Origin of the sequence: Ensifer sp., from assembly GCF_035999185.1 — a bacterium.
Taxonomy (GTDB): Bacteria; Pseudomonadota; Alphaproteobacteria; order Rhizobiales; family Rhizobiaceae; genus Ensifer.
Genome location: NZ_DASYHB010000208.1, coordinates 57,672 through 113,972 on the forward strand (window position 1 = coordinate 57,672; position 56,301 = coordinate 113,972).

The 56,301-nt window shown below is 62.6% G+C and carries 54 protein-coding genes (2 of these 54 running past the window's edge); 27 read left to right on the forward strand and 27 right to left on the reverse strand.

The genetic code is table 11. From position 1 onward, the window contains the following. A protein-coding gene (locus tag VGO04_RS30335; RefSeq protein ID WP_327499697.1) for an NAD-dependent succinate-semialdehyde dehydrogenase crosses the window boundary here: on the reverse strand, positions 1-4 show its beginning. The gene continues 1,376 nt to the left of window position 1, outside the view; only the first 4 of its 1,380 coding nucleotides appear in the window; the start codon lies at positions 2-4; its stop codon lies off the left edge, out of view. After that, positions 1-825, reverse strand: a complete 825-nt coding sequence (locus tag VGO04_RS30340; protein WP_327499698.1) for a hydroxypyruvate isomerase family protein — start codon at positions 823-825, stop codon at positions 1-3. The genes VGO04_RS30335 and VGO04_RS30340 overlap by 4 nt, the downstream gene beginning before the upstream one ends. Then, entirely contained in the window at positions 825-1,901 is a 1,077-nt protein-coding gene (locus VGO04_RS30345) for an Ldh family oxidoreductase (RefSeq protein ID WP_327499699.1), read from the reverse strand. The genes VGO04_RS30340 and VGO04_RS30345 overlap by 1 nt, the downstream gene beginning before the upstream one ends. A 35-nt stretch (positions 1,902-1,936) precedes the next feature. Further along, positions 1,937-3,448, reverse strand: coding sequence for a tripartite tricarboxylate transporter permease (locus tag VGO04_RS30350; protein WP_327499700.1), 1,512 nt, complete (start codon positions 3,446-3,448; stop codon positions 1,937-1,939). 70 nt (positions 3,449-3,518) lie between these two features. Next, the gene (locus VGO04_RS30355; RefSeq protein ID WP_327499701.1) at positions 3,519-4,016 is read right to left on the reverse strand and encodes a tripartite tricarboxylate transporter TctB family protein; all 498 of its coding nucleotides are present in this window, start codon (positions 4,014-4,016) and stop codon (positions 3,519-3,521) included. 27 nt (positions 4,017-4,043) lie between these two features. Then, positions 4,044-5,027, reverse strand: a complete 984-nt coding sequence (locus tag VGO04_RS30360) for a Bug family tripartite tricarboxylate transporter substrate binding protein (protein WP_327499702.1) — start codon at positions 5,025-5,027, stop codon at positions 4,044-4,046. A gap of 118 nt (positions 5,028-5,145) precedes the next feature. Then, a complete protein-coding gene (locus VGO04_RS30365) occupies positions 5,146-6,237 on the reverse strand; it encodes an isocitrate/isopropylmalate dehydrogenase family protein (protein ID WP_327499703.1) in 1,092 nt (363 codons plus the stop codon). Positions 6,238-6,469: 232 nt separating this feature from the next. On the opposite strand from VGO04_RS30365, the gene VGO04_RS30370 reads away from it, so the two are divergent. Both VGO04_RS30370 and VGO04_RS30375 read left to right on the forward strand, forming a co-directional pair. After that, a complete protein-coding gene (locus VGO04_RS30370; RefSeq protein ID WP_327499704.1) occupies positions 6,470-7,360 on the forward strand; it encodes a GntR family transcriptional regulator in 891 nt (296 codons plus the stop codon). Positions 7,361-7,598: 238 nt separating this feature from the next. Continuing rightward, the gene (locus VGO04_RS30375; RefSeq protein ID WP_327499705.1) at positions 7,599-7,844 is read left to right on the forward strand and encodes a hypothetical protein; all 246 of its coding nucleotides are present in this window, start codon (positions 7,599-7,601) and stop codon (positions 7,842-7,844) included. Positions 7,845-8,023: 179 nt separating this feature from the next. Here VGO04_RS30375 and VGO04_RS30380 read toward each other — a convergent pair whose 3' ends face one another. The 7 genes from VGO04_RS30380 to VGO04_RS30410 all read right to left on the reverse strand — a co-directional run bounded on the left by VGO04_RS30380 (position 8,024) and on the right by VGO04_RS30410 (position 15,802). Next, complete coding sequence (locus VGO04_RS30380) at positions 8,024-8,737, reverse strand: DUF6065 family protein (protein WP_327499706.1); 714 nt, start codon at positions 8,735-8,737, stop codon at positions 8,024-8,026. Positions 8,738-8,955: 218 nt separating this feature from the next. Then, positions 8,956-9,837, reverse strand: coding sequence for a dihydrodipicolinate synthase family protein (locus VGO04_RS30385; protein WP_327499707.1), 882 nt, complete (start codon positions 9,835-9,837; stop codon positions 8,956-8,958). Positions 9,838-9,863: 26 nt separating this feature from the next. After that, positions 9,864-11,483 (reverse strand): ABC transporter ATP-binding protein, encoded by a 1,620-nt coding sequence (locus tag VGO04_RS30390; RefSeq protein ID WP_327499708.1) that lies wholly within the window; start codon positions 11,481-11,483, stop codon positions 9,864-9,866. Next, positions 11,476-12,399, reverse strand: a complete 924-nt coding sequence (locus VGO04_RS30395; protein ID WP_327499709.1) for an ABC transporter permease — start codon at positions 12,397-12,399, stop codon at positions 11,476-11,478. Before VGO04_RS30395 ends, VGO04_RS30390 begins: the two co-directional genes overlap by 8 nt. A 10-nt stretch (positions 12,400-12,409) precedes the next feature. Then, a complete protein-coding gene (locus VGO04_RS30400; RefSeq protein ID WP_327499747.1) occupies positions 12,410-13,324 on the reverse strand; it encodes an ABC transporter permease in 915 nt (304 codons plus the stop codon). An 81-nt stretch (positions 13,325-13,405) separates the two neighbouring features. Next, positions 13,406-14,875 carry an ABC transporter substrate-binding protein gene (locus tag VGO04_RS30405; RefSeq protein WP_414650635.1) on the reverse strand — a complete coding sequence of 490 codons (1,470 nt, stop codon included), beginning with the start codon at positions 14,873-14,875 and terminating at the stop codon, positions 13,406-13,408. 54 nt (positions 14,876-14,929) lie between these two features. Beyond that, positions 14,930-15,802 carry a DMT family transporter gene (locus VGO04_RS30410; protein WP_327499711.1) on the reverse strand — a complete coding sequence of 291 codons (873 nt, stop codon included), beginning with the start codon at positions 15,800-15,802 and terminating at the stop codon, positions 14,930-14,932. Positions 15,803-16,034: 232 nt separating this feature from the next. Between VGO04_RS30410 and VGO04_RS30415 the strand changes: the two genes are divergently transcribed. From VGO04_RS30415 to VGO04_RS30425, 3 genes are read left to right on the forward strand one after another with little or no spacing between them, the layout of a single operon-like run. Next, a complete protein-coding gene (locus tag VGO04_RS30415) occupies positions 16,035-17,231 on the forward strand; it encodes a sialidase family protein (protein WP_327499712.1) in 1,197 nt (398 codons plus the stop codon). Then, the gene (gene pdxA / locus VGO04_RS30420) at positions 17,228-18,184 is read left to right on the forward strand and encodes a 4-hydroxythreonine-4-phosphate dehydrogenase PdxA (RefSeq protein WP_327499713.1); all 957 of its coding nucleotides are present in this window, start codon (positions 17,228-17,230) and stop codon (positions 18,182-18,184) included. The genes VGO04_RS30415 and pdxA overlap by 4 nt, the downstream gene beginning before the upstream one ends. Before the next feature lie 4 nt (positions 18,185-18,188). Next, complete coding sequence (locus VGO04_RS30425; protein ID WP_327499714.1) at positions 18,189-19,307, forward strand: iron-containing alcohol dehydrogenase; 1,119 nt, start codon at positions 18,189-18,191, stop codon at positions 19,305-19,307. Between the two features lie 70 nt (positions 19,308-19,377). Here VGO04_RS30425 and VGO04_RS30430 read toward each other — a convergent pair whose 3' ends face one another. The 4 genes from VGO04_RS30430 to VGO04_RS30445 form a co-directional block, all read right to left on the reverse strand. After that, on the reverse strand, positions 19,378-20,079 hold the full coding sequence (locus VGO04_RS30430; protein ID WP_327499715.1) for a FadR/GntR family transcriptional regulator: 702 nt from the start codon (positions 20,077-20,079) through the stop codon (positions 19,378-19,380). Then, entirely contained in the window at positions 20,080-21,111 is a 1,032-nt protein-coding gene (locus tag VGO04_RS30435; RefSeq protein WP_327499748.1) for a four-carbon acid sugar kinase family protein, read from the reverse strand. Positions 21,112-21,427: 316 nt separating this feature from the next. Beyond that, complete coding sequence (locus tag VGO04_RS30440; protein ID WP_327499716.1) at positions 21,428-22,129, reverse strand: anti-sigma factor; 702 nt, start codon at positions 22,127-22,129, stop codon at positions 21,428-21,430. Next, entirely contained in the window at positions 22,126-22,677 is a 552-nt protein-coding gene (locus VGO04_RS30445) for a sigma-70 family RNA polymerase sigma factor (RefSeq protein WP_414650631.1), read from the reverse strand. The genes VGO04_RS30440 and VGO04_RS30445 overlap by 4 nt, the downstream gene beginning before the upstream one ends. Positions 22,678-22,873: 196 nt before the next feature. Here VGO04_RS30445 and VGO04_RS30450 point away from each other — a divergent pair, with 196 nt between their 5' ends. Further along, a complete protein-coding gene (locus tag VGO04_RS30450; RefSeq protein ID WP_327499717.1) occupies positions 22,874-23,662 on the forward strand; it encodes a DUF4394 domain-containing protein in 789 nt (262 codons plus the stop codon). 42 nt (positions 23,663-23,704) lie between these two features. Here the strand turns inward: VGO04_RS30450 and VGO04_RS30455 are convergent, their stop codons facing one another. Both VGO04_RS30455 and VGO04_RS30460 read right to left on the reverse strand, forming a co-directional pair. Continuing rightward, positions 23,705-24,124 (reverse strand): hypothetical protein, encoded by a 420-nt coding sequence (locus VGO04_RS30455; protein WP_327499718.1) that lies wholly within the window; start codon positions 24,122-24,124, stop codon positions 23,705-23,707. Further along, positions 24,111-25,115, reverse strand: a complete 1,005-nt coding sequence (locus tag VGO04_RS30460) for an alpha/beta hydrolase (protein ID WP_327499719.1) — start codon at positions 25,113-25,115, stop codon at positions 24,111-24,113. The genes VGO04_RS30455 and VGO04_RS30460 overlap by 14 nt, the downstream gene beginning before the upstream one ends. Before the next feature lie 320 nt (positions 25,116-25,435). Between VGO04_RS30460 and VGO04_RS30465 the strand changes: the two genes are divergently transcribed. Next, complete coding sequence (locus VGO04_RS30465; RefSeq protein ID WP_327499720.1) at positions 25,436-26,632, forward strand: aromatic ring-hydroxylating dioxygenase subunit alpha; 1,197 nt, start codon at positions 25,436-25,438, stop codon at positions 26,630-26,632. 110 nt (positions 26,633-26,742) lie between these two features. On the opposite strand, the gene VGO04_RS30470 is transcribed toward VGO04_RS30465, so the two are convergent. After that, positions 26,743-28,155 carry an aminotransferase gene (locus VGO04_RS30470; protein ID WP_327499721.1) on the reverse strand — a complete coding sequence of 471 codons (1,413 nt, stop codon included), beginning with the start codon at positions 28,153-28,155 and terminating at the stop codon, positions 26,743-26,745. Positions 28,156-28,362: 207 nt separating this feature from the next. Between VGO04_RS30470 and VGO04_RS30475 the strand changes: the two genes are divergently transcribed. Genes VGO04_RS30475 through VGO04_RS30485 form a run of 3 tightly spaced genes read left to right on the forward strand, consistent with a single transcriptional unit; the run spans position 28,363 to position 31,224 of the window. Next, on the forward strand, positions 28,363-29,322 hold the full coding sequence (locus VGO04_RS30475) for an ABC transporter permease (protein WP_327499722.1): 960 nt from the start codon (positions 28,363-28,365) through the stop codon (positions 29,320-29,322). Further along, positions 29,319-30,143 (forward strand): ABC transporter permease, encoded by an 825-nt coding sequence (locus tag VGO04_RS30480; protein ID WP_327499723.1) that lies wholly within the window; start codon positions 29,319-29,321, stop codon positions 30,141-30,143. The genes VGO04_RS30475 and VGO04_RS30480 overlap by 4 nt, the downstream gene beginning before the upstream one ends. 7 nt (positions 30,144-30,150) lie before the next feature. Further along, entirely contained in the window at positions 30,151-31,224 is a 1,074-nt protein-coding gene (locus VGO04_RS30485; RefSeq protein ID WP_327499750.1) for an ABC transporter ATP-binding protein, read from the forward strand. 47 nt (positions 31,225-31,271) lie between these two features. Here the strand turns inward: VGO04_RS30485 and VGO04_RS30490 are convergent, their stop codons facing one another. Genes VGO04_RS30490 through VGO04_RS30500 form a run of 3 tightly spaced genes read right to left on the reverse strand, consistent with a single transcriptional unit; the run spans position 31,272 to position 33,905 of the window. After that, a complete protein-coding gene (locus VGO04_RS30490; protein WP_327499724.1) occupies positions 31,272-32,354 on the reverse strand; it encodes an extracellular solute-binding protein in 1,083 nt (360 codons plus the stop codon). 41 nt (positions 32,355-32,395) lie between these two features. Then, positions 32,396-33,055 carry a TetR/AcrR family transcriptional regulator gene (locus VGO04_RS30495; protein ID WP_327499751.1) on the reverse strand — a complete coding sequence of 220 codons (660 nt, stop codon included), beginning with the start codon at positions 33,053-33,055 and terminating at the stop codon, positions 32,396-32,398. A gap of 40 nt (positions 33,056-33,095) precedes the next feature. Next, complete coding sequence (locus VGO04_RS30500; RefSeq protein WP_327499725.1) at positions 33,096-33,905, reverse strand: class I SAM-dependent methyltransferase; 810 nt, start codon at positions 33,903-33,905, stop codon at positions 33,096-33,098. 145 nt (positions 33,906-34,050) lie between these two features. Here VGO04_RS30500 and VGO04_RS30505 point away from each other — a divergent pair, with 145 nt between their 5' ends. Genes VGO04_RS30505 through VGO04_RS30520 form a run of 4 tightly spaced genes read left to right on the forward strand, consistent with a single transcriptional unit; the run spans position 34,051 to position 38,686 of the window. After that, positions 34,051-35,673: an NAD(P)/FAD-dependent oxidoreductase gene (locus VGO04_RS30505; protein WP_327499726.1), complete on the forward strand. Its 1,623-nt coding sequence runs from the start codon at positions 34,051-34,053 to the stop codon at positions 35,671-35,673. Next, positions 35,660-37,213 carry an NAD(P)/FAD-dependent oxidoreductase gene (locus VGO04_RS30510; protein ID WP_327499727.1) on the forward strand — a complete coding sequence of 518 codons (1,554 nt, stop codon included), beginning with the start codon at positions 35,660-35,662 and terminating at the stop codon, positions 37,211-37,213. The genes VGO04_RS30505 and VGO04_RS30510 overlap by 14 nt, the downstream gene beginning before the upstream one ends. Further along, positions 37,210-38,433, forward strand: coding sequence for an aminomethyltransferase family protein (locus tag VGO04_RS30515; RefSeq protein ID WP_414650632.1), 1,224 nt, complete (start codon positions 37,210-37,212; stop codon positions 38,431-38,433). Before VGO04_RS30510 ends, VGO04_RS30515 begins: the two co-directional genes overlap by 4 nt. A 10-nt stretch (positions 38,434-38,443) precedes the next feature. After that, positions 38,444-38,686 (forward strand): hypothetical protein, encoded by a 243-nt coding sequence (locus VGO04_RS30520; RefSeq protein WP_327499728.1) that lies wholly within the window; start codon positions 38,444-38,446, stop codon positions 38,684-38,686. Between the two features lie 71 nt (positions 38,687-38,757). Here the strand turns inward: VGO04_RS30520 and VGO04_RS30525 are convergent, their stop codons facing one another. Further along, the gene (locus tag VGO04_RS30525) at positions 38,758-39,228 is read right to left on the reverse strand and encodes a hypothetical protein (RefSeq protein WP_327499729.1); all 471 of its coding nucleotides are present in this window, start codon (positions 39,226-39,228) and stop codon (positions 38,758-38,760) included. A 144-nt stretch (positions 39,229-39,372) separates the two neighbouring features. Then, the gene (locus VGO04_RS30530) at positions 39,373-40,308 is read right to left on the reverse strand and encodes a LysR family transcriptional regulator (RefSeq protein ID WP_414650633.1); all 936 of its coding nucleotides are present in this window, start codon (positions 40,306-40,308) and stop codon (positions 39,373-39,375) included. 126 nt (positions 40,309-40,434) lie between these two features. Here VGO04_RS30530 and VGO04_RS30535 point away from each other — a divergent pair, with 126 nt between their 5' ends. The 10 genes from VGO04_RS30535 (at position 40,435) to VGO04_RS30580 (ending at position 51,576) form a co-directional block, all read left to right on the forward strand. Beyond that, positions 40,435-41,481, forward strand: coding sequence for an aromatic ring-hydroxylating dioxygenase subunit alpha (locus VGO04_RS30535; protein ID WP_327499731.1), 1,047 nt, complete (start codon positions 40,435-40,437; stop codon positions 41,479-41,481). Between the two features lie 12 nt (positions 41,482-41,493). After that, positions 41,494-42,594, forward strand: coding sequence for an FAD-binding oxidoreductase (locus VGO04_RS30540; protein ID WP_327499732.1), 1,101 nt, complete (start codon positions 41,494-41,496; stop codon positions 42,592-42,594). Between the two features lie 53 nt (positions 42,595-42,647). Next, on the forward strand, positions 42,648-43,757 hold the full coding sequence (hisC, locus tag VGO04_RS30545; RefSeq protein ID WP_327499733.1) for a histidinol-phosphate transaminase: 1,110 nt from the start codon (positions 42,648-42,650) through the stop codon (positions 43,755-43,757). A gap of 115 nt (positions 43,758-43,872) precedes the next feature. After that, positions 43,873-45,837 carry a DUF2817 domain-containing protein gene (locus VGO04_RS33020; RefSeq protein ID WP_327499734.1) on the forward strand — a complete coding sequence of 655 codons (1,965 nt, stop codon included), beginning with the start codon at positions 43,873-43,875 and terminating at the stop codon, positions 45,835-45,837. Positions 45,838-45,913: 76 nt separating this feature from the next. After that, positions 45,914-46,711, forward strand: a complete 798-nt coding sequence (locus VGO04_RS30555; protein WP_327499735.1) for a transporter substrate-binding domain-containing protein — start codon at positions 45,914-45,916, stop codon at positions 46,709-46,711. 91 nt (positions 46,712-46,802) lie between these two features. Then, on the forward strand, positions 46,803-47,510 hold the full coding sequence (locus VGO04_RS30560) for an ABC transporter permease subunit (protein WP_327499736.1): 708 nt from the start codon (positions 46,803-46,805) through the stop codon (positions 47,508-47,510). Between the two features lie 3 nt (positions 47,511-47,513). After that, positions 47,514-48,200: an ABC transporter permease subunit gene (locus VGO04_RS30565; RefSeq protein ID WP_327499737.1), complete on the forward strand. Its 687-nt coding sequence runs from the start codon at positions 47,514-47,516 to the stop codon at positions 48,198-48,200. 50 nt (positions 48,201-48,250) lie between these two features. Next, positions 48,251-49,378 carry an S-(hydroxymethyl)glutathione dehydrogenase/class III alcohol dehydrogenase gene (locus tag VGO04_RS30570; protein WP_327499753.1) on the forward strand — a complete coding sequence of 376 codons (1,128 nt, stop codon included), beginning with the start codon at positions 48,251-48,253 and terminating at the stop codon, positions 49,376-49,378. A gap of 116 nt (positions 49,379-49,494) precedes the next feature. Next, complete coding sequence (gene gfa / locus VGO04_RS30575) at positions 49,495-50,076, forward strand: S-(hydroxymethyl)glutathione synthase (RefSeq protein ID WP_327499738.1); 582 nt, start codon at positions 49,495-49,497, stop codon at positions 50,074-50,076. Positions 50,077-50,130: 54 nt separating this feature from the next. Beyond that, entirely contained in the window at positions 50,131-51,576 is a 1,446-nt protein-coding gene (locus VGO04_RS30580; protein ID WP_327499739.1) for an FAD-binding oxidoreductase, read from the forward strand. Here VGO04_RS30580 and VGO04_RS30585 read toward each other — a convergent pair. Further along, positions 51,573-52,502, reverse strand: coding sequence for a LysR substrate-binding domain-containing protein (locus VGO04_RS30585; RefSeq protein WP_327499740.1), 930 nt, complete (start codon positions 52,500-52,502; stop codon positions 51,573-51,575). The genes VGO04_RS30580 and VGO04_RS30585 overlap by 4 nt on opposite strands. 143 nt (positions 52,503-52,645) lie before the next feature. Between VGO04_RS30585 and VGO04_RS30590 the strand changes: the two genes are divergently transcribed. The 3 genes from VGO04_RS30590 to VGO04_RS30600 all read left to right on the forward strand — a co-directional run. Then, a complete protein-coding gene (locus VGO04_RS30590; protein WP_327499741.1) occupies positions 52,646-53,989 on the forward strand; it encodes an FAD-binding oxidoreductase in 1,344 nt (447 codons plus the stop codon). Positions 53,990-54,180: 191 nt separating this feature from the next. Then, a complete protein-coding gene (locus VGO04_RS30595) occupies positions 54,181-55,224 on the forward strand; it encodes an ABC transporter substrate-binding protein (protein WP_327499742.1) in 1,044 nt (347 codons plus the stop codon). A gap of 11 nt (positions 55,225-55,235) precedes the next feature. Next, positions 55,236-56,301 carry the 5' portion of an ABC transporter ATP-binding protein gene (locus tag VGO04_RS30600; RefSeq protein WP_327499743.1) on the forward strand. It continues 71 nt past the right edge of the window, so 1,066 of the gene's 1,137 nt are visible here — the first part of the coding sequence; it begins with the start codon at positions 55,236-55,238; its stop codon lies beyond the right edge, outside the window.

Sequence of the window (56,301 nt, forward strand, 5' to 3'; positions counted from 1 at the left end):
TCATGCGAGCCTCCTGTCTTGCCGCATCTGCTGTTGCTTGGCGCCGATCACGTGCTTCCAGCGGAGCAGGAAGGTGGCGCTGTCGATTGTCGTTTTGGATGGGACGTATTCGAAGCCGATTGCGCCTTCGTAGGTCTGTTCGCAGAGAGCATCGAGAAGCGCTTCGAAATCGATCGTACCTGTCCCGGGCTCATGCCGGCCCGGATGATCGGCGATATGGACATGACCGATCCGATGGGCATTGACCCCTATCCACTGCGCCAGATCGACGCCATTTGCCCGGGCATGGAATGTGTCGACCAGCAGCGAGACATTGCCGGGTCCGAAGATGTCCAGTATCCGGCTCGCGTGATCGAGCGTGGACAGAAAGTATCCCGGCACCGCGACCTCGCTGATCGCCTCGATGAGGATCTTGACGCTGGTGCCTGCGGTCCGCTCTACGGCATAGCTCAGATTGCGGTGATAGGTCTCCGCTGCGGCAGCGACGTCGGCGTTTCCGGGTACGCCGGCCATCGGATGGACGAACGGGCAGTCCAAGGTGACCGCATAATCGAGCGCCCGGTTGAGGCCCTCGCGGAAGTCCGCTTCCCTACCGGGTATTGCGGCGAGACCTTTCTCTCCTTTGCCGGCGTCACCGGCTGCCGCAGAGAGTTGCGTGAACGAAAGGCCGGTCGCGGCAAGGCGCGATCGCATTTCGGTGACGGGTATCTCCCATGGGCTCGGGTGCTCGATCGCCGTGAACCCGGCTGAGGCTGCCGCTTCAACCCGTTCCAACAACGGGAGTTCGGTGAAGAGGTAGCCGATGTGGGCGGAGAGGCGGTTCATCAGGCGGCCTCGTCGGATGTGCGGCCGACGGGGAAGCGGACGCCGATGCGCTCGCCTTCCCTTGTCAGGTCCGCCACCACGTTGTCCGTGATCGGCAATCCGGTTTTCAGCCGCTCGTCCTCGCGACGCTGTTCCGGCTCGCCGGGCATCATGATTTCCTCGACGCCAGCTGCCTTCGGCAGCGTCTTGATGCGCTCGTAGAACGCGTCCATGCGCGCGTCGAAATTCTCAAGCGAAATGAAGAGATCAGGTTTGATGGCGAAGAACAGGTGGCCGACGTTCTGCGGCTCGCTGTGATCGAAATAGAGGCTCTTCACGTCACCGCCGAAGTTCGCGCCGGTGAGCGCGCCGGACATCAGGTCCATCAGTGTCGCAAGCACCGAGCCCTTGACGCCGCCGAACGGCAGGCAAACGCCCTCGAACGCCTTCGCCGCGTCCGTCGTCGGGTTGCCGTCGATGTCCAGAGCCAGTCCCTCCGCAATCGCTTCTCCCTTCATGGCCGCAAGGCGGATCTTTCCGCGGGCGATCACGGTCATCGCCATGTCCATGACGTAAGGGGCGTACTTGCCACCCGGAATGCCCGCCGCAATCGGGCTTGCCCCGAGGAAGGTCGTGCGCCCGCCCCACATCGGGATCGCCGGCGACGAGTTCGTGAAGATCATCGAGATGTAACCGGCCTTGATCGCCTGCAGCGCGTAAAGCGCGCCCATGCCGAAATGGGTGCTGCGGTGTACGCCGACGAGGCCGATGCCATTGGCTTTTGCGAGCGCAACCGCTTCTTCGGTCGCCCTGTGCGAGGCAAGAAATCCCATGCCGTTGTCGCCATCGACGAGCGAAACCGCGCCTGCGACCTTCTGGACGGTGATCTCGGGTCGGGGGTTTACCAGCCCCCGCTGCAAGCGTTCGACATACATCGGGATCCGCGACACCCCGTGGGAGTCGATGCCACGCAGATTGGCCTTGACCAGGTCGCGGGCAATCGTCGACGCATCGGCTTCCGTCATTTGAGCGCCAAGGAAGATCTCGGTCGCAAAGGCGGTCAGTTCGTCGGCGGAAAAATATGTGACTTTCGACATGGCGATGTTCCTGGTTGATCGATAACCGACGGGCTTCAGATGTGGTTTGCGGCTCCACTGGCCTGGCGTTGAGCGCGCCAGCGCAACAGGGTCGGCACAATGACGAGCGTCAGTGCGATGACGATCAGCGCGAGCGAGATCGGATGGGTGAAGAAGACGGTCGCATCGCCCTGGCTGATCGTCAGCGCACGGCGGAACTGCTGCTCTGCCAGCGGCCCGAGGATCAAACCGACGATGCACGGGGCAACCGGCACGTTGAGCACGCGCATACCAAAACCGATGAGACCGATAATCCAGAGCAGCGCCACATCGACGATGTTGTTGTTGAGCGTATAGGCACCCATCGTCGCAAACAGCAGGATGCCCGAGTAGAGCCACGGACGCGGGATGGCGAGAAGCTTCACCCAGACGCCGGCAAGCGGCAGGTTGAGCAGAAGCAGCATGACGTTGCCGATGTACAGGCTGGCGATCAGACCCCAGACGAGCTCGGGATTGTTGTCGAAGAGCAGCGGTCCCGGCTGGATACCGTATTGCTGGAAGGCGGCGAGCATGATCGCCGCCGTCGCCGACGTCGGCAGGCCGAGCGCCAGTAGCGGAGCCAGAACACCCGCCGCCGAGGCATTGTTGGCAGCCTCCGGCCCCGCCACCGCCTCGATCGCACCGTGGCCGAACTCTTCCGGGTTCTTCGACAGGCGCTTTTCCGTGAGATAGGACAGAAAGGTCGGGATTTCGCTGCCACCGGCCGGCAGAGCTCCGATCGGAAAGCCTAGCGCGGTCCCGCGCAGCCACGGCTTCCAGGAGCGGCGCCAGTCCTCGCGGCTCAGCCACTTGGAGCCTTTCAGCTGATAAAGCTCTTCGGTCTCGAAACAGTGCCGCGCGACGGTAAACAGCGTTTCGCCGACGGCGAAGAGGCCGACAGCCACGACAACGACGTCGATACCGTCGAGCAGCTCCGAGATGCCAAGCGTGAAGCGTGCCTGACCCGTCTGCAGATCGATCCCGACGAGCCCGAGCGCAAGACCGAACAGCAGGCTCGCAAGACCCCGCGACAGTGAATCGCCAAGCACGGCCGTGACGGTGGTCAGCGCCAGCACCATCAGCGCGAAGTATTCGGTCGGCCCGAAGAGCAGCGCTATCTTCACCATCAGGGGCGCAACGAACGTCAGCGCGATCGTGGCGATGGTGCCCGCGACGAAAGAGCCGATTGCAGCCGTTGCCAGGGCTTGCGCGCCGCGCCCCTTGCGCGCCATGGCGTGGCCATCGAGCGCGGTCACGATGGACGCGGATTCGCCTGGTGTATTGAGCAGGATCGAGGTGGTCGATCCGCCGTACATGGCGCCGTAGTAGATGCCGGCGAACATGATGAAGGCGCTGGTTGGTTCCATGCCGTAGGTCACCGGCAGGAGCAAGGCAACTGTCAGCGCTGGCCCGATGCCGGGCAGGACGCCGATTGCCGTGCCGAGCGTCACGCCGACCAGCGACCAGAACAGGTTGTACGGCGTGGCGGCGACGGCAAAGCCGTGAAAGAGTGCTGCTAGGGTATCCATGTTCATTCCGCCCTTGGGCTAGGAGAAATCGGCCAGGTCTCTGGTTTCAGCATTCGAACCAGGCGCCACCTCAAACGGGGCCACCGGCCAGAGCGATCAGGTCTTCGAGGTAGCTGCCGGTCGGCAGATCGAGATCGAGCCCATAGTCGAACACCAGGTAGGTCAGCGCGGTGAGCAACAGCCCGATCGCGAGGTTGCGCAGATGGGTCCGGCTGCCGAAGGCCATGGCCGAAATGACGAAGAGGAAGGTTCCGGAGATGACCCAGCCGAGCCTTTCCAAAAGCACGAGCTGCGAGGCGAAGGCGGAGGCCACGAGAACGACAGACTTCCAGTCGAGCTCGGGAAAATCCTCGGCCTGCAGGCGATAAAGGAAAGCTTCGTAAAGCAGTTGCAGGCCGACAAGGACCAGTCCCGTGGCGATGAGCGCGGGAAACAGTCCCGGCCCGATCACGGTCTGTGCCACGATGGGAGGCGTCAGCCAGGTCTCGGCGCCGATGAACAGGCCGAGACCGAGTGAAGCAAGACCGAGGATTGTCTCCCCGATACGCAGATTGGCCGACTTCAACATGATGACACCTCCCAAATTCGCCGCCGGTCAGAGCAGTCCGACTTCCTTCAACGCCCCTTCGACGCGCTTCTGCTCGTCGGCCAGAAACGCACCGAAGTCGTCGGCCGGCAGGTACGTATCGATCCAGCCGCGCTTCTTGAGCGCAGCCTGCCACTCGGGCGTCTTGACGAGAGCGGCGATGGCCTTTTCGAGCCCTTCGCGGTCTTTCTCGGCGAGCTTCGGGTGCGCCATGATCCCGCGCCAGTTCATCACGGCGAGATCGACACCCGCCTCCTTCAGGGTCGGCACGTCGACACCGGGAATACGCGTGTCGCCGGTGACTGCCAGCGCACGAAGCTGGCCTGCCTCGACCTGTGCGCGAAACTCCTCGTAGCCGCTGATGCCAACGGTCGCATGGCCGCCAAGTGTGGAGGCCAGCACCTCGCCGCCGCCGGCATGCACCACGTAGTTGATCGTCTTCGGATCGACGCCAATGGTCTTGGCGATCAAGCCGGCAGCGACGTGATCGATGCCGCCGATCGAGCCCCCGGCCCAGGAGACCTTTGCCGGATCCGCCTTCAAACGTGCAACCAAGTCGTCCAACGTCTTGATGTCGGAGCTTGCCGGCACGACGATCGCATCGGCCTCGCCCATAAGGCGGGCGACCGGGACGGTTTGTTCCAGCGTCACGGGCGACTTCGTCGTCAGCACACCGCCGACCAGCGCAAAGCCGATGACCATGGCCGACGGATGCCGCGGCTTGGTGGTGACAAACTGCGAGAGACCGACCGTTCCGCCACCGCCCGCGACGTTCTGAACCTCGACAGGTCCCGTGAGCTTGTCTTCTTGCAGGATCGTCTGAATGGTTCTGGCCAACTGATCGTAGCCGCTGCCCGGGCTGCTCGGAGCCATGATGTGCAGGGATTTAAGCTGTTCGTCCGCGAAAGCGGGAACAGCCGTCTGGTGAACCAGCACGACTGTGGCAGCAGCTGCCAACAGCGTTGAAAAGGCGCGTCGCGTGATCTTCTTCATGGAAACTCCTCCATCCACGTGTCTGTGTTGTTCGATCCCAGGAGCCGCCAGTCGGCCCCCTCCTCCAGGATCGCCGGAACACAATCCCGGCTTGCCCTTGCGGGGATTGCTGGCCGGCTCAGGCCGCAGACGTCGAAGCGCCGGCGGCACGGATGGCTTCCACCACCCTCACGGCGAATGCGTCGGTATCCAGAACCCCACCGATGTCGCGTGTGCGCAATTGCGGTTGCTGAAGCACTGTTTCAGTTGCCGCCTCGATGAGAGCCGCTGCACGCGTCAGCCGCATGTCGCTGCGCCGGCGTCCGAGCCAGTCGAGCAGCATACCGGCGGAAAGGATAAGAGAGGTCGGGTTCGCCAGATTTCTGCCGGCAATGTCGGGTGCCGAGCCATGCTGCGCCTGAGCGACACAGATGTCGTCGCCGACGTTGATGGAGCCGCCCAGACCGAGGCTGCCTGACAGTTCCGAGGCCTCATCCGAAAGAATGTCGCCGAACATGTTGGTGGTGACGATCACGTCGAAGCGTTCGGGGGTGCGAATGAGATGCGCGGCCGTCGCATCGACAATCAGTTCTTCCAGCTGAACATCGGGATACGTCTCGGCGACCTTGCGCACCTCACGCAGGAACAGACCGTCGGACAGCTTGACGACATTGGCCTTGTGCACCGCCGTCACCTTCTTGCGGCGGTAACGGGCGAGCTCAAATGCCGTCTTCGCCACGCGCGCGGATGCCTTGGCGGTCACCTTGCGGATCGAAAACGCCATGTCCGGGTCCGGCATGAATTCGCCTGCGCCGGCGTACATATTGCGGTCGGAGTAAAAGCCTTCGGTATTCTCGCGAACCAGAACGAGGTCCATGGGCTTGCGCAGGATGGTCAACCCCTCGCGCGAGCGGCATGGGCGAATATTGGCGTAAAGTTCGAACCTGGTTCTGAGTTCGCCCGACGGATTGATGCCGCCCTTGTCTCGTGGCGGATACTCGTAATGCGAGACGGGTCCGAGGATGACACCGTCCACCTCGGATACGCGCGTCATCACCGCGTCTGTCAGCGTCGTGCCCTGCTCGGCAAGGGATTTCAGACCGATATCCTTGAACTCGAATTCGAAACCGACACCGGTTTCGGCGTCGACGGCCTTGAGCACCTCCAGAGTCGCGGCGGTTATTTCCGGCCCGATCCCGTCTCCAGGCAATACGAGAAGTTTTATGGTCATGTCTTCCTCACCGTTTCAGGAGATCGCGGAGGCCAAGCAAGATCGTTCGCCGGCTTCGCGCCGGCGCCAAACAAGCCATTATCGAATTGGGATCCTCCAGACCGTATTGGTCTTTTTCTCCTCTAAAATACCAAATACGCCAAGGATTGGTATTTTGCAATAGAGAAAAACCAAAAATGCTTGGCGATGCGACAGCCTTGTGGCATAGATGAGCAAAATCGGGAGCTTAGCCGTGCAGACCACCCCCCTGATCGCCAACCTTGCCGACCAGATCGTCGCCTACATCCGCACCGACAAGCTCACCGAGGGTGATCGCCTGGTCGAACGAAAGCTCGCGGAACAGTTCCGGGTCTCGCGTTCGCCGGTGCGCAACGCCATGAAGCTGCTGCATGAGGCGGGCGTGCTGAAGCAGGGTGAAGGCGGCGGCTACATGATCGCCGACGTAAAGGCGGCCGAAAAACTGTCGCTCGAATCCCCTTCCGCGGAAGACGACGAACAGATCTACCTGACGATCGCGGACGACCGTCTACACGGCCGCCTGCCCGAAAAGATCACGGAGAGCGAGTTCCTGCGCCGGTATGATCTGACCAAGGGTCGACTGTCCAAAATCCTTTTGCGCATGGCCAATGAAGGCTGGATCGAGAGACTGCCGGGCCATGGCTGGGCCTTCCTGCCAGTCCTGACCTCGCTGCAGGCCTATGAGGATAGCTTTCGGTTTCGCCTGTTGATCGAACCCGCCGCCCTGCTGGAGCCAACTTTCAAGCTCAACCGCCCCGCACTTCTTCGCTGCCGGGAGGAACAGGAATGGCTCGTCAACGGCGGCATCTGGACGGTGTCGGATGCAAAGCTCTTCGGATTGAACAGCGGCATGCACGAGGCGATCATCGAATGCTGCCAGAACAGCTTCTTCATTGACGCACTGAACCGCCTCGACCGTCTGCGCCGCCTGATCGACTATCGCCAAATGCTGGATCGCGACAGCGCCCGCGAACGCTGCCGCGAGCACATCGAGTTGCTTGACCTGATCCTCGCCGGCAAGAACGAGGAAGCCTCGCGCTTCATGGCGCGACATCTTGCAGACCTTGGCCGCCTGAAAACGGTTGCGCGGGAAAGGCGAGCCTAGTCTCGCCGCCGATATCGCTCGCAAGCACGAGCTACCCGCGTTTCAGCTTGCAATTCGGCATGGGATGCTCGCGGCGAGTCCGCCTCATCGCGCAGCACTTGCTGCCGGATAGAAAAAACGCCGACAAACGAGAATCCGTCTAGCAACGCCAGCGGCAAAACGCGGAATAAGGTTCAATCTCGCCCGTTACTCCCCCGGACCGGAACGGCCGGTCCCATCTGGGAAAAGGAGTAACACCATGACAAGACACTGGAGATTGAAGTCCGCTCTCGTCGCAGGCATGGCCGCACTCGTGAGCACTGCGGCACACGCCAGGGAACATCCGGTTGCACCGCTCGACGTTGATCGGTCATCGCATGCACCGATAGACGATGATGACGGCGTCATCATCGTCGCCGGCAACAGCTCGTCCAATTCGAGCTCCAACTCGTCAAGCAACTCGAGCTCGAACTCGTCGTCGAACAGCTCCTCGAACTCAAGCTGAATTCGTCGAGCAATTCGAGTTCCAACTCCTCGTCGAACAGTTCCTCAAACTCGAGTTCGAACGGCTCCGACCGGTCGTACTATCGGGGAATCGGTTGGCGTGCGCGCCGCTGACTTCGCTTAAGAGCGCGGGGGCCGGATCATCCGGCCCCCGTTGCTGTCTCCCGACCTGAAACAAGATCAACGGGCGGCGCGCGCCCATTTGCGGTACCAGCCCTGCCCGGCAATCGTGTTTCTGTGGACCGCCTCCCGCTCCATCGCTTCCTTTCCGGTCTCCGGCCGGACCTCCGCCGGAATTGCCGCATCGTCGCGGCAAAAGGGGATGACCTGAACCAGCGGCGTTCCCTTCTCGATGACATAGATGCCGTCCGACTGGGTCGCGAAGAATGGAAAATGGACGTGGGCGGCGTAGGTGTCCGTGTCGACGACGCCCGCCACGCATTCGAACGGCTGTGCCGGTCGATTGAGGGGCGGCACGAACAGGCAGCTCCAACCTTTCGGCGTGCGGAGCGACCAGTAATTGTGGAACTTGCACGGCGGGCTCGGCTCCTTTGGGTTGCCCGCGACCTGGTGCGCTCCGTGGTTGCTGACCATAACGCGGTCGAACTCCCAGCCGGCGGTGACGGTTCGGCCTTCGTCCTTGATCTCGAGGCGAACAGTGGCGGCGAGCGGCAGGAGCCAGCCGGTCGTCATCGCGTCAAGAAAGGGCATGCACCGCTTCACCGTCAGCCCGTTGTTGGCGACCGTGAGGTGCTGTCTGTCGATGGGCGGCAGCTTGCGATACCAGTCGGGGAGAACGGACTTCGCCAGTTGCGGCGCGGCGATCACGCCGTAATCCTGGGGCTGGCAGACAAAAGAGAGTGTGTGCGCGGGTCGGCGGATCAGGGACAGCATCGGGAAACCTCCAGATTGATGGTTCTGGAAGAACGCGACCGGCCGCCACTTATTCCGCCCAAGCCGCCCGAATTGGCCTTTCGGCGCGACGATACCGGCAAGCATCAAGCATGGCAGCGAGAGGGCCGCCCCAACCTCAGCGCGTGACGCAACGTGGCTACCCCTAAAGGCTCCCGGCACTGGCGTCATAACTGCGGCGGCCCCGCATGGCTGATCTCTTAGAGAAGGCGGTAGCGCCCAAGGATTTCCGCGATCTGACTGTCCTGTTCCTTGTTCGGTAGCAGCGCCGGCTGGCGGCTCGCGCCGACGCTGGCGTCCTGAAGGAACAACGCCCGTTTCACCATGGCCGGAGCAAAGCCCAATGCGTAGAGGTCTGTTCGAAATGCAGCGAACGTCGCCTGCTGCTTCTCCGCCTCCGCCATGTCGCAGGCATTGAAGGCTCCAAGGATGCCTGCGAGCACCTGCGGCATGGCGTTGCCGAGGCCTGAGATGCAGCCGGCAGCGCCGTTCTGCAGCGCCCAGAGCACCAGGTGGTCGGGGCCGGAGTAGACTTCGAACCCGTCAACCTCTTTGGCAACCTGCAAATAGGCTTCAAGCGTTTCCTTCGCGCCGCCCGAATCCTTGATGCCGGCAATGTTGCCGTGGCCGGCAAGCGCGCGGGCGGTTTCAGGCTCGATATGGTTCTGGGTGCGAGCCGGGATATCGTAAAGGTAGACCGGCGTCTTCACCGCATCGGCAACCGTGGAGAAGTGGCGCACAAGTCCGTCCTGCGTGCAGGCGATGAAGAACGGCGTGATCACGGCGATGCCGTCGACGCCGATACGGTCGAACTCGCGAGCGAGCTTCACCGTCTCGAAGGTCGCCGGCATGCCGGCGTTGACGATCACCTTCACACGGCCAGCCACTTCGTCCACCACCTCTTGCGTGAGACGCACCTTTTCCTCGAAGGTGAGCGCGGTGAAATCACCGTTGGTGCCGGCGCACATGATGTTGTTGCCTGCCTCAACCTGCCGGCTGACCTGGGCGCGCGTCGCCTTGTAGTTGATCGTCTCGTCCTCGTTGAAGCAGGTCACGAGGGCGACATAGGCTTGCTTGGTCATTCGATGTTCCTCTGAAATGTGGCGTCTTAGGAGGCGCGCCGGAGACGGGCGGCGCGCTGGGCCGCCTGAACGTCGGGATCTGGGTTGAGGCCGGCCGCAAGCAGCGCGCGGGTATAGTCTTGCCTTGGTGCGTCGAACACCTCTCGCACCGTTCCGAGTTCCACGACATTGCCTTTCTGCATGACCATCACGTGATCGGCGAAATCGCGGACCACCGGCAGATCATGGGCAATGAAAATGAACGCGATGCCCATTTCCTTGCGCAGCTTGTCGAGCAGCGCGATCACCTGAGCCTGAACCGAGACGTCGAGTGCCGAGACGGCCTCGTCGCAGATGATCAGTTGCGGTTCGAGCGCGAGTGCGCGAGCGATCGCGATGCGCTGGCGCTGACCGCCTGAGAACTGGTGGGGGTAGCGTCCCATATGTTCCGGACCAAGCCCGACCTGCACCAGAAGCTCGGCCACGCGCTCGCGCCACTTGGCCTTGGGCAGGATATCCGGATGAATCATCCAGGCCTCGGAGATCAGCTGATAGACGGTCATGCGCGGATTGAGCGACTGCGTCGGATCCTGGAACACCATCTGCAGGTCGCGCCGCAGCTTGTAGAGTTCGGCCGGCGACATGGTGAAGAGGTCGCGGCCCTTCCACAGGGCCTTGCCGCTGTCCGGCTCGTCGAGACGCAACAGGATGCGGGCAAGCGTCGACTTGCCGGAGCCGCTTTCGCCGACGACAGCCATCGTCTCGCCGGGCATGAGGTCAAAGGAAACACCCTTCAGCGCCTCGAAGGAACCATAGCGCTTGCGCACGTCGTGAACCGACAGAACCGGCTCTGCCCGGGCGGCCGGCGCATGCATGTCGCCCTTGCCAGGCGCGGCGGCGATCAGCTTCTTCGTGTAAGGATGTTGCGGGTTCTTGTAGACCTCACGCACGGTACCGGTTTCGACCAGCACGCCCTTTTCCATCACCACGACCCGGTCGGCGACCTCTGCGACGACACCGAGGTCATGGGTGATGATGAGGATCGCCATCCCGGTTTCTCGCTGCAGTTCCTCAAGCAGTGCCAGGACCTCGGCCTGCACGGTCACGTCGAGCGCCGTCGTCGGCTCGTCGGCAATCAGCAGGTCCGGACGCAGCGCCAGCGCCATGGCGATCATCACACGTTGTCGCTGGCCGCCAGAGAACTCGTGCGGATACTTGTTCGCTGAGCCTTCCGGGTCGGGGATGCCAACCCGGGTCAGAAGCCGCAGCGCCTCGGAGGCGGCCTTTGCAGCATCCGTCCCATGGGTGGTGAGCGCTTCGCGGATCTGCCATCCGACCGTATAGACCGGGTTGAGGTGGCTCAGCGGATCCTGGAAGATCATCGCGACCCGCCGCCCATTGACCTTGCGCCGCTCCTGCGCCGGCATCGTCAGCAGGTCGACGCCGTCGAGCAGGATCTCTCCCGAGCTGATGCGTCCCGGCGGCATGTCGATCAGGTTCATGATCGCCGAGGAGGAGACCGACTTGCCCGACCCGCTTTCGCCGAGGATCGCCAGCGTCTCGCCGCGATCGAGGTGATAGGAGATGTTGCGCACCGCCTTGACCACGCCGACGGCGGTGTGGAACTCGACCGAGAGGTTGCGGACTTCCAGCAGATGGTCAGCCATTCTTGCGACCCTTCATTTCGAGGCGCCAACGCTGCACCGGATCGAGCGCGATGCGCAGCCAGTTGGAAAGCAGATTGAGCGACATGGTGGTGAGAATGATCGCAAGGCCCGGCCAGAAGGACAGCCACCAAGCATTGGTGAGGTATTGCCGCCCTTGCGAGATCATCAGGCCCCAGGTGATCTCCGGCGGCTGGATGCCGATACCGAGGAAGGACAAAGCACTTTCGGCGAGCATGACATAGGCGAAGTCGAGCGTCGCAAGCGTCGTCAAGGTCGGCAGCACCACCGGCAGGATGTGACGAAAGAGGATGCGGTTCCTGGATGCACCCATCACGCGCGCGGCCTGGACGAACATGCGTTCGCGGATTTCCAGAACCTCGGCCCGCGTCGTGCGCAGATAGACAGGGATGCGGGTGATCGCGAGCACCAGCATCAGGTTCAGGACCGACGAGCCGAGAATGTAAAGGACGATCACGGCAATGAGCAGCGACGGGAACGACATGATCACGTCGGCAAGCCGCATGATCACCTGGTTGACGCGCGGCGAGGAAAAGCCGGCGATGAGGCCGAGGAATGTGCCGGTAACCGCCGAAAGGGCGACGGCACCGGCCGCGACCATCAGCGTGTTCTGCGTGGCGACGATGATGCGGGCAAGCAGAGGCCGACCGAGCGCATCCGCCCCCATCCACCAGACCCATCCGCGTTCCCAGTCGAAGGGCGCCGCATTGCGGCCGCGCAGGTTCTGCTTGGTCGCGAGATCGCCGAGCCAGCTCGGTCCGATGATCGCAAGGATCAGGACGAAGACGAGGAAGATCACCGCGCAAAGGGCAAACTTGTCGGCAAGCAGCATGCGCCACATCCGCCTGGCGAAGGAAGGCTCTTCGAGGATGACGCTGTCGTTGGTCACGAGTGTCATGGTCGCCTCCTCAATGCCGGATGCGCGGATCGAGCAGCGCATAGGCAAGGTCGATCAGCAGGTTCATGACGAAGATCGCCAGCGCCGTGACGAGGATGGCGGCAAGCACGACGTTGAAATCGCGCTGCAGAATGGAATCGATCATCAGCTTGCCGACGCCGGGAAAGCCGAAGATGGTTTCGACAATGACAGCGCCATTCAACAGGCTCGCCGCCTGATCGCCGAGCACGGTGATCACCGGCAGCATGGCGTTGCGCAAGGCGTGCACGAAGATGATCGGGCCGGATTTGACGCCCTTGGCGCGCGCCGTCTTCACATAGGCCGAGGACAGCGCGCCGATCATCGAGCCGCGCACCACCTGCACGATGATGCCGAAGGGGCGGATGAACAGCACGGCGATCGGCAGGATCCAATGGAGCAGCGATCCCGTTCCCGAGGTCGGTAGCCAGGCGAGATTGACCGAGAAGACGACGATCGCGACGATGGCGATCCAGAAATCGGGGACAGACGCGCCGATCAGCGAAATGATCGAGGCCAGCCGGTCGAAGAAGCCGCCGGCGCGGAATGCCGCAAGCGAACCGACGACGATTGCGGCACCGGCAACGAGCGTCATCGTGATGACGGCAAGCCAGAGTGTCCAGGTGAAGGCTTCGAGCACCACGTCGAGCGCCGGGCGGGCCTTGCGCAGGGATTCGCCGAAATCGCCGGTGACGACGTCGCCGACATAGCGCGTGAACTGGACGAGGAGCGGATCGTTCAGCCCGTGCAGCTCGCGGAACTGCTCCTTCATTTCGGCGGAAGCCTCGACCGGCAGGAACAGGGCCGCCGGATCTCCCGTCAACCGCGACAGGAAGAAGACCATGACGAGCAGCCCGACGAGCGAGATCAGACTGGCCACGGCGCGTGTTCGAACGAATTTCAGCATGGCGCCCTCGAAATCCGGCGGTGGGCTCATCCCACCGCCTTGATTGCTGTTGGTCTGGCGAACCGGGTTCGCCAGAGTAGTTTACTTGATCTTGATCTCAGACAGCTGCAGCGTTCCGTTGGTCGCCATGGTCGGCTTGAAGTCCAGCCGCTCGGAGACGCGGGAGAAGCCGACCATGTGGAACAACAGGACGTCGGCGACGACATCGTCGTGCAGATAGGCGATCAGTTCGGACCAGAGCTTGGCGCGTTCCTCACCGACGGCACCCGAGGCGCGCTTGATCAGATCGTCAACCTTCGGATCCGAGAAACCGGATTGCGTGCCGTCGGTCGCATACTTGAAGAACATCGAGAACGACGGATCACCCTTGGAGTTGTCGTGCATGGCGGCAACGATCTGCGGGCCGCGGCCTTCCTTAAAGGGCTTCGAATAGTACTGTTCGTGCTCGGCAACCTCGACGAACTTCAGATCGACCTTGAAGCCCACGTCCTGGAGCTGCGCCTGGATGGCCTCTATGATCTCGGTCACGTTCGGGAAGTTGGCCGAGCGCGCGATGATGGTGATCGGCGTCTCGACCTTGACGCCATCGGCCTTGGCTTCCTCGATCAGCTTCTTTGCGCCTTCCGGGTCGTATGGGAATACCTTGACGTCGGGGTTCCAGCCGAGCGTCGGCGGTGGCACGATCGCGGTGGCGAGCAGTGCACTGTCGGGAACAAGCGTGCCGAGGAAGGCCTGCCGGTCGATGGCAATGTTCAGCGCACGGCGCACGCGAACGTCGTTCAGCGGCTCTATGTTGTGGTCGATGCGCAGATAGACGGTTTCGCTGTCGAGGTAGGAGAAGTCCGTTGCCGGGTTGGTGGCGTCGAGCTGCGAGATCGACGGCGACAGATCGGCTTCGCCGGTCTGCACCATGGCGGCGCGCACCGACGGATCGGCGCGGAACAGATAGGTCGCTTCCGTGACCTCGGGCTTCGTGCCCCAATAATCGTCACGGCTGGTCAGCACGATCTGCTGGCCCGGCGTCCAGTTGGTAAGCTTGTAGGGTCCCGTGCCGACCGGCTCGCGGATGAACTCAAGCGGTGTTTCCTCGGGCACAATGGTGACGAGCGACATCAACAGCGGCAGGATCGGCTGAACCGGATCGGCGCTGAAGTCGATCGTGTAGTCGTCGACGACAGTTGGCGTCACCTTGATGCCGCCGAAGTAGCGACGCGACTCGCAGGTGTTCTTGTCGCTCATGATGCGGTCGAAGCTGTGCTTGACATCCTTGGCGTCGAAGGTGGTGCCGTCCGAGAACTTGACACCGTGGCGCAGATGGAAGCGCCAGCTGCCGTCCTCATTCTGTTCCCATTTCTCGGCAAGCCGCGGCATGACGCCCTTTTTGTCACGGACATCGAGCTCCGTCAGCGTTTCGCTGACGTTCTGCATGATGACGCGGCCGATGTTCGAGCGCGTGGCCATGCACGGTTCAAGCAGGTCAGCCTCTTCGGCCAGCACGATCTTGATCGGACCTGACCCTGCAAAAGCCGGAGACAGGGCAGAACTCAGCATGAGTGCACTCAAGACAAACAGTTTCTTCACGGCATTTCCTCCCTAGTGAAATGTTCAGCCAGACTTTGCTTGTCCGGACCGCGCGGCGATCAGTGCCGCAAAACCGATGAGCCCGCCGCCGCAGAGCGTGGTCAGGGCGATATTCTCGCCAAAGAGCGCAAAGCCGCCGAGCGCCACCAATGGCAAGCGCAGGAAATCGACCGGCGCGACAATCGTTGCGGGGGCAAGCGAGAAGGCATGCGTCATCATGCCCATGCAGGCCGTGCCAACGACGCCCTGCAGCGCCAGCAGCGACAACTCCCGCGCGCCCGGCATGCTCCAGAACGGAAGCGCGAAGAGAAGCGCGATCGGAACGGTCAGGAGAAGGTTCCAGACAACGAGCGTTGCAGTCCTGTCACCCCTCGACATCGACTTGAGGATCAGTTGAATGGCCGACTGCAGCACCGCGCCGACGAGGGCGAGCAGGATGGCCAGGCTGAAACCGGCGCCGGACGGACCGACGATCAGCATTGCGCCGGCAAAGCCGAGCGCCACGGCACCAATCATGACAGGACCTGGCCGCTCGCCCAGTGTCAACGCAGCGCCCAGCAGGACGAAGATCGGCGACGTAAAGGCGATCGCCGTCACATCGGCGAGCGGCCCCCAGCTGAAAGCAGCAAAGAAAGCGACCATGGCGAGCAGCTTGAAGCCGGCCCGCACCGCATGCTGGCGCAGCGGATGGCTTGAACGCAGCACCGACGGACGCAGAGCCACCCAAGGCAAAAGAATGACGGCGCCAAAGAAGGCGCGGAAGAAGCCGATGACGAAGGGATGCACCGCGCCATTCAAGGCACGAACGATTACTGCGTCGGCTGCAGCAAGCATCGCAGCGCCTACCGCAAAGATCACAGCCATCCTGGCCTCTTGAGCGCCGACGCTTCCCGGCATGAAAACCTCCTCCCGGCATCCTCTTGCCGGCTTGACATGACAATCTCCTTTTCAAACAAATTTGTCAAACAGTTTTGTCATGTAAAAATTACTGCTCGTTTTTTGATTTTTTTATCCGTTTAATTTCAACACTTTACAAAATATATCCGCACACATTTGAGCCAGTAATAACATAATAGAACTTGACAACTTTGTAATTTCGGCGATTTTCAAGAGCAAGCAGGAGGAGCCGATGACCCCAGAGGAAATAGCCCGCAGCATGAATGGCGCGCTGAAAGCGATCTCGCCAACGCGCCACGAGGCTTTGCTGCCTTCGCCCATGGTGCAGAACCACGCCGCATTCCTGCATCTGCTGTCAGATGGCGCGCTTGCCTGCACGTGGTTCGGAGGAAGCCTTGAAGGCAAGTCCGACATTTCGATCTTTGCCTCGGTGCTTCCAACGAATGCGGCCACGTGGGGGCCACCCCAACGCCTGAGCTTCGACCCCGCTCATTCGGAACAGAACCCGGTGCTGTTCACGGCTCCTGACGGCAGGCTTTGGCTCTTTCATACCTCCCAGCCTTCCGGAAACCAGGATGAGTGCCGGATCCGCATGGCCGAGATCCGACGCAACCCGTCCGACCCGTTGACGCTGACTGCCGACGAGGGGCGCTATCTCGATCTGCCGCGCGGCTGCTTCGTCCGCGCGCCCCTGGTGGTGCGCGAAGACGGCGCGTGGCTGTTGCCGATCTTCCGCTGCGTCCAGCGGCCCGGCCAGAAATGGAACGGCAGCCATGACACCGCGGCCATCGGCATTTCGCTCGACCAGGGGGAAACCTGGCAACTGAACGAGTTGGAGCAGTCGATCGGCTGCGTGCACATGTCGCCCGTTTCGATCGGAGACGAGCGCCTTGCCGCTCTCTTCCGCCGGCGGCAGGCCGACTGGATCTACAGAACCGAAAGCCTGGACGGCGGACGCACCTGGTCTGCGCCTGCGGCGACCGACATACCCAACAACAACTCCTCGATCGCCGCCATACGTCTCGCAGACGGCCGGATCGCGACCATCTGCAATCCGGTGAGCGCCGCCGAATTCACCGAGCGGCGCGCCTCTCTCTACGACGAACTCGGCGAGGACGATGGCCGCCCGGATGCCGACCCTGAAGGCGGCTGCGAACCGGTCTGGGGCGTGCCGCGGGCGCCTGTCGCACTTTGCCTGTCCGAGGACGGCGGCAAGACCTTTCCTGTCCGCCTCACGATCGAAGACGGCCCCGGAACCTGCCTCTCCAACGACTCGACCGACGGTCGCAACAAGGAAATGTCCTATCCCTGGCTGCTCGAGGCCCCGGACGGGACCATGCACCTCGCCTACACCTATCACCGGCGCGCCATCAAATATGTCCGCCTGGCCCCTGGCTGGGATCGCGCCGACGCACGGAGACTTTCATGAGCACTATCATCGGCATCACCATGGGCGACCCGTGCGGCGTCGGCCCGGAGATTTCAGTCCGCGCGCTTGCGGAAATGTCGCCACAGGACCGCGAGACAACCCGCATCTACGGCAACCTTGCGACCCTTGAAGCGGCCCGTACGGCGCTGGACCTCGCGGTTGACCTTGAGCCCTTCGTCGTGGACCTGCCGGTCGAAGGCGCACCGCTTCCCTGGGGCAAGCTCAGCCCGGTTGCCGGTGACGCCGCATTCCGCTTCATCGAAAAGGCGGTGCGGGATGCGGAAGCCGGCGCCATCGGTTGCATCGTCACCGCACCGATCAACAAGGAAGCGCTGAACCTTGCCGGCCATCACTACGACGGCCACACCGGAATGCTGCGCAGCCTGACGGGCTCGAAGGCTGCTTACATGCTGCTCGCCTCCGAACGTCTCAAGGTCATCCATGTCTCGACGCACGTCTCGCTCCAGGAGGCGATCCGGCGCTCCACGACCGAGCGGGTACTTGCCACCATCAAGGCTGGCGACGCACATCTGAAACGCATCGGATATGCGGCGCCCAGGATCGCGGTCGCCGGCGTCAATCCCCATTGCGGCGAGAACGGCCTTTTCGGCACCGAGGATGACGAACAGATCGCACCTGCGGTCGAAGCGGCACGGGCGGAAGGCATCGATGCCTATGGTCCGATCTCGGCCGACACCGTGTTCCACCGCGCCTATTCCGGTGGCTTCGACCTTGTCGTCGCCCAGTATCATGACCAGGGACACATCCCGGTCAAGCTCGTCGCCTTCGACACCGCCGTCAACGTCTCGGTGGACCTGCCGATCGACCGCACCTCGGTCGACCACGGCACGGCTTTCGACATCGCCGGCAAGGGCATCGCCAACCACGGCAACATGAACTCCGCCATCGCCTATGCCCGCAAGCTGGTGTCTGGCGCAGCCAAGCGAGGATGACGCCATGACCACCACTCAGATCACGCTTCACCAGCCTCGCCGCCTCGTCGTCGGCGCAGGCACGATCGCGCAGGTCGGCGCCTGGGCCGCCGATGCCCAATCGATCCTCGTGATCGCGACGCCGATCACCGCCAGCTTCGTCGACCGCATGAAACTCAAGGGCCGCGTCGCAGTATTCGACGCCATCCCCGGCGAACCCGATATCGCAACGCTGAACGCCGCCCTTGAGACTGCACGCCAACAAAAGCCGGACCTGATCGTCGGGCTGGGCGGCGGCTCGGTTCTCGATGTGGCCAAACTGGTCGCCGTGCTTTGGAATTCCGTGCAAACGCTTGCCGATGTGGCCGGACCCAACAGGGTCGCCGGCCGCAGCACGCGGCTCGTCCAGGTCGCCACCACGGCCGGGACGGGCTCGGAAGCAGGGATCCGATCGCTGATCACCGATCCGGAAAAAGGCAACAAGATCGCGGTCGAAAGCCCGCACATGATCGCCGATCTCGCCATCCTCGATCCGGAACTCACCTATTCGGTGCCACCGGCGGTAACTGCAGCGACGGGGGTGGACGCCATGGCGCACTGCGTCGAGGCCTTCACCAATCGCCGTGCCCATCCGATGATCGACGGTTTTGCCCGCATGGGCTTCAGGCTTGTCGGCAAATACCTGGCGCGCGCCGTCAAGGATGGCACCGATACCGAGGCGCGCGAAGGCATGATGCTTGCCTCCTATTACGGCGGCATCTGCCTTGGGCCGGTCAATACGGCAGCCGGCCACGCAATCGCCTATCCGCTCGGCACAAGGCTTCGCCTGCCACATGGCCTGGCCAACGCCATCATCTTCCCGCATGTGCTGGCGTTCAACCAGACTGTTACCGTCGACAAGACCGCGGAAGTCGCACAGGCGCTCGGCCTTGGCGACAACCTCGCAGCGCGCGAACTGCTTTCCGCGGCCCGTGGCTTCTGCCACGATCTCGGCATCGAAATGTCCCTTGCCGCCCATGGCGCGAAACCGGATGACCTGCCGCTCTATGCGAGCGAGGCCCACGCCAACCGTCGTCTCATGGACAACAATCCGATCGACATGAGCGTCGAGGACGTGCTGGCCGTTTACAGGTCAGCCTTCTAGCCCACCCCACCATCGACACAGAACCAGAGCCCCGGCCAAGCGCCGGGGTTAGTATTTGCCGTTTGCGGTGCTATTTGGTCGCCAGGAAGAGGCGTTCGCGCGAACCCGAGAGATGATCATGCATGAGTTGCTTTGCCTTCGCTGCCTCGCGTGAAGCGATGGCCTCGGCAATCGCCTCGTGCTCGGCAAAGACCCGTGTCAGCCCCGTGGTCTCGCGCTTGACGGAGGCGCCATGAAACCGCATCCCGACGGCGATGTGGTCCTTGAGCGCTTCCATGGCCGTGAAGAAATAGCTGTTCTGCGCGGCGCGCGCGATCGCGAGATGAAACTGGAAATCCGCATCCTCGCGGTGCGACTGGCGGTTGGTCGCGTCCCGCATCAGTTCAAGCGCCCGGCGAATGGCCGCCAAGGTGCCCGCGTCGTGACGCTCCGCTGCGGCCGCCGCCGCCGCCGGCTCGACGGTCAGGCGAAACTCGTAGCAATTGAGAAGATCGGCGACGTTCTCGAGTTGACCGAAGCCAAGCGGCTCGCGCATGCCGACGGCGCGTACGAAGCTGCCTGCGCCCCGGCGCGAATAGATGAAGCCCTGTTCGCGCAGCCGCTGCAGCGCTTCGCGAATGATCGGGCGGGAGACCTCGAATTCGCTGGCGAGATCGTGTTCGGTCGGCAGGCGCTCGTCAGGCTTGTATGCGCCGGATTTGATCGCACGATGCATGCGCTCAAAGACGACATCGCCAAGGCTCTTGCGTGCAGTTCCGGTCTCCAGTCCCATTTACGATCCCATCTTGCGGAGAGACGCCTCGGCGACCTGCTTCAGCGTGTCCGGCGAACCGAATCCACCGGATTTGGCAATGATGCAACGTCCTTCGACTTCAGCCAAGCCCAGGCCCGGCAGGCATTCACCGAGCAGGCGGAAACGCTGGATATTCATCTTCCTCAAGACCGCCTCCGCCGTAGCACCGCCGGACAAGAGCATTGTACCGACCGATCGAGCGAGGTTCGGACAGATACTTTCGGCAAGCGCCTCGGAAACCTCTTCGGACGAAACTTCCGCTTCGCCTGCGACAGCCTGGACCAGGGTGATCGCGCTGCCATCGTCTTTCGGGTCGACAAGACGCCCGTTGGGCGCCGCCAGATAGCGTATCGCAACCGAGTGGCGCAGTGCGTCGATCTGGGCAAGTGTGATGGGGTCGCGAGATCCGATGACGAACAGGGCTGGACCGCCAGAAATTTCGGCGGCGTGCGCGGCCGCGTCGCCGGTCATGTGTTGGGCAAGCGCCTCGGCAAGGCCACGCGCCCCCACCAACAGGTCGACGCCAGTCCGCTCGGCATGCTCAAGCGCCGCGCGCATCTCTGCCGCGGTGGACGTATCCGGAATGATGGACCGGGCCGCATGCCGACCTAGCCTTTCTCGAACGGAAATGGGCGCGTCGACCCCAAAACCACGAACGCAACCGTCTGTCACGTATCGACCAAATGCCGGAATGGCCGGAGCCACCAAGGCGGAACGGAACGTCACGGCGTCAAGTTCGGCGGCTATATGGCCCTTCAGGCGCGAGTCGACCTTCTTGAAGAGCCGCGCTTCAGGCGGCAGACCGGCAAGGGCTGCCGCCGCGCGCTGGCCTGCAGCTTCGCCGCTCAGTTCACGCGAGCCGAGATTGATTGAAAGAACATCGGGCTTTAGCCGGAGCGCGCTGTCAATGGCCTCGCCCACCAGGGCGACCTCGACATGCATGCCTCGTGCGGCAAACGGCGCGGCGGCGTCGAGCGCTCCCGTCAAATCATCAGCGACAATGGCCAACATGGTAGAAGCCCGTAAATTTGTTGTTATCTTTATAACCACATCAAACATTGAAATGTCAATGTTTTTTGAGATTGATTTTACAAATCAATGCCGTTCCCTGGGCAAGGAAGTGCACGGGATTCATCTGCCCTGCACGCGTTCGCGATGAAGCTTCGGGCGGCACTGCCAGCACCCTGCTACGTGCTTCGACCAAGAATGCTTGCGCGCTTCTCAAGCTTGACCAGAATCGGGATTGGGATTCTGATTGCTGCCGCAATGCCTTAAGGTCGCCCTGATCTTCAGAGCAAAAAACCGAAGGCGACGATTGGCCGGCGCGCTACCGCGCAAGCTTGGCCAAGCCCTTGGCGAGGATCCGCCCGGTCGGCCGCCCGGTCGGCGAGCCCCCTGCCTGCTCCAGCGTCAACTCGTAAAGCTGACCGTCACGGGGCGGTTGCAAGACTGGTCCTTCCAAGCGCACTGACCTTGCTGTGTCGACGAGGCCCAGCGATACCGGCCCGATTTCGCGAGACGGCAGCGTCCAGGCCTGGATGGTCTTGCCCGGCGGAACGTCAAAATCCACCAGCATTCGGACCGTCGCGCTTTCGTTTCCGAAATCTTCGACGATCGCCTGCACCTCCCCACGGTCATTGACCAGGACGGCAACGACCACCGGGTCGATCGTTCTCATCAGGCTGAAGGAAAGTCCGACGGCCAGGATTACCGTTGCGGCGATGGCGGCGACCGCGATTTTTCGCCAGCCGTTTGTGCGGTTGTCGTTGGCCGGCAGTGCCGGGTCGATGGCGGCTGGTCCTGCCTGTGGTGGCAGGGAGGCCTCGATGCGGCCCCACAGATCGTCACGAACGGGCACAGCCTCGGCTCCAGCGTCCAGCGGCAGGAAGCGCTCGCGGCTGGCAGCGATTGCCGCCACCAACAGAGGCTCGCGCTCCATATCGGCCTCGATCGTTACCGCTTCGGCTGCGTCGAGCAGGCCCAGCACGTACTCGTCGGCGAGAGCCGCATAATCTCGCTCACCGGTCATGCCATACACTCCCGGAGCGCCGAAAGCCCGCGCCTGATCCAGGACTTCGCGGTCCCGAGCGGTACGCGCAGACGACCGGCGATCTCGCCGTGGGAATAGCCGTGCACATAGGCCATGAGGATGCCGCGCCGCTTCGTTTCGTCAAGCGCACCCAGGCAGTGGTAAAGACGGGAGCTTTGATCTAGCTGGTACCAGGCGGCGATGACTTGATGCGCCTGCTCACGCTCACGCAATGCGTCCACTTCCTCAATGGTTAGCTCGCGACTGCTATCGCGCAGCAGATTGAGGGCGCGGTTGCGGACAATCGCATAAATCCAGCCGCGTGCAGATCCGCGATCTGGCTGGTACTGATGCGCATGCGTCCAGAGTCGGATGAAACTCTCTTGCACCACCTCCTCTGCAAGATCCCGTCGCCGGACAATGCGCTCGGCAATCGCGACCATCCGTCCGGCCTCCCGGTCGAAGATCAATCGCAGCGCCGTCTTGTCGCCTTTGGCACAGCCGGCAAGTGCGCTGGCGAGATCGTCTGCACCGGGTGTCATCAACATACAGAACTCTCCCCTCAAGAACGTCGAGCGCGAGCACTCAATCTCTATACGCGCCGACCAGCCCCTTAGATGCAGGCGGAGAATTTTTTTCGCGTCACTGCATCCAGGCGCACCCGGCGCGGGGTCTTCATGAGAGGAAGTCGCGGCGCAAGCAGCCGGACGACTTTCAAACGCGTCACCGCAACGGGAGAAAGACATGAAACCCATTTGCTTCGCCCTGATCGCATCGACAACAATTGCGACGACCTCGAGCATCACCCTCGCCGCCCCGGTCCTGGGCCTGACCGGCGACAAGACGCTCGTGATGTTCGATACGGAAAAGCCGAGTGCCACCAAGACGATGGATGTGACCGGCGTCGACAAGCTGGTCGGCATCGATTACCGCCCGGGTACCAAGACCGTGATTGGCGTCACGCCGGATCACGCGATCGTCTCGATCGACCTTCAGACGGGCGCAGCCACGCAAGTCGCAAAGATGGACAAGATGCTGGCGATGTCAGAGGCTCCGGTCGTCGTCGATTTCAACCCTGCGGCCGATCGCCTTCGCTTCATGACCGGTACGACCAACCACCGCGTTCATCCAGACACCGGCGCAGTTACCGTCGATGGTACGCTCGCCTTCGAGGAAAGCGACATGCACAAGGGAGAGACCCCGAACATCGTTGCGGCCGGCTACACCAATTCGATCGGCAAGCCGGAAAAGACGGCGATGTACAATATCGACGCCACGATCGGCGCGCTCATCCAGCAGACCAAGCCGAACGACGGCACGCTAAAGGCGATCGGCAAGCTCGGCCTCAAGGACATGCCGGCGACCTACGCCTTCGACATTCAAGGCATGGCGGACGGCAGGAACAGTGCCTATCTCGTCGCCAACAAGGCGCTCTATACCATCGATCTGGAGACCGGGGCGGCAACCGAGGTCGGCACGATCACCGGGCTGGAAACGGACGTGCGCGACATTACGGTGCTTCCGGCAATGTGAAGCACATGGACGGGGCGGGGTGCCATGTCCCGCCCCCTTTTTCTAAAGCTCGGCGCTCGTCTTCTGAACCGGCCAGGTCACAGCATCCCCCGCAAACAAAGCAAGCCAAACAACGAAAGGCTGAAGCGGCAGCCTGACGCCATGATAGAGCCACTGCCATGGAGAAACGTCCGGTGCGCTCAGGCTGTCGAATGCGTGCTTGATGTTGGCCGGGAAGACCAGGACCGCATAAAGCGCAAGGGCGATACCGGCATATTTTCGAAGAGACGGCACGAAAAGGCCGATGGCGCCGGCGATCTCGCAGAAGCCCGTCAGCAGGACGACGTCTGGCGCGCTCGGCACCCAAAGGGGCGTGATGGCGAGGAACGGCGCCGGAAAGGTCACGTGCAGGACGCCCGCCGTCGCATAGAGCGCGAACAAGCCAGCCCTGCATCTGCTGCGCCAGACGTCAACGTTCGTCATCTGCCGCGATCCGCAGTTCGATCGTCCTCGCCTCGGCGTTCAGGTCCACTCTTCGTCCGCCGACACTTTCGATCGCCGCAATCGCCAGATCGCGCGCGACGTAGTCTGACTTGTGGCCAAGATTGCGGACGACGAAGAGACGGGCGCCGCGGATGTCGCGCGCGAGGTGCCGCGCATGCACAACAGGCGAAACGATGCTGTCGGCATCCCCCGTGATGATCACCGTCGGCACCCTGATCTTGCGGTACCCGCGACTTGCCGTCCGGGCCCAGCCGTTGAGCGCGGCCACTTCCTGCGCATTGTGCCGGAAGGTGCCCGGCCTGAGGACCTGCAGAGTTCGAGCCTCGCGGATATAGTCTTGCGGCATTCTGTTGGGCGAAAACGTCGCCGAGGTCGCGCTTCGGATCGCAAGCAGCCCGATTGGCGGCGCGATCAGGCTGCTGAAGAGCGCGCCCGTGACAGGAACGGCTGCCGCGTCATAGTACCAGGCGATACCGCCTTTCCAGGGATAGACTGCCGGTGAAAGGAAAACGAGGCCGACAACTCTGTCTGGATGCCGCACGGCAAGAGCTGCCGCGATTGCCCCGCCGAAAGAGTGGCTGACGACGATCGCCTTACGAATTCCACGCCTTTCCATCAGGCTTGCGATGGCATCCGCCTGTCCGTCGGGCAGGATGTTTTCAGGTCCGCCGACATCGGAATCGCCATGTCCCGGGCGGTCAACGAACAGGAGCGCCGCTCGTCCTTCAAGCTTGTCTCGAAACGAATACATGGGGTCGTACAGACTGGCGCTCGCTCCGTGGATGAACAGGACCGGCGGCAAGTCAACCGTCTTGTGCGGCCTCAACAGCACGCTGTTGAGCATGACACCGCCACCGACATCAATGCGAACCGCCTCTTCGTCGCCCGCCATCGAGCGCGCCGCACTCAAAAGCGCCCCGAGCAAAAACAACCAGAACCCGGCAATCAAGGCTATCGGACGGACGTTCATCGCTTCCCGGAAGATTGTGGACCTCTGGAGCAAATACGTCTGCGAGACGCCAACGGTTTCATTTCGAAACCTGGAATTCAGACAAATGTTGAACGCCGCCTTTGGCCTCATGTCATCGAGCCTGCGCGAGGCCAGAGATGCCGCGCCCCCACCTGGTCAAGGATGATACCAGCAGCCAGATACAGGCGCTGTCGCTTCACTTGTCCATGATCCCGCATGAACAGGCCCCCTTCATTCCTCCGCGTCGTGACGTGCCGGTATTCCCCTCATCGCAAAATCCGGCTATATTGAATGAACGTTCAGCAAAAATGGAGACCGTGATGAACGAACTGTTCCGCGACATTGCCGTTCCGAACGACTGGGATCGCCGTGGGCTGCCTGGATGGTGCTACCACAGCGACGCCCTGCTCGAACTGGAGAAGGAACACGTCTTCAGGCAGCATTGGCAGATCGCCTGTCACGTCTCCGACGTGCCGGAACCGGGCAACTACGTCACCATGGACGTCGTTGGCGAGCGGGCGCTGATTCTGCGCGGCCAGGACGGCACGATCCGCGGCTTCCACAACATCTGCCGGCACCGCGGCTCCCGCGTCGTGGCGGACGACAAGGGCACCTGCCGCAATGCGCTCGTCTGTCCGTTCCACGGCTGGGTCTACAATCTCGACGGGACGCTGCGGGGTGCGGCGCGGCCGCGCTCGTTCCCGCCGCTCGACAAACAGGCCTTCGGGTTGATCCCGCTTGAACTCGAAGTGTGGATGGGCTTCGTCTTCATCCGCTTCCGGCCGGGTCCGCAGCCTTCCGTCGCCGAGCTCATGCGGCCTTTCGCCGAGGAACTCGGCCAGTATGGAACCGAAGCGATGGTACCGACGGAGGGCATCTGGACCCATGAGAGCCCCGTCAATTGGAAATCGGTGCGCGACGTCGACAACGAAGGCTACCATGTCGCCATGGCGCATCCGGCGCTGCAGGACCTCTACGGCTCAACCTACTATGACGAGCCGTTCGTCAACGGCCTCTGCCGCTCCTTTGCGACCTACAATCCGCATGCGGGCCGACGCTGGAGTGTCCGCCAATACGTAAACATCGCGCCGGAAGCATCACACCTGCCGGAGGGGCTGCGCAAGGCCTGGATCTATTTCGGCCTCTTCCCAAATGCCGTCATCGCCGTGACGCCGGAGAGCGTGCAGTTCTATCAGGAGTTTCCGCTGTCGACCGGCAAGACGCTGTTGCGCGGTGCGATATATCGCTACCCGAACGAAACGCGTCAGCAGCGGCTCGCCCGCTACCTCGCCTTCCGCATCGATCGCGACACACAGTCCGAGGACGTGCAGCTGACGATATGGTCAAATGAGTCGATGACCTCGAAAGCATTTGGCGGTTTCTATCTGTCGGATCTCGAATATGGCGTGCGCACCCACCATGACCATCTGCGGGCGGTTCTGCCTGTCATGACAATGGAGCAGGCGCCACGCGAGGATGAAATGGCGACGCTCAACGCGGCATTGACCGCCCGCTGAACAAACCAAAAAAAGAAGGGCCGGAGATTATCCGGCCCCTGAAATCGGCCCTGCCGGGGAATGCTGGCAGGGCCGAGGCATTTCTGGATGTGCTTATGACGTTCGCCCGCTCAGCCCTTCCAGAGCCCCTCGCGCACGAGCTCGTCCATCGTCCGGCGAATGCTGACATCGAGGATCTCGGCCATGTCGTCGATCTGGCCTGTGGTGATCGTCAGTGGCGGCGACATCACGCACATATTGATCAGCGGCCTAACCAGCAGCCCGAGCTCCTGGCAGTGCCGGTCGATGCGTTTTCCCACTTCGAGATCGAGCGTCAGCGGGTTGTTGCTGACCCGGTCCGCGACACATTCGACGCAGGCCATCAGCCCGAGCCCGCGCACCTCTCCAACGAGCGGCAACGCCTCGAGCCGCTTCAGCGCCCCTTGGAAATGGCCGGAGATCGCTCGGGCATGGTCGAGCAGCCCGTCTTCCAGAATATCGAGATTCTTGAGCGCCACCGCACAGCCGATCGGGTGGCTGGAATAGGTGAGACCGTGGGCGAACATCGCGTCGGAATGGTTCGACTGGCGCAACGCTTCGAGAAGCCGCGACGAGATCATCACCCCGCCAAGCGGGAAATAGCCCGAAGTGACCCCTTTGGCGAAGGTGATCATATCAGGCTCGATCGAAAACGCGGCCTTCGAGGCAAAGACCTCGCCGAGCCGGCCGAAGGCCGTCACCACCTCGTCGGCAATGAAGAGGATGTCGTTGTCCGTGCAGAGCGCCCGCATGCGCTGGAGATAGCCCGCCGGCGGCACGATGACGCCTCCCGACGCCATGACAGGCTCGGCGATGAAGGCACCGATCTTCTCGGCGCCGCGCTCTTCGATAACCGCGCGGAACTCGGCCACGAGAAAATCGCAGAACTCTTGTTCGGACTGGCCAGCCGGGCGGCGGAACGGGTTCGGACAGGTAAGCTTGATCACCTGATCCGAAGCGCTGTCCATCCAGTCGTGATCTCGCGGACGACCGTTGAGCGAGGCCGAGAGATAGGTCGAGCCGTGATAGCCGCCCTGGCGCGAGACGATCAGCTTCTTTTCCGGCCGGCCGCGCACGTTGTTCATGAACTGCATGAACCGCAGCGCCGTCTCGACCGCCGAGGACCCGCCGGTCGTATAGAACACATGGCCGAGATCGCCGGGCGCGTGACCGGCAAGCCTTTCGGCGAGCTCTACCGAGGGCGTGCTCGTCGTGTACCAGGGCGAATTGTAGGAGAGCGCCAGCGCCTGGTCGTGCAGAACCTGAGCGAGTTCCGCGCGGCGATGACCGACGTTGACGCACCACATGCCCGCAGGGCCGTCGATCAGGCGGCGGCCTTCGCCATCCGTCACATAGATCCCCTCGCCGCTCTTAATCGCGCCGCGGGATTCGGCGCCGATGCTGCCGGCCACCGGCCAGGGCTGGACGAGATGCCGTGCGGCGAGTTCAGAGATTTCGTCGGCCCCTTCATTGTGCATATCTGCCGGATCGCGCTTCGCAGCCATCACGAAATCTCCCATTAATATGACGACAAAAGCCACTCAATCGCATGATATTAATCGATAAACTTTCTTTTATTGAATGGCTGTTCAATCAATATTGCAGAAATTCCGCTTGCGTTCAATCCCGATTTGCGTTTTGCTAATCAAGGGAACACCAGAAGGCGGATACCGCCACGGGATGGATTGAATGACGCGATCGCTGCATTTCCAGTGTCCACGCTCGACGCACTGCGCGAGGGCACGCTGATGGCGGTATTGCCGGGCATCGAAGTGAAACACCGGCCCTCGGCCCCGTTGAAAAGCCGGACGCGCTGGATCGCCAGCGAAGAGGCGAGCGGCCTCGCTCTCATATCGCCGACACTGCTTTACGCGCTTGCCCTGCTCTTCCTGCCCGTCCTGATTGTCATCGCCTACAGTTTCTGGACCCAGGACTATCTGACGATCGACCGCACCTTCACTCTTCAGAATTACCGCACTGCGCTCGGCGAGCCGATCTACCAGGATCTGCTCCTTCGCTCGCTGGTCATTTCGCTGGTCGTGAGCGTGGTGACCGTCACCGTTTCCTACCCGATCGCCTGGTTCATCTCCTTCCACGGCGGGGTCCACAAGAACCTCTGGCTGTTCCTGATCACCGTGCCCTGCTGGACGAGCTACCTGCTGCGCGTGATGTCCTGGAAGGTCATCCTCGGCTATGGCGGCGTCATGAACACCGGGCTTCTTTCGGTCGGCCTGATCGACAAGCCGCTGACGACGCTGCTCTACAATTCCAATGCGGTGGTCATCACCCTCGTCCACAGCTGGGCGGCCTTTGCGATCCTGCCAATCTACGTGTCGCTCGAAAAAGTCGACCGGTCGCTGATCGAGGCGGCGCACGATCTCGGCGACAACAAGCTGATGAGCTTCCTGCGCGTCACGCTGCCGCTGTCGTTGCCGGGTGTCATCTCCGCCTTCCTGATCGTGATGATCCCGACCGTCGGCGATTACGTCACGCCGAAGCTGGTCGGCGGCAAGGACGGAGTGATGATCGCGACCGCCATCCAGGCGCAATTCGGCAAGGGCGCCAACTGGCCGCTCGGCGCCGCCCTTTCGGTCACAACGATGGTCGTCGTCTCGGCGATGGCGGGGCTCGTCGTCCTGCTGCTCAAGCTTCTGGTGAGGGTAACCAAATGAGCGGTCGTCACGGCATTCCGAAGTCTCGCTGGTTGCCCGCCTATGTCGGCCTCTACCTGCTCTTTCTCTATTTCCCGATCCTGCTTCTGCCGATCTTCTCGTTCAACAACGCCTCGACCACGACCTTCCCGCTCGCGGGCTTCACCACCAAATGGTACGTCTCGCTCTGGGGCAATTCTGCCATGCTCGAAGCGGCCCGCAACAGCCTGATCGTCGGCATATCGGTTGCGATCCTCAGCACCGTCCTCGGCATCTGCGCAGCGCGCGCGCTGACCCGCTACCGTTTCCGCGGCAAGAAGCCGGCGACGGGTCTCATCATGGCGCCTCTGTTTCTGCCTGAAATCATCGTTGCGGTATCGCTGCTGATGGTGCTGTTGCAGCTCGGGCTTGAACTCTCGCTCGTCACCGTCATCCTCGGCCAGGTGATCTTCTGCCTGCCCTATGCGATGTCGGTCCTGATCTCCGGCTTCGACGGCTTCGACCGGTCGCTGGAGGAAGCCTCGCTCGATCTCGGAGAAACGGCGATCGGCACCTTCCGCCGGGTGACGCTGCCCGTGGTTGCGCCAGCGATCGTCTCGAGCCTGTTGGTCTCCTTCACCGTATCGCTCGACGAGTTCATCCTTGCCTTCTTCCTCTCAGGCACCGAGCCGACGCTGCCGGTCTATATCTGGGGGCAGTTGCGCTTTGCCGCCAAGCTTCCGGGCGTGCTGGCGCTTGGCAGCCTGATGCTGCTGATATCGATCCTGCTTCTTACTCTTTCTGAAATCATCCGCCGCCGCGCCGAACACAGGCTCAGGGCACAGGGAGCGCAGCATGCTTGATAAACCCATGATCGCGATCGACGGCGTCAACAAGTTCTACGGCATCTACAAGGCGCTCGACAACGTCTCACTCGACATTGCAGCCGGCGAGTTCTTCTCGCTGCTCGGGCCGTCGGGCTGCGGCAAGACCACGCTGCTGCGCTCGATCGCCGGCTTCGACACGCCGACCGAGGGCGATATCCGCATCGATGGGCAATCGGTGATCGGCGTGCCGCCGAACCGGAGGCCGACCAACATGGTCTTCCAAAACTATGCGATTTTCCCGCATCTCGACGTCGAGGAAAATGTCGCCTACGGGCTGAAGCGGCTGAAGCTCGATGCCGCCGACGAGCGCCGGCGCGTCACCGCAGCGCTTGAACAGGTGCGGCTCGGTCATCTCGGCAAGCGCCGGGCGCATGAACTGTCGGGCGGCCAGCGCCAGCGCGTGGCGCTGGCGCGCGCGCTGGTGATGCGCCCGAAAGTGCTTTTGCTCGACGAGCCGCTGTCTGCGCTCGACAAGAAGCTGCGCGAGGAGATGCAGGTGGAGCTGCGCACGCTGCAGCGCGCCGTCGGCATCACCTTCATCCTCGTCACCCACGATCAGTACGAGGCGCTGGCGCTTTCCGACCGCATCGCCGTGATGTTCGGGGGCCGGATCGCCCAGGTTGCGACACCGAAGGAAATCTACCAGCGCCCGAACACCCGCCAGGTCGCCGACTTCCTCGGCGGCATGAATTTCATGAAGGCCCGCGTCACCAACGAGACGGCGACCCGTATCTCCGTCGAGACCCCGCGCTTCGGCGGCGTCACGGTCGACAAGCCACTCGGCTTCGTCGCCCGCAACGGCGCAGCGACGATCGGCATAAGGCCGGAGCGGCTAAGAGTTCTCTGGGACGATGCCCGCTCGGACTTCGAGGTTGCGGGCAAAGTCGTCGATCGACACTATTTCGGGGAAATCACCCACCTGATCGTCGATATCCCGGGCCTCGAACAGCCGCTCTCAGTTTCGGAAACCAACAATTTCGGCGCTGACGACATCCCGGTCGGCGATACCGTGCGGCTTGCCTACGATCCGGATGCGCTGGTCGCAGTCGCCGACTGACGGAGTTGCGACCGCGGGCCGTGCGACACGGCCCGCAGATTAGCGGGCTAATAGCCCGACTTGATCTTCTCGAATTCCGCGATCATGCGCTGACGCAGTTCTATCGGCATCGGCGACTGGAACAGCGTGTTGGCGAGGAACTTCGAGACATCCGCATAACCCTTGTCGGCAAGGATCTTCTGATCGACCTGCGCCATGCCGCGAGCGTTCGCATGACCGTAACCCCAGGACTCGACCATATAGGACGTGATTGCCGGATCGGAGATCGAATTGAGGTAGTCATACTGCTCGTCGACAGGCGCTTGCGCCCCCTTGAGCCGGACGTAGCCGCAAACCCAGGTCGACAGCCCCTCGGTCGTGTCCTTCTTGATCGCCGCCGGAACGCCGTCGGCCTGCAAGGTCGTCGCTGTCTCGTTCCAGGCCCAGGCGAGATCGACCTCGCCGCTAGCGATCGCCTGGCTCAAGTCGGTGTTGTCGGTCCAGTAGAGGCGCACGTTCTTGTGCACTTCGCGCAGGAAATCGGAGGCCTGCTTGAACTGCTCGTCGGTCATCGTCGTCCAGTCCTTGACGCCGATGGCGAGGCTCGCCAGCGCATAGGCGTCGTCGACATTATCGCCGATCGAGACCCGGTCCTTGAACTTCGGGTCGGCAAAAGCCTTGAGCGACTTGACCTCATCCTCCTTCACCGTGTCGGTCCGGTAGGTGAGCACTGTGTTGCCCCATTCGAAGGGCAGCAACCAGGCCTTTCCATCAGGCGTCGTCACCAGCCCCTTCATCGCGGCGATCGCCGGATCGATGTCGTTCCAATAGGTGAGCTTGGAGGTGTCGAGCGGCTCGATCAGCCCGGCTTCACGCCATTTCGCCACGCTCTGCGAACAGGGATGGGCAAGGTCGGCCTTGAAACCGGAGCGCAGCTTCTGGAACGCCTCCTCCTCGTCGCCGAAGAAACTGAAGTCGGGCTCGTCCCCATGTTTGGCGGTGTAGGAGGGATGGAAAGCCGGATCCTCGTAGCCGGACCAGTCGAAGATCGTGAGGTTTTCGGCAGCAAGCGCCGGCAGGGCGGTGGTTCCGACAAGCGAGGCGATGAAGGCGCCTCCCAAGATGTGCCTGCACGCGTTCACCAATGTCATTGCCAACCTCCTCTATCCGGCCGTTCCGGCGTTGTCGTTCCCTATTTCGGCCCTTCCCGGGTGAAATGCTTCGGAAAGGCGACGAGCAGATACTCGACAGCCGCCGAAAACGCCTTTTCGCGCGTCAGCCCGTCGCCCATCATCAGCCGCAGCCACAGCCCTTCCATCGATGCGCAGAGCGCCAGCGTCATGCCGTCGGGCTCATAGGCATAGTCGCCTTCGTCCTTCAGCGTCTGGCAGAGCGCCAGGAAAATATCCTGATACTTGACGTCGCGCGCACCGCAGAGCGCCTGATAGGTCGGCCGCGACTTGGCCTCGCCCCAGAAGGCGCACCAGGCCGCCAGCTTGCGCTTGGTGCAGATCTTGCGGTCGAAATCACAGGCGACGAGCGCCCAGAGTTGCGCCGCTGCCTTGTCGCCCGCCTTTTCCAGCGCCGCGCCCCAATTGGCCGCATACTCGTCCGCCATGAACTGCAGCGTGGCGATCAGCAACTTTTCCTTGCTCTCGAAATGGAAGTTGACGATGCCGCGCGACAGGCCTGCGCCATCGGCGACATCGGCGAGCGTCGTTTCCGAATAGCCGCGCTTTGCCAGCGAATCGATCGTCGCCTCGATCAGCTGCTGCCGCCGCGTCTCCTTCGAGGCCTTGCGCCCACGCTTTTCCGTGTCCGCCGCTTCCCGCACTTCTGGGCTGAGTTTCATCCGTACCGCCGTCTCGTTCTTCTTCAGACGCAGATGCATGTCATGCCCCGCGCGGCATCGGCTTGATGCCACGCAGATGAGTGGGACAATGCTCACCACTGTCAAGCACCTTCTGCATGGCCGTCCAGGTCCGGATATTCTTGGCGACATAGGCCTCGCCGACCGCCGCCACGGCGGCCGAATGCAGAGTTCCCTTAAGGCGTGAAAGCTCCTGCCGCGCCACGTCGCGATACCAATCATTGCGGCTTTCGGCCCGCGTCTCCCCGAAGCCTGCATCCTTCATGGCCGCGAGATAGGTTGCGGCGGACGCCATGCCGAAACTCAAGCCCTCGGCCGCGAGATAGGCCTTCATGTCGCCTGAGGGTTCGCCATCGTGGGCGATCAACCAGTCGGAGGCCGCAAAGGTGCCGCCCGGCGAAAGCACGCGAAAGATCTCGGAAAACATCTCCCGTTTGTCGGGCACGTGAACCAGCGCGTCCTTGGAAAAGACCACGTCGAAACTGCCGTCGACGAAGGGCAGCCTGCCGGGCGGCGCCTGGATGAAGGAGACACCGGCGAGACCGGCGCGGTCAGCAGCCTGCCGCGCATGCGCGATCACCGGCGCCTCGACATCGAAGCCCGCAATCGCCGCCGGCCGATAGGTTCGAGCGATATGCAGCGTCACGCCACCGGCGCCGCAACCGAGGTCCAGGACGCGCTTGCCTGCCAGTTCGACGCCGTCGAGCACGCGGTCGACCTCCTCGGGACCGCCGGGCGAGAGGTAGCCCTCCCCCCACAGTACCTGAAGAAAACGGATCGCCGTATCGTCGTATTCGACGGCGTGCCCCGCTTCTCGATCGACCGATGACATCCAAGCTCCTTGCCATATCAACCCTTGCTAAAAATCCTATCGCATTATCAGAGGATTGCAACATATTTGCTGAACGCTCATTCAAAATGGATGGACAACATTCTGCTTTCCGTGTCATTTTTTGATCAACGACAAGGGGAGCCACATGAAAAAATACGACGTGGTGATGATCGGAGGGGGGCACAACGGCCTGGTCGCCGCCTGCTATTTGCAGCGCGCCGGGCTGAATGTCGTCGTCCTCGAAAAGAACGACTGGGTCGGAGGTGCGGCGACCAGTCGAGAGCTGACGCCCGGCTTCCTTTATTCCAACTGTTCCTACGTCTGCTCGCTGTTCCGGCCGGAAATCATGCGTGACCTCGAGCTGCCGAAACATGGGCTGCAGGTGATCTCCTACGAAGGCGGCGCGGTCCTGACTCGCGACGGAGACTATCTCGCCTCCTATCGCGACCACGATTCCCATCGCCGCGAGTTCGCCCGCTATTCCAAGCGAGACGCCGAGGCCTATGAGCGCTATGCCCGCGACGTTACCCGCCAGTGCCGATTCATCCAGCCGCTCCTGATGCGCACGGCGCCGGACCCGTTCAGCTTCAAGCCGCGCGACATCTCCGAACTCATCTATCTCGCCAAGAAGTTCGGTGAGTTCTCGACGGCCGAGATGGCTGCGACCTTGCGCTTCTGGACCATGTCGATATCAGACTTCCTCGACGAGTATTTCGAGACCGACGTGATCAAGGCCTATCTGGCGCTTTCGGGCATCATCGGCACCGCACTCGGGCCGATGTCGCCGGGTACGGCCTACGTGCTGCTGCACCACTATATGGGCGAGGTCGACGGTTCGGTCGGCGCCTGGGGCTATGCCCGTGGCGGCATGGGCGCCGTTACCAAGGCGCTCGCCTCCTCGTTCCAGGCGTCGGGCGGCACCATCCGCACCGGCGCCGATGTCGCCAAGGTGCTGACCCGCAGCGGCCGCGCCTATGGTGCGCTGCTTGCCGATGGCGAGGAGGTGCTCGGCAATCTCGTCGTCTCCAATGCCGACTTCAAACGCACCTTCCTGAAGCTCGTCGACGAGGATGCCCTGCCCGAGCGCTTCGTTCACCGGGTCCGCCACTTCAAGATGCGCGGTTCCTCCGGCAAGGTGAACATCGCACTCGACAGCCTGCCGGAATTCCCGGCACTGCCGGCCGGTTCTTCCTGCATCCGCGGCGACCTGCACTTCACCGACAGCGTCACCCGCATGGAACGCGCCTATGACGACTGGAAGGCGGGCCGCTGGTCGGCCGATCCCTTCGTCGACATGATGATCCCGACGACGCTCGATCCGACGATGGCACCCCCCGGAAAGCACTTCGTCTCCTGCTTCGTGCAGTACTGTCCGCCAAAGGTTGGAGGCAACGACTGGACCGACGCCGACCGTGACGCCTTCGCCGAAACCGTGATCAAACAGATCAGCGACTATTCGCCGGGTTTTCGCGAGCGCATCCTGCACATGGAAGTGCGCACGCCGCGCGAGATCGAGCAGGAAGTGGGGCTGACGGAAGGCAACATCTTCCAGGGCGAACTCACCTTCGACCAGTTGCTGTTCAATCGGCCGGTTCCGGGCTACGCGCAATATCGCAGCCCCGTGCGCGGTCTTTATATCTGCGGCTCGTCGACCCACCCGGGTGGTGGCGTCATGGGGGCCCCCGGCCGCAACGCCGCTGCCGAGATCCTGCGCGACCTGCGCCACACTTCCTCAAACAAGATGAGCCCGGCCCATGACGTCATTTGATGCCATCGTCATCGGCGGCGGCCACAATGGCCTGACCGCCGCCACCTTCCTCGCCCGCTCCGGCCGCAAGGTCCTGCTGGTGGAAGCCAGCGACACGCTCGGCGGGGCTGCGCGCGGCTATGCCTTTCACCCGGGCTATTCGAGCCCGGGCCTTGCCCACATCGTCAACCGGCTCGATCCCGAGGTGGCTGTCGCCCTCTCGCTCGACGACAAACCCAGCGCGCCGGCGCCGACCGTCGTCCTGTCGCCGGCCGGGCGCCACGCGGTGCTGCGCGGCGGCTACGGCGAGACGATCGATGGCGTTTCCGAAGACGAAGCGAAGCGCTTCCAGGAGATGCGCGGCAAGCTGATCTTCCAGGCCGGCATCCTGAAGCGGTTCCTCAGGCGCCGCCCGCCTGAGGTCGGCGAGATGGCGCTCGCGGATTTTGCGACGCTTGTCGGCGCCGGCCTCGGGCTCCTGCGCAAGGGGCGCGAGGAGAGCCGCGATTTTCTGCGCATGCTGCTGATGAACGTCGCCGATACCGCCGACGAGTATCTGACCGACGACCGGCTGAAGGCGCTGCTTGCCTTCGACGCCACGCTCGGCATCCATCTCGGGCCACGCTCTCCAACCTCGCTGCTCGGCCTCTACTATCGACTGACCGGCGAGATGCAGGGAGTGACCGGCGCGCAGCATGTCGCCGGCAGCGGCGGGCGTTCGACGGCTGCTGCCTTCGAAACGGCGGCGACCCGGGCAGGTGTCACTGTCAGAACCGGCATCAGGGTCGAGCGCATCGTTGCCGATCGAGGCCACGCCACCGCCGTCGTGCTCTCCACTGGAGAAACGCTTGGGGCCGCGGCAATCGTGTCGGCGATCCACCCGAAGGCCACCTTCCTGACACTTGCCGATGCCGCCGAGATCGGCACCGGCTTCCGTCGCGCCGTCGGCAACATCCGCTCAAAGGGCAACGTCGCAAAGCTCGATCTGGCCCTCGACCGCATACCGGATTTTCCCGGCGTAACGGCGGCCGACCTGCGTGGCCGGCTGGTGATCGCGCGGTCGGTCGACCATGTCGAAGAGGCGTTCAATCCGGCGAAGTACGGCCAGTTCTCCACCGATCCGGTGATGGAAATCACCTTGCCGAGCCTCAGTGATCCGTCGCTCGCGCCTTCCGGCGGCTGCACCCTGTCCGCCCTCGTCGAATTTGCGCCTTACGCACTCGCCGACGGCTGGGACAAGGGCAAGCCCGCTTTCCAGAAGATCGTGCTCGATACTCTGGAAAGTTATGCGCCCGGCCTTGGCAGCAGTATCGTGGCGACAAGCCTGCTAACCCCCGTCGACATCGAGGAGCGCTATAACCTGCCGGGCGGGCACTGGCATCACGGCGAGCTCCAGGCCGACCAGCTGCTCGTCAACCGCCCGGTCAACGCAGCGTCGGGCTACGCGACACCGCTTCGCGGTCTCTATCTCGCCAGTGCCGGCTCGCATCCGGGTGGAGGGATTTCCGGCCTGCCAGGCCTGCTTGCCGCCCGCCAGGTCCTTTCGGAGAAACGCGCATGATGATGCATTTGACAGCCCTTCGCCGCGCCGCCCAGGGCCACATCCTAACGCCCCGCCTGGAAACCCCGTTTCATGAACGCCTCGCAGCCCTCAGCGAAACCAACGACTGGTACAGCTGGGCGGGCTACAAGGCGCCGCATTCCATCTTCGATACCGAACTCGAATATTTCGCGATCCGCTCGACCGCGGCGCTGTTCGACATCTCGCCGATGGTGAAATACCGCATTCGTGGCGCGGACGCCGAGCGCTATCTCAACCGGCTGACGCTGCGCAACGTCGCCAGGCTCGGCATCGGCCGCGTGCACTACACCGCCTGGTGCGATGACCATGGCCATGTGCTCGACGATGGAACGCTATTTCGTCTGGGATCGGACGATTTTCGCCTCTGCTGCCAGGAGCGGCATCTTCCCTGGCTTCTCGACAGCGCCGGCGGATTTTCCGCCGAGATCGTCGAGGAGACGAGCGAGATCGCCGCCGTCGCGCTTCAGGGCCCGACGTCCTTTGCGGTCCTCGAAGCCGCGGGTTTTGCCGGCGTCGAAGCGCTAAAGCCGTTCCAGCTCGCGGACTTCCCTCACCTCGATGGCACTGTGACCATTTCGCGCACCGGCTTTACCGGCGATCTCGGCTATGAACTCTTCGTCGATGCCAGAGAAGCGCTGAGCCTCTGGGATCGTCTGTGGACGGCTGGCACCGGTTTCGGCTTGAAGGCGATCGGTTATGACGCACTCAACCGGGCTCGCATCGAAGCGGGCTTCATCGTCGCCAATGCCGATTTCATCACGGCCGAGGCCGCGCTTCGGGCCGACCGCGAACGGATGCCTGACGAAATCGGTCTCGACTGGCTGGTGGATGCGGAGAAGCCTTTCTTCAACGGACGCGACGCCATCTTCCGCGCGCGCGAAAGGACCACGCTGAAGCATGTGCTCGTCGGCCTTGAGATCGAAGGCAACATCCCGGCTGAGGGGGCAATTGTCTATCACCGCGGCAAGAAGGAAGTCGGCCTTGTCACCGCGGCGATCTGGTCACCGCTTGCCAAACGCAACATTGCGATCGCCACTCTTTCACGGCCTTACGGCACACGCATCGTCGACGATCTCTGGGTCGAGATCTATGCGCTGCGGGAACTTCAGTATCAGAAACTCATGAAACGGGCCCGCATCGTCGCCCGGCCCTTCGTCAAGCTCGACCGCCGTTCGGCCAACCCGCCGGGACGGTTCTGAGATCACCGCTATGGACGACGAGACGAAACGGCACTGGGAGATGATCAAGCTGCCGGTCGGCACCGAGTGGTCCGGCCGCGCTCGCTACGCTGCCGCCATGTTCTTCTACCAGCAGGGCCTGATGGATGCCGAGACGCTCGAAGTCTACCGGATCTGTTCTCGTCTCGATGCCGAGGATCCCGCCGCCGTTCTGCGGCGCTACCAGACCGGCCTTGACTGGCTGGTCCGGTTGGAAGGCAGCGGAGATCCGTAATCGTTCGGCCCTCCGGCCTTGCTGCGAATGCGAATGACCCCGCGTTATGCGCCCATCACGCATTCAAGCAATCAGCGTTCAATGACAAAACTCCACGCTCCATCCTGGGTCACACAATTGCCATTGATCTTGGTGGCCCCAGCGTTGAGGAAAGCTGTGCATGTTCCGGTTTCGCCAGTCGCCGTTTCGAATGTGTGCGAAAGATCGCGGCCGGAAATCTTACCCTTGCCAATCGATTGGAAAGTGCCGTTGAGCGCCGTGTGCGTGTATTCGTACTCTGAGCCGGATTGCGTGAAAATAAAACGCGAGCCGTCGTCACTGCGCCACTCCCCGCCGATGTCGACTGTTGACGTGGACGGTATTGGCGTCACTGGATCAGGCTGGGTCTTTGTTACAACCGCGGGCGACGCCGCGACATTAGTCTTCTCGTCGCGGAAGGTCAGTTTGTCGAAGTTGACGATTACGGCGGTCAACAAACTGCCAACGACTGTGATGACCGCTATCCAAACCTGCGTCTTGTTGATTCCCGAGTCTTCGGCCATGTGAATCTCTCTCGGTGAAGACTACACAACGGACTTGAACAATACACGTGCATCCCGGACCTGGCGACCATGCTTCTTCGGTTCCGAAAGCGGCCTTCATCGCCAGCGTTGCGAAACGACTGTGCGCGAGAGCGAGATCTGACCTCAAGCTACCGTCTGATCCGGGCTTGGCGCCGACATCTGGTCCTGTTGTCTCGCAACCCCAAGCAACCATTTGTGGAATTTCTGTCCAAACGGCTTTTCGAGCGCAGCCCGATCCCAAGCCAAGTAATAGCTCTCGGGTAATCTCATGCGAATATCGAAGGGGACGACCAAGGTGCCCGAGGCAACCTCGTCGCTGATCATCGAAACTTGGGCGAGAACGAATCCTCGGCCGTTGACGGCCGCGTCGATGGCACTGCTCGACAGGGTGAAGGAGAGGCCCGAAAACTTCTGGCCACCATCGGCATTGACCAATGTCGCCCAGTCATTCCATTGCGGCGAGGCCTTGTAGTCAGCCTCCCACTCCACGTTGAGCAGTGGAAAGGCGAGGATATCGCGCGGCGTTTCGAGATTACGGCCGGCGATCAGCGTGGGCGAACAGGCAGGCACGATCCAGTCGGTGAATAGATTGGCCACGTGTTCATGGACATAGGAGCGCCGACCGTAGGTGATGCGGAAATCCACCTGCTCGGCACCGATGCGGGGCTCTTGCTCCTGCCCGAGAATTCGCACGCTCGATTCCGGACAGAGCGTCTGCCAATCGAAAATCTTGCGATTGACCCACTTGTTGGCGACAGATGTCAGGGCGCTTAGGACGATCCCCGTCTCGTTGCGCGCACGGGTGAGAACGTTGGCGGCATGCGAAAGCTGCTGGAAGCCTTTCGCGACTTCCCGATAATACAAGCGTCCCCAGGAAGACAGTTCCACCCGCCGCCCGCGCCTCTCCAGCAGCGTCAAGCCGAGACATTGCTCGAGGTTGCGCACCAGCTGGCTCACGGCCCCCGGAGAAACGCCGAGGTCCTCCGCAGCGGCGCTGACAGAACCACATCGCCCGATCGCCTCAAAGGCCTGCAAGCCGCGCAAGGACGGGTTCGGCATCGCAAAGCACTCCTTCAGCCCAGCAAATCGCTATTTAGAAAATCTAAAAAAGAACGCAGGCGCTGGCAACTTGTTGGCACCGAAAAAACGTCGAACATTCGCTTAACAAAACGCAAGGAGAGCGAAATGTTTCTCAAGAATGCCTGGTATGTCGCAGCCTGGGATCACGAGGTCGACCGCGAGTTGAAACCCGTCACGATGCTCGGCGAAAACATCGTCCTCTACCGCAAGCAGGACGGCAAGGTCGCGGCACTCGAGGATGCCTGTCCCCATCGCAAGCTGCCGCTCTCCATGGGGCGGATCAAGGGCGACGACGTCGAATGCGGCTACCATGGCCTTACCTTCGACTGTTCCGGCACCTGCACCCGCGTGCCCGGCGCCGAGCGCATTCCCCATGTGGCCAAGGTACGTTCCTACCCGGTCCATGAGCGCTACGGCCTGCTTTGGGTGTGGATGGGCGACGCCGAGAAGGCCGACCCGAAGGACATCTTCGAAGTCGAGCATTTCGGCGACCCCAGCTGGGGCGTCAATCGCGGCGAGTCGATGACGCTCAACTGCAACTACCTCTACATGACCGACAACCTGCTCGACCCGTCCCATGTCGCCTGGGTCCACCAGTCGTCTTTCGCAAGCTCGGCTTGTGAGGAAACGCCGCTCGAGACGACCGTGAAGGACGACGGCGTCACCGTCTGGCGCTGGATGATCGATTCCGAACCGGCGCCGTTCTATGCGCCCTTCCTGCAATTTGAGGGTAATACAGACCGCAAGCAGCACTACGAAGTGCGCTATCCGAGCAACGCAATCATCAAGGCGATCTTCGCGCCCGCCCACACCGGCGGCGAGGGCCGGCCACTGCCGGACAACACCTTCCTGATGGACAGCTACAACTTCATGACGCCGGTCGATGAAAACCGGACGAAGTACTACTGGTTCCAGATGCGCAACTTCGCGCCCGATGACGTCAAGGTTTCCGAGAGTTTTGCCAAATCCGTGCGCGGCGCCTTCGAGGAGGACCGCGTGGTCCTTGAAGCTGTCCATCACGGCATGGCCAACCAGCAGACACCGAACCTCGACCTGAAGATCGACGTCGGTCCGATGCGCTTTCGGCGCAAGCTGGCCCAGCTGATCGCCGCCGAGACCAAGACCGATGCCGCAAGCGTGGCCGCGGAATAGGGAGCATTTCCGATGCTCGATGCAGCGGCCTCGCGCTTCCGCCCCTTCGAAGTCATCTCGAAGACGCAGGAAAGCGCCACGATCACGTCATTCCGGCTCGCGCCGATTGAACCCCAGCATTGGCGGCCATTCGAGGCGGGTCAGTTCCTGACGATGCGCGTTCCCGACCGCAAGGGCGGACATGTCCTGCGCAACTACACGGTCTCCTCTTCCCCGCGCGAAGAGGGAACCTACCGGATAACCGTGAAGCGTGAGGCGGCACCGTCGCAGGATGTACCTGATGGCCTGAGTTCCTGCTGGCTACATGACGAGATCGAGCCTGGCGCCGTCATCGACATCGACCTGCCGCGCGGTGCCTTCAAGCTCGACGGCGCCAGCACCCGCCCCGTCGTCCTTCTTTCCGGCGGTGTCGGCCTGACACCGACAGTTTCGATGCTCAATATCCTGGCGCGGGAAAGCGACCGCCCGGTCTGGTTCATTCACGCCTGCGACAATGCGGCCGTCCATGCGCTGCGCGAAGAGGTCGAAAGTCTCGCGGCGCTGCGCCCCGGCATCGCGATCCATTTCTGCTATCGCTTTGCCGAAGGCGCAGATCTGGAAGCTGCCCGCTGCCACTCCGCAGGATTTCTGACGCGCGACACGCTTCAGAGCCTCCTGCCGCTCGACGACTACGAGATCTATATGTGCGGGCCGCCGCCCTTCATGCAGGCGCTTTTCGGCATTCTCACCGGTCTTGGGGTGCGCAAGGAGCGCATCGCCTATGAGTTCTTCGGGCCCGCGAGCCTGTTGTCGGAGGCCGGGCAAACGGCGGCGCGCCCCATGACGGCTGCCGTCGCGCAGCCCACGGCAGATACCGACGGCCCGCGCATCGTTCTGAAGAAGTCGGGGCGCAGCCTCGCCTGGGATGGAACAAGCGATTCCATCCTCGCCTTCCTGGAGGCGCAGGGCATCGAGCCTGAATTTTCCTGCCGGGCCGGGGTTTGCGGAACCTGTGAACAGGGGCTCGTCTCCGGCGAGGTCGACTATTTCGAGGAGCCCCTCGACGAGGTGCCGCCCGACCGGGTGCTCTTGTGCTGCACCAAGCCGAAATCCTCGATCGTTCTCGATCTCTGACCACTCAAGAGGGTGCCGTCTCAACCCGATGTCCAAGCCTTGAAGGAAGCTCCGTGACGAAACCGCTTCATACCGAGATCCCGCTCAACCCGCATGTGGCCGCCCTGCCAGCTTACAATGCCGGCATGAACATTGCTGCCGCACGGCAGCAGAGCGGTCGGCAGGACATCGCCGCCCTTGCCAGCAACGAGAACCCGGACGGTTGTTCGCCGCAGGTCACAGCCGCGCTCGCAAACCTTGAGCCCTCGCGCTATTCGGACCCGGCCTGCACGGTGCTGCGCGCGGCACTCGGCCAACGGCTTGGCGTTTCCACCGAACGCATCGTCGCCGGCAACGGCTCGGAGGAGATGATCGCCGCGATCTGTCGGGCGGTGCTGCGTCCCGGCGCGTTCGTCGCGACTGTCTGTCCAGGTTTCGGCCTGCACGAGATCGAGGCGCTTGCCAATGGCGCCAGCGTCGAGAAGGTCGCCATGCGTGCCGATCTAAATTTCGACATTCCGGCGATTGTCGCCATGCTCGAGCGCAACCCGGCGATTTTCTTCCTCTCCTCCCCTTCCAATCCGGTCGGTCCGGCGCTCGATCCCGGCGGGTTGGCGCGCATTCTCGCGGCCGTCAGGCATGAAACGCTTCTGGTGCTCGACGAGGCCTATTTCGAGTTCACGGACGAAGACATGCCCGATGGGCTTGCCGCGCTCTCGGCGACGAACCTTTCCTGGGTGGTTCTGCGAACCTTTTCAAAAGCCTATGGGCTTGCGGGCCTGCGCGTCGGCTATGCGGTGACCTCCGATGCCCGTCTGGCGCGGGCCATGAGTGCAGCCAAAACTCCTTTCAACGTCAATGCCGCAGCCCAGGTGGCAGCCGTCGCCGCGCTCGACGACGACGCCTGGATGCAGTCTTCGGTCGCAAGACTGAAGCGCGAGCGCGAGCGCGTTGCAGACACCGTCGCCGCAATGGGGCTTTCGGCGGCCCGGTCGCAAACGAACTTCCTGTTCATCGATGTCGGGCGGGAGAGCCGGAGCGCGTTCGATCATTTCCTGTCCAGGGGGATCATCGTCAAGCCGTGGAAGGAGGAGGGCTACGGCACCTTCATCCGCGTCACGATCGGCACCCCCTTGGAAAACGACCGTTTTCTCGACGCGCTTCGCGACCTCGTTAGGACGTGACGGCGCGTGCCGCCCTGCAAGCCAAACACAAAGAGGGGTCGAAGCACGGCCCGACGGGAACGATCACATGAGCGGAAACGCAAGCCTGCACAGAGTAAACCGGGAGCCCCATCGCATGTCCCCTTCAGTGCCATCCGGTCTATTCGCCGGTGATTTTTCCGCCTTGCGCGCTCGTTTTCTCGCCGCCGCGCGCACTGCGGGCGCCAGCCTGGTCGAATATCTGCACCCGTTGCACGGACCGAAGGGAGAGCGCCTGGCGACCGATGTTGCCTATCTTGGGCGCAACGATGCCGAAAAGCTCCTGGTGCTGATTTCCGGAACGCATGGCGTCGAAGGTCCGTTCGGCTCGGCCTGCCAGACCGCCTGGCTTTCGCAAAACTCCCCCTGGAAACTCCCCGATGATACCGCGGTTCTGGCGATCCACCTCATCAACCCCTGGGGCACGGCCTGGGCGCGCCGGGTCAACGAGGACAATGTCGACCTCAACCGCAATTTCATCGACTGGAACACGGCGCCGCCGACGAACAAGCGCTATGCCGAATTGCACGGCGCCCTCGTCTGTCGCGCCTGGGACGGCCCGGAGCGTGACGCAGCCATCGAGGCATATGAAGAGGCCAAGCGGCGGCTCGGCGGCTACGCCGGCATCGCACCGATCGTGGAGGCTGGCCAGTACGACTATCCGGACGGTTTGTTTTATGGCGGCGATGGCCCGGTCTGGTCCAACCGCACCCTGATCGAGATCCTGTCGACATTCGCGCAGAAAGCCAGCGAAGTCGTCGTCTTCGACCTGCACACAGGCGCCGGGCCTTACGGCTATCCGGCTCTGCTCTCGGTCGCCGAGGGCGAGCACCCCGGGCTGGAATGGGGTCGGCGCATCTTCGGCCCCGCGCTCTCGGTCGTCGTCACCGGCGAGAGTGCGACGACAGACACAGGCATCGCCGCGACCGCCACCGGCTATGTCTCGGCGGCCGTGCGCAACGCCCTGCCGGAGGCGCGCGTGCTGCCGCTTGTCGTCGAATGCGGCACTCTGGACGGCGCCACGGTCTCGGACGCCGTCCAGGCGGACAATTGGCTTCACCTGTTCGGCAAGATCGATACGCCGCTCGGCGACAGGATCAAGAAGGAGCTCTGCTCAGCCTTCATCCCAGACGACGTCGACTGGCAGCGCGCCTGTCTCGAGGCGTCGCTGCGTCATTTCGATCGCGCCTTTGCCGATCTCAAGGCCGTTGGCGGCGCGCAACCCGAAAAGTCCGTGCCCGCCGCAGCCGCTGTCATCGTCGTCGCCCATCCGGAGGCCGGCGGCCCGAGGCTCGACGATAGATCCGCGATCGAAGTGCACGACATCCACAAACGCTTCGGTCCCCTCGCCGTGCTCAACGGTGTCAGCGTCTCCGCGCAGCCGGGCGAGGTCGTGTCGATGATCGGCTCTTCGGGTTCCGGAAAAAGCACGTTCCTGCGCTGTATCAACCTCCTCGAACAACCGAATGACGGGCGTATCATCATCGACGGTGAAGAAATCCGCCTGAAGAAGACGCCCGACGGTGGTGCTGTAGCCGCCGACATCCGGCAGGTGGAGCGTATCCGCTCGCGCGTTGGCATGGTGTTTCAGAACTTCAACCTCTGGCCGCACATGACGGTCCTCGAAAACATCATCGAGGCGCCGCTGCACGTGCTGAAGGAAGGGCGGCAAGCGGCCGTCGACCATGCCCACGCGCTGTTAAAGAAAGTCGGCCTCTCCGACAAACACGCCCAATATCCCGGACAATTATCCGGCGGCCAGCAACAGCGTGCCGCGATTGCCCGCACACTCGCCATGCGCCCGAAGCTTATCCTTCTGGATGAGCCGACCTCGGCGCTCGACCCGGAGCTGGTCGGTGAAGTGCTGCGCGTCATTCGACAGCTGGCCGAAGAAGGAAACACGATGATCCTCGTGACGCACGAAATGCAGTTCGCGCGCGAGGTGTCGCACAAGATCCTCTTCCTCCACCAGGGAAAGGTGGAGGAAGAGGGTACCCCGGCGGATGTCTTTACCAACCCGCGCTCCGAGCGCATGCGCCAGTTCCTGGCTCGAACGCTCTGACATCCAGCCATTACCACCCGTCCGGGCTTCCTCCGGACGAGAGCCAACAAGAATGCTCAGCAAGGGGAACCAAAACATGAAGCTGAAAAGTCTATTGCTCGCCACGTTCTTTATCGCCGGCGTCTCTGCAGCCCAGGCTGCCGAGGGTGAATTGTCGATCGGCACGGAAGGCGAGTATCCGCCATGGAGCATGGCCGATGCCGCTGGCAACGTCACCGGGTTCGACGCCGATGTCGGTAACCTGCTCTGCGCCAAGCTGGAGATGAAGTGTCACTTCGTCGTGCAGGCATTCGACGGTCTCATCCCGGCGTTGAAGGCCAAGCGTTTCGACATCATCATTTCCGGCATGTCGATCACCGCCGAGCGCAAGAAGCAGATCAACTTCTCGGTGGGCTACGCCGAACTTGCCAACATGTTCGTGGTGAAGAAGGATTCCGATCTCGCCGGCGTCAAGGATATCGACACGCTGCTGACATCGCTCGACGGCCGCACGGTCGGCGTCCAGGCCGGCACGACCCATGCGCATTTCATGGAAAAGCGCGCCTCCTCCGCCGTCCTGAAGACCTATGACACGCTCGACCAGATGCAGATCGATCTTGCGAGCGGACGCGTCGAGGCGGCATTTGCCGACTCTTCCGCGCTCCAGGACTTCCTCGGACGCCCTGACGGCAAGGACTTCCAGTTCGTCGACGTCAAGGTGCTGAGCACCTTCGACCCGACGCTCGGCGAGGGCATCGGCGTCGGCATCGCCCAGGAAAATACCGAACTGAAGGCCCGCATCGACAAGGCGCTCTGCGAACTGGTCGCCGACGGCTCGATCGGCAAGGCAAGCCAGACCTGGTTCAAGACGGACATCTCCCGTCCCTGCCAATAACAAAACGACGCCTCCCGAGAACATGGCCTCAAGGCCGTCGTTTCCCGGGAGGCCTCCTCCGACAGGTCAATGCGAGAATTGGGCGGGTTCGATGGATCTTGGATTTTGGCAGGTATGGGAAGGCGGCTGGATCTCGGCGATCCTGCGCGGGGCGGCAATCACCATTGCACTTGGCATGGCGAGCATGGTCTTTGGAGCCGTCATCGGCGTCGGCTGCGGCCTGATTAAATGGGCGCGGGTTTTCCCGCTCACACTTGTCGTGGACTTCTACACGTCGATCGTGCGCGGCGTGCCGGAACTTCTCATCATCTATCTCCTCTTTTTCTCCTCTGTCGAGTTCGTGGCAAAGGTCGCCGCGGCGTTCGGCTACGAAGGACTGGCCGGCAACGGTTACGCCTTCACCATCGCGGTCGTCGCGATTGCTGCGATATCAGGAGCCTATTCGACGGAGGTCGTGCGCGGGGCCCTCGCCGCCATTCCCAATGGACATATCGAGGCGGCGCGGGCGCTCGGGATCCCCGGCAGACGCATCTTCCGGCGCATCATCGCCCCCCAGATGCTCAGGATTGCCGTGCCGGGCATGAACAACGTCTGGCAGACCACGATCAAGGATACTGCCCTGGTCTCCGTGGTCGGCCTGCAGGAGTTGATGCGTGCCGCCTTCGTCGGTGCGGGTTCCACCCGCAATCCCTTCATCTTCTATTTCATCGCCGCCCTCGTCTACCTTGCGATCACGCTGGTCAGCCAGGGTGGTTTCGACTGGATCGAACGCCTTCTGCGCCCCCGTACGAGGAAATAGACCATGGATCTCGAACTCGTTTTCCTCGCGGTTCCGACCCTTGCCAAGGGGCTATGGCTCACCGCCCTCCTGACGGTCACTTCGGTCGCCATCGGCTTTACCCTCGGTCTCGCGCTTGCGGTCATGCGGCTGTCGAAAAACAGGGCGATGAGCAGCTTTGCCAAGGGATACAGCACCGTCTTTCGCGGCACGCCGCTCCTGGTGCAGCTGTTTCTCATTTACTACGGCCTTGGCCAGCTTTCCTTCGTACGGGACAACCCTGTCCTCTGGTGGGTCATAGGTGACGGCGCCCATTGCGCAGTCCTGGCGCTGGCGCTCAATACGGCTGCCTATACCTCGGAAATCCTGCGCGGTGGCCTCATGTCCATTCCGGGCGGACTGGTCGAGGCGGCACAGGCCTGCGGCATGTCCCGGCTGCTGCGCTTCCGCCGGATCACCTTCCCCCTCGCCATCCGGCAGGCGCTACCAGCCTATGGCAACGAGCTGGTCCTCGTCGTCAAGGGAACGAGCCTTGCCTCCACGATCACCGTTCTGGAGATCACCGGCCATGCAAAGCGGCTGATGAGCCAGACCTATGCAATCCTCGAAATCTTCGCCATCGCCGGCGTTCTCTACCTCTTGATCAACCTGATCCTGATCACGCTTGTCCGGCTGCTCGAGGCCCATCTGACACGCTACCTGCCCCGGTAGGCGATCGCCTGAACCGGCTGGAAAACTTCAAAAGGAAATATGAAATGTCCATGGATGTACGCGCCGCCGTTGCCGTTCAGGCAGGCAAGCCGCTCGAGGTCATGACGGTTCAGCTCGAAGGCCCGCGGGCCGGCGAAGTGCTGATCGAGGTCAAGGCGACCGGCATCTGCCACACCGACGACTTCACGCTGTCGGGTGCTGACCCGGAAGGCCTGTTTCCGGCGATCCTCGGCCATGAAGGCGCCGGCATCGTCGTCGATGTCGGCCCGGGTGTCACCTCGGTGAAGAAGGGCGACCACGTCATTCCGCTCTATACGCCCGAGTGCCGCTCCTGCCCGTCGTGCCTGTCGCGCAAGACCAATCTCTGCACCGCCATCCGCTCGACCCAAGGGCAAGGCCTGATGCCCGACGGCACCTCGCGCTTCTCGATCGGCAAGGACAAGATCCATCACTACATGGGCTGCTCGACCTTTGCCAACTACACGGTTCTGCCGGAGATCGCCGTTGCCAAGGTCAACCCGGACGCGCCCTTCGACAAGATCTGCTACATCGGCTGCGGCGTGACGACCGGCATCGGCGCGGTCATCAACACGGCCAAGGTGGAGATGGGCGCAACCGCGATCGTCTTCGGTCTCGGCGGCATCGGGCTCAACGTCATCCAGGGCCTGCGCCTTGCCGGCGCCGACATGATCATCGGCGTTGATCTCAACAACGACAAGAAGGCCTGGGGCGAGCGCTTCGGCATGACCCACTTCGTCAACCCGAAGGAGGTCGGCGACGACATCGTGCCCTATCTCGTCAACATGACCAAGCGCGGGGCCGACCAGATCGGCGGCGCCGACTACACCTTCGACTGCACCGGCAACACCAAGGTGATGCGCCAGGCGCTCGAGGCCTCGCATCGCGGCTGGGGCAAGTCGGTCGTCATCGGCGTTGCCGGCGCCGGTCAGGAGATCTCCACGCGGCCGTTCCAGCTGGTCACCGGCCGCAGCTGGATGGGCACGGCCTTCGGTGGCGCCCGCGGCCGCACCGACGTGCCGAAGATTGTCGACTGGTACATGGAGGGCAAGATCGAGATCGATCCGATGATCACCCACACCTTGGCCCTCGAAGACATCAACAAGGGCTTCGAGCTGATGCATTCGGGCGAAAGCATCCGCTCGGTCGTGGTATACTGAGCGCGGGTTCAAGACCGCATCAAAAATGCAATTCGTGCATCGCGTCGTCAGCGTTCAGCCGACGGCGCCCATAATCGGCCGCGCATCAAGCGCCGGCGATGAAGGAGGAGAAACCCATGCCAAGCATTGCCATCCATCCATCCCTCGACAGTGGGTTCAAGGCGACGAACGCTGCCTTTTCGGGAGGCACGCTCGTCTGCAATTGCGCAAGCAAGCCCGTAAAAGTTCGGGTCAAAAGCGACATTGCCCACAACCACGCCTGCGGCTGCACGAAATGCTGGAAACCCGACGGTGCTGTCTTCTCGGTCGTCGCGGTCGCACCGACCGCCGATGTCGAGGTGCTGGAGAACGGTGACAAGCTTGCAATCGTCGATCCCAACGCGCTGATCCAGCGCCATGCCTGCAAGGACTGCGGCGTGCACATGTACGGCCCGGTCGAACGCGACCACGCCTTCAAGGGGCTTTCCTTCCTGCATCCGGAACGGTTCCAGGAAACGGGGTGGGCTAAGCCGGGCTTTGCCGCCTTCGTCTCATCGATCATCGAGAGCGGGTATGATCCGGCAAAGATTGATGGCGTGCGCGGTCGGCTGCGTGAGCTGGGTCTGGAACCCTATGATTGCCTGAACCCCGTCCTGATGGACGTTATCGCCACCTGGGCGGCCAAGAAAAGCGGTGCGCTCAAGACGGCCACGGCCTGAACAGCCCGCCTCAAACGCCTCACCGTTCTCGACATCACCAGCAGGTTACATCGCATGGATCACCTACAGCCTGAGTTCAAAGACGAAATTCGCAAGATTGTCGGTGACGGAAATCTCAAGGACGGCGAGGCCCTTTCTTCGATCGACCACGGCGTAACACCGGAAAATCTCGGGGCGCGCGCCGTGGTCTTCCCAAGAACGACCGAGGAGGTCGCCTCGGTCGTAAAATGTTGCCTAACCAATGGGGTCCCTCTGGTTACCCACGGAGGACGAACCGGCCTCGTCGGCGGTGCGATCTCCGAACCGGGTGAACTCGTGCTTTCGACCGCCCGCCTCAATCGCATCCTGAGTGTCTCGCCGGTAGAGCGCGTGGCGGTGGTGGAGGCCGGCGTGACGCTGCAAGCGCTGCAGACGGCGGCCGCCGAGCATCGGCTTGAGACGGGGATCGATCTGCCGTCGCGCGGGTCGGCAACGATCGGCGGCATGGCATCGACGAATGCCGGGGGTATCGCCGCCTTTCGCTACGGGGTCATGCGGCACCGTATTCTGGGCCTGGAAGCCGTGCTTGCGGATGGTTCGATCTACTCGGACCTCACACGCGTGGTGAAAAATGCCGCCGGCTACGATCTGAAGCATCTGTTCGTGGGAGCCGAAGGCACGCTCGGCATTATCACGCGCCTTGTCGTCAAGCTTGAACCCCTGCCATTGGCGACGGCCACGGTCCTTTTCGGCCTGCCTTCCGTGGACGCAGCACTTGAGGCGGTCCGCCGTGGGCTCGACGCACGGCACGGTCAACTTCGTGCTGCGGAGGCGATATGGAACGCCTATTTCCGCCTGACGACAGGCCATCATCGTTGGTCGGCAACGGACTTCGATCCTGATCATCCGGTGAACCTGCTGATCTCGCTCGGCGGCGCCGACGAGGACGAGTTGCAAACGGAACTTGGACGCATCTATGAAGGTCTCATCGAGGACCATCCCGACGCATCGGCCGTGATTGCCTCCTCCGTTGCTCAGGAAGCGGATCTCTGGCGGTTGCGCGAAGACACCGACCTCATCTACCGGAAGCACCCGGGCGCGCCATCCTACGACGTCTCGGTCCCTCTTTCGGAAGTCGAGACCTATGTCGCGCGCTCAGTTGCCGGCCTGAAGACGTTGGATGCCGCGTTTGCCCCCTATGTCTTCGGCCACCTCGCCGATGGGAACCTCCACATCGTTCTCAATGCGGCAGGGACCGAAGTGTCAGGCAGCAAGGCAAGGGCCGTCGAAGAGGTGCTCTACAGGGACATCGCCGCGATCGGCGGATCCTTCTCTGCCGAGCATGGGATTGGCCTCAAGAGAGTGGGGTCCCTCTCGGCTGTTTCCGACGCTGTGAAGCTGGCGCTGATGCATCGGATCAAGGACACGCTCGACGCTGCGACCCTGCTGAACCCGGGAAAGGTGGTTCGCACAGGCGCTTTCGCGGCATGCTCCGACGCGGTCGCCGCAGACCCAATCTAGTTCAGCTCTGCGACATCGGCTTTACTGCCCACCATCGCGGACAGCTCGCGACGTGTGGTGTCCGCCTGCTGCCGCAGCCATTCGCGCAGCAGAGAAAACCCGCGGAGCCTGCTTGAGGTCTTTGGTGCAATGAGACTGTATCCCATGCCGACGTCGAGTTGGACGGGATGCGCCTGCACCAGCAATCCGTCGCGAACCGCAGCACCGACAAGCGCGAGGTCGGCAAGGGCGAGCCCCTGCCCCTGTTGGGCCGCCGTCACTGCGAGGTCCAGCGTGTCGAAGACCAGATGGCGTGCGCCTGCAAGGGAGATCTGCGCCTGCTCGGCCCAGCGCTGCCAGGTCTCATAGGTCCGATCCATGTGCAGAAGCACAAGGCCGTCAAAACTCGTCCGGTCATCGAGGTCTCCGAACAGCCCAGGCCGACAGACCGGCGCCAATTGCTCTTCCCACAAACGGTCTTCGGTCAAGCCGGGCCACGGCCCGACCCCGTATTCGATCATTCCGTCGATCCCCTCGAGCTCGAAGTCGGGCCGTCGAACCCAGGCGGTATCGATATCGACGCGCACATGTGGATGCTCGCGGTAAAAATCGGGAAGACGCGGCAGCAGCCAGCGAATGGCAAGCGAAGGATGGACGCGCAATGTGACGGTCTGCGGCGGCTGCGTCACGGCCTGGTCCGCTTCGATCAGCAAAGCGATCAGCTGCTCGATGTATGGCAGCAGCCTTTGCCCGGCGTCGGTCAGGACAACACGCCGCGTGCTGCGCAGGAAAAGCGCGCAACGAAAGTGATTTTCCAGTTGCAGGATCTGCCGGCTGATCGAGCTCTGGCTAATGTGGAGGATCTCCGACGCCTCACTGAACGACAAGGTTCGCGTCACCGCGAGGAACGCCTGCAAGCCGCCAAGAGGGGGAAATCGTCTGGACATCTGCCGATCTCATTTATTCGTTTTCCAAATAAATCAGTCGCACAATGAGCATTGGATTGTCCAGCGACCGCTTGCCATAGTTGCTGCGTTGGCTCGGCGACCAACCTCCCTTCAGCAGCGACAATCAGGACAAAAGGCTTGCCATGCGTATCATTTCTGAAACCGGCAACCGGCCGGAACACCCTTCCTTTGCCTTGCCGCAGCGCGCCGATGTCGTGATTGTCGGCGCCGGCATCATGGGCTGTGCCACGGCCTATTATCTTGCCAAGGCGGGGATCAAGGCCGTCGTTCTCGACAAATCGCGGATCGCCGGCCAGCAGTCGACCCGCGCATGGGGCTTCGTGCGCCAGCAGGGGCGCGACCCGTCGGAGATGCCGCTAGCAATTGCCAGCAACCGCCTGTGGCTGGACTTGCAGCAAGAACTGCAGACGGATCTGGGGTGGAGGCAGGGCGGCTGCCTATATGTCGGCCACGACGCCAGGCAAATGGCGCATTATGAAGCCTGCCTGGAAACGTCCAGGCAATACGGCGTCGATACGCGTCTTCTGTCGCCGGACGAGGTGCGCGCGCTGGTGCCAGGCTTCACTGCAAATCAAGTCGGGGGATTGTTCACACCAAGCGACGGCCAGGCCGAGCCTCGTGTCGTCGCGGCGGCCTTTGCCCGCAGGGCTGCCGAACTCGGAGCGAGGTTCATCGAAGGCTGCGGCCTGACGGGCATCGAAGTGGCCGGTAGCAAGGTCGTTGCCGCGCGCACCGAACACGGCGAGATCCGCAGCGACCACATCATCTGCACTGCAGGTGCCGCGAGCTGGCGTGTCCTGCGTTCGCTCGGCATCGCCTTGCCGCAGCATCAGGTGCGCGGAACGGTCGCTCGGACCTCGTCGGGATCGCCCGTCGGCGCCGTCGCCTGCATCGGCGGGGGTATTGGCTGGCGCCAGCGCAGCGACGGTAGCTTCAACCTGGCCAACGACGCGCGTGTGGATGTCGATGTCACCCTTGGCCATCTGCGCGCGCTCGAGTGGTACATGGGGCCGCTGTTGCAGCATTACCGGTCTTTCAATTTCAAGCTCAACGGCGCTTTGCTCGACGATATTGGCCAACGCCTGCCGGGGTCGGAAGCGCGAAGGAATGGCCACCTGGTCGGTGTTCGTGACCCCCTGCTCCCGGCCAACGATGCCGACATCCAGGCTTGCCTCGCAAGACTGAAGAAGGCACTGCCTTCTCAGCGAAACGTTGAGATCGTCGAGCGGTGGGCTGGCGGCATCGATGTCCTGCCGGACGGCATCCCGGTGCTCGACGCCCCGGCGACGCCAAGCGGACTGATGATTGCGACCGGCTTTTGCGGTCACGGTTTCGCGCTCGGTCCGATCGTCGGCAAGACCTTGGCGGACTGGCTCATCACTGGACAGCCGGGGATCAACCTCCACGACCTGCGCCTGTCGCGCTACGCCGAACGCGACATCAAACCACCGCACTCGCTTTTCTAAAAAGCGCGTCAGCGGCCCAAAAAAGAAGGGTCACGGAAGCATGGTCCGGACGCCGATAAGCACCGCTCATGCCCGCATGACACCTACTTATTTGCGCCGCAGCATGTCGCGCCATAGGCTTTCCTCATAGCCCGCAAGCAAGACGGGCACTGCGACGGGTACGTCAAATCTGTCTCCAGAGAGGAATTTCCATGTTCAGACAACGCATGTTTCTGGCAGCGACGACGCTTGCCTGTGGTTTGGCGGCGGGTGCGGCCATCGCCGCCGAACCGCTATCTGTGATGAGTTTCGGCGGGGCCTATCAGGAAGCGCAGCGCAAGGCCGTGTTCAGCGCCTATGCGGAAGAAACCGGCCGGCAGGTCTCCGAGCAGGAGTACGGTGGTGAGATCGCCAAGATCAAGGCGATGATCGACAGCGGCAACACGACGATCGACGTCGTCGACGTGGATGCGCCGACCCTGCTCCAAGGCTGCGACGAGGGCATTTTCGAGACGATCGACTGGGAGAAGATCGGAGCGAAATCGGACTGGCTTTCCGGCACCACGTCCGACTGCGGGGTTGGTACGATCGTCTATGCGACGATCCTTTCCTATGATGGCGACAAGCTTGCGACGCCGCCGACGAAGCTCGCCGACCTGTTCGATCTCTCGGGCTTCCCCGGAAAGCGCGGGCTCTGGAAGAACCCGGCGACCAATCTCGAATTTGCTCTCCTTGCCGACGGCGTCGCGCCGCAGGACGTCTATGCGACACTTGCAACGCCCGAAGGGCTCGATCGCGCCTTCGCCAAGCTCGACACGATCAAGAAGGAAATCGTCTGGTGGGAAGCCGGCGCACAAGCGCCGCAACTGCTCGCCTCGGGCGAGGTGACCATGACGACGGCGTGGAACGGCCGCATTTTCAACGCCAACAAGGAGGGCCGTCACTTCGGCATCGTCTGGGACAACCAGATACTCGATTCCAACTACTGGGTCATTCCCAAGGGCGCCAAGGACCTGGAAAGCTCGCTGGCCTTCATCCGCTTCGCCGTTGAACCGAAGGTCCTCGCCGGCATTGCCAAGTACATTCCCTACGGCCCGGTCCGCACGACAGCCGCGGCGGAAGTGGCGCCGGAAGACGCCAAGAATCTGCCGACCAGCCCCGCAAACCTGACGACCTCGCTGACGCTCGACAACGCGTTCTGGGCCGATCACGGTGATGAGATCCGCAAGCGCTTCACCACCTGGCTTTCCAACTGAGGAGCGCGCCCATGAACACCATCACACTGGAAAGGCGGCGCCTCGACGAGGCGCCGCCGACCATCCCGGCGACGGAAACGATGGTCGCCTTCGAGCGCGTGCAGAAGACCTATGACGGGCGCACGCTCGTGGTCGAGGACCTGAACCTCAACGTGCGGCGCGGCGAATTCCTCACGATGCTGGGACCTTCAGGATCCGGCAAGACAACGACGCTGATGATGCTCGGCGGCTTCGAGCAGCCGACAAGCGGGCGGATCCTGCTTGAAGGAAAGGCCGTGGAACGATTGCCGCCGGAGCGCCGCGACATCGGATTTGTCTTCCAGAACTATGCGCTCTTTCCGCATATGACGGTTGCCGAGAACGTCGGCTTTCCCTTGCGCTATCGTGGCATCCGGGGTGCTGAAGCGAAGCGCCGGACGGAAGACGCGCTGCAGCTCGTCAAGCTGGCCGGCCTTGGCGAACGCCGCCCGGCGCAGCTGTCCGGCGGCCAGCAGCAACGCGTGGCGCTTGCCCGCGCCATGGTCTTCAACCCGAAACTCATCCTGATGGACGAGCCACTTGGTGCCCTCGACAAACAACTGCGCGAGCACATGCAGGTCGAGATCCGGCGGATCCAGCAGCGCCTCGGCATTACCATGGTCTATGTGACGCACGACCAGTCGGAAGCCCTCACTATGTCGGACCGCATCGCCGTTTTCCACGAGGGCCGCATCCAGCAACTCTCCGATCCGGTGACGCTCTACGACCGGCCGGAAAACCGCTTCGTCGCCGGCTTCATTGGCGACAACAACACGCTCACCTGCGAATTCGCCGGCACCGAGAACGGACTTGGCGTTGTGCGGATGGCCGATGGCACGCGGCTCTTCACGACTGGACCTACCGGCCAGGCACGATCGAACCTCACGGTATCGGTTCGCCCCGAGCGATTGACCCTGGAGGGTCCCGCGAGCAGGAGCGCTGAAAACCGCATCATGGCGCGCGTGCTCGACCGCACCTTCCTCGGCGACCGGGTACGGCTGACGCTGGAGGCCTTCGGCAGCGAGCGCCTCGTCGCCTGCCTGCCGGCAGCCGAAGGTG

Coding starts and splice junctions, on each gene's coding strand:
- VGO04_RS30340 (WP_327499698.1), bottom strand. CDS start 825: ATGAACCGCCTCTCCGCCCACATCGGCTACCTCTTCACCGAACTCCCG.
- VGO04_RS30345 (WP_327499699.1), bottom strand. CDS start 1,901: ATGTCGAAAGTCACATATTTTTCCGCCGACGAACTGACCGCCTTTGCG.
- VGO04_RS30350 (WP_327499700.1), bottom strand. CDS start 3,448: ATGGATACCCTAGCAGCACTCTTTCACGGCTTTGCCGTCGCCGCCACG.
- VGO04_RS30355 (WP_327499701.1), bottom strand. CDS start 4,016: ATGTTGAAGTCGGCCAATCTGCGTATCGGGGAGACAATCCTCGGTCTT.
- VGO04_RS30360 (WP_327499702.1), bottom strand. CDS start 5,027: ATGAAGAAGATCACGCGACGCGCCTTTTCAACGCTGTTGGCAGCTGCT.
- VGO04_RS30365 (WP_327499703.1), bottom strand. CDS start 6,237: ATGACCATAAAACTTCTCGTATTGCCTGGAGACGGGATCGGGCCGGAA.
- VGO04_RS30375 (WP_327499705.1), top strand. CDS start 7,599: ATGACAAGACACTGGAGATTGAAGTCCGCTCTCGTCGCAGGCATGGCC.
- VGO04_RS30380 (WP_327499706.1), bottom strand. CDS start 8,737: ATGCTGTCCCTGATCCGCCGACCCGCGCACACACTCTCTTTTGTCTGC.
- VGO04_RS30385 (WP_327499707.1), bottom strand. CDS start 9,837: ATGACCAAGCAAGCCTATGTCGCCCTCGTGACCTGCTTCAACGAGGAC.
- VGO04_RS30390 (WP_327499708.1), bottom strand. CDS start 11,483: ATGGCTGACCATCTGCTGGAAGTCCGCAACCTCTCGGTCGAGTTCCAC.
- VGO04_RS30395 (WP_327499709.1), bottom strand. CDS start 12,399: ATGACACTCGTGACCAACGACAGCGTCATCCTCGAAGAGCCTTCCTTC.
- VGO04_RS30400 (WP_327499747.1), bottom strand. CDS start 13,324: ATGCTGAAATTCGTTCGAACACGCGCCGTGGCCAGTCTGATCTCGCTC.
- VGO04_RS30405 (WP_414650635.1), bottom strand. CDS start 14,875: ATGCTGAGTTCTGCCCTGTCTCCGGCTTTTGCAGGGTCAGGTCCGATC.
- VGO04_RS30410 (WP_327499711.1), bottom strand. CDS start 15,802: ATGCCGGGAAGCGTCGGCGCTCAAGAGGCCAGGATGGCTGTGATCTTT.
- VGO04_RS30415 (WP_327499712.1), top strand. CDS start 16,035: ATGACCCCAGAGGAAATAGCCCGCAGCATGAATGGCGCGCTGAAAGCG.
- pdxA (WP_327499713.1), top strand. CDS start 17,228: ATGAGCACTATCATCGGCATCACCATGGGCGACCCGTGCGGCGTCGGC.
- VGO04_RS30425 (WP_327499714.1), top strand. CDS start 18,189: ATGACCACCACTCAGATCACGCTTCACCAGCCTCGCCGCCTCGTCGTC.
- VGO04_RS30430 (WP_327499715.1), bottom strand. CDS start 20,079: ATGGGACTGGAGACCGGAACTGCACGCAAGAGCCTTGGCGATGTCGTC.
- VGO04_RS30435 (WP_327499748.1), bottom strand. CDS start 21,111: ATGTTGGCCATTGTCGCTGATGATTTGACGGGAGCGCTCGACGCCGCC.
- VGO04_RS30440 (WP_327499716.1), bottom strand. CDS start 22,129: ATGACCGGTGAGCGAGATTATGCGGCTCTCGCCGACGAGTACGTGCTG.
- VGO04_RS30445 (WP_414650631.1), bottom strand. CDS start 22,677: ATGTTGATGACACCCGGTGCAGACGATCTCGCCAGCGCACTTGCCGGC.
- VGO04_RS30450 (WP_327499717.1), top strand. CDS start 22,874: ATGAAACCCATTTGCTTCGCCCTGATCGCATCGACAACAATTGCGACG.
- VGO04_RS30455 (WP_327499718.1), bottom strand. CDS start 24,124: ATGACGAACGTTGACGTCTGGCGCAGCAGATGCAGGGCTGGCTTGTTC.
- VGO04_RS30460 (WP_327499719.1), bottom strand. CDS start 25,115: ATGAACGTCCGTCCGATAGCCTTGATTGCCGGGTTCTGGTTGTTTTTG.
- VGO04_RS30465 (WP_327499720.1), top strand. CDS start 25,436: ATGAACGAACTGTTCCGCGACATTGCCGTTCCGAACGACTGGGATCGC.
- VGO04_RS30470 (WP_327499721.1), bottom strand. CDS start 28,155: ATGGCTGCGAAGCGCGATCCGGCAGATATGCACAATGAAGGGGCCGAC.
- VGO04_RS30480 (WP_327499723.1), top strand. CDS start 29,319: ATGAGCGGTCGTCACGGCATTCCGAAGTCTCGCTGGTTGCCCGCCTAT.
- VGO04_RS30485 (WP_327499750.1), top strand. CDS start 30,151: ATGATCGCGATCGACGGCGTCAACAAGTTCTACGGCATCTACAAGGCG.
- VGO04_RS30490 (WP_327499724.1), bottom strand. CDS start 32,354: ATGACATTGGTGAACGCGTGCAGGCACATCTTGGGAGGCGCCTTCATC.
- VGO04_RS30495 (WP_327499751.1), bottom strand. CDS start 33,055: ATGAAACTCAGCCCAGAAGTGCGGGAAGCGGCGGACACGGAAAAGCGT.
- VGO04_RS30500 (WP_327499725.1), bottom strand. CDS start 33,905: ATGTCATCGGTCGATCGAGAAGCGGGGCACGCCGTCGAATACGACGAT.
- VGO04_RS30505 (WP_327499726.1), top strand. CDS start 34,051: ATGAAAAAATACGACGTGGTGATGATCGGAGGGGGGCACAACGGCCTG.
- VGO04_RS30510 (WP_327499727.1), top strand. CDS start 35,660: ATGACGTCATTTGATGCCATCGTCATCGGCGGCGGCCACAATGGCCTG.
- VGO04_RS30515 (WP_414650632.1), top strand. CDS start 37,210: ATGATGATGCATTTGACAGCCCTTCGCCGCGCCGCCCAGGGCCACATC.
- VGO04_RS30520 (WP_327499728.1), top strand. CDS start 38,444: ATGGACGACGAGACGAAACGGCACTGGGAGATGATCAAGCTGCCGGTC.
- VGO04_RS30525 (WP_327499729.1), bottom strand. CDS start 39,228: ATGGCCGAAGACTCGGGAATCAACAAGACGCAGGTTTGGATAGCGGTC.
- VGO04_RS30530 (WP_414650633.1), bottom strand. CDS start 40,308: ATGCCGAACCCGTCCTTGCGCGGCTTGCAGGCCTTTGAGGCGATCGGG.
- VGO04_RS30535 (WP_327499731.1), top strand. CDS start 40,435: ATGTTTCTCAAGAATGCCTGGTATGTCGCAGCCTGGGATCACGAGGTC.
- VGO04_RS30540 (WP_327499732.1), top strand. CDS start 41,494: ATGCTCGATGCAGCGGCCTCGCGCTTCCGCCCCTTCGAAGTCATCTCG.
- VGO04_RS33020 (WP_327499734.1), top strand. CDS start 43,873: ATGTCCCCTTCAGTGCCATCCGGTCTATTCGCCGGTGATTTTTCCGCC.
- VGO04_RS30555 (WP_327499735.1), top strand. CDS start 45,914: ATGAAGCTGAAAAGTCTATTGCTCGCCACGTTCTTTATCGCCGGCGTC.
- VGO04_RS30560 (WP_327499736.1), top strand. CDS start 46,803: ATGGATCTTGGATTTTGGCAGGTATGGGAAGGCGGCTGGATCTCGGCG.
- VGO04_RS30565 (WP_327499737.1), top strand. CDS start 47,514: ATGGATCTCGAACTCGTTTTCCTCGCGGTTCCGACCCTTGCCAAGGGG.
- VGO04_RS30570 (WP_327499753.1), top strand. CDS start 48,251: ATGGATGTACGCGCCGCCGTTGCCGTTCAGGCAGGCAAGCCGCTCGAG.
- gfa (WP_327499738.1), top strand. CDS start 49,495: ATGCCAAGCATTGCCATCCATCCATCCCTCGACAGTGGGTTCAAGGCG.
- VGO04_RS30580 (WP_327499739.1), top strand. CDS start 50,131: ATGGATCACCTACAGCCTGAGTTCAAAGACGAAATTCGCAAGATTGTC.
- VGO04_RS30585 (WP_327499740.1), bottom strand. CDS start 52,502: ATGTCCAGACGATTTCCCCCTCTTGGCGGCTTGCAGGCGTTCCTCGCG.
- VGO04_RS30590 (WP_327499741.1), top strand. CDS start 52,646: ATGCGTATCATTTCTGAAACCGGCAACCGGCCGGAACACCCTTCCTTT.
- VGO04_RS30595 (WP_327499742.1), top strand. CDS start 54,181: ATGTTCAGACAACGCATGTTTCTGGCAGCGACGACGCTTGCCTGTGGT.